The organism is Bradyrhizobium sp. cf659, assembly GCF_900113725.1.
GTDB lineage: Bacteria > Pseudomonadota > Alphaproteobacteria > Rhizobiales > Xanthobacteraceae > Bradyrhizobium.
In genome coordinates this window covers 1692383-1749086 of sequence record NZ_FOQJ01000001.1, presented here as the reverse complement: position 1 = coordinate 1749086, position 56704 = coordinate 1692383, and the positions used below count along the sequence as shown (strand labels likewise).

At 64.6% G+C, this 56704-nt stretch carries 53 protein-coding genes (1 of these 53 only partly in view); 30 read left to right on the top strand and 23 right to left on the bottom strand.

The window, feature by feature from the left end; genetic code table 11:
* Positions 1–170 precede the first annotated feature (170 nt).
* The 3 genes from BM118_RS08475 to BM118_RS08465 all read right to left on the bottom strand — a co-directional run bounded on the left by BM118_RS08475 (position 171) and on the right by BM118_RS08465 (position 3368).
* Positions 171–998, bottom strand: a complete 828-nt coding sequence (locus tag BM118_RS08475; RefSeq protein WP_092183947.1) for a helix-turn-helix domain-containing protein — start codon at positions 996–998, stop codon at positions 171–173.
* Between the two features lie 123 nt (positions 999–1121).
* Entirely contained in the window at positions 1122–2372 is a 1251-nt protein-coding gene (locus BM118_RS08470) for an ABC transporter substrate-binding protein (RefSeq protein ID WP_092183945.1), read from the bottom strand.
* A gap of 237 nt (positions 2373–2609) precedes the next feature.
* Positions 2610–3368 (bottom strand): SDR family NAD(P)-dependent oxidoreductase, encoded by a 759-nt coding sequence (locus BM118_RS08465; protein ID WP_092183943.1) that lies wholly within the window; start codon positions 3366–3368, stop codon positions 2610–2612.
* A gap of 167 nt (positions 3369–3535) precedes the next feature.
* On the opposite strand from BM118_RS08465, the gene BM118_RS08460 reads away from it, so the two are divergent.
* From BM118_RS08460 to BM118_RS08435, 6 genes are read left to right on the top strand one after another with little or no spacing between them, the layout of a single operon-like run.
* Positions 3536–4795 carry an extracellular solute-binding protein gene (locus BM118_RS08460; RefSeq protein ID WP_092183941.1) on the top strand — a complete coding sequence of 420 codons (1260 nt, stop codon included), beginning with the start codon at positions 3536–3538 and terminating at the stop codon, positions 4793–4795.
* Positions 4796–4797: 2 nt separating this feature from the next.
* On the top strand, positions 4798–5739 hold the full coding sequence (locus tag BM118_RS08455) for a carbohydrate ABC transporter permease (RefSeq protein ID WP_092183939.1): 942 nt from the start codon (positions 4798–4800) through the stop codon (positions 5737–5739).
* Complete coding sequence (locus BM118_RS08450) at positions 5732–6580, top strand: carbohydrate ABC transporter permease (protein WP_092183937.1); 849 nt, start codon at positions 5732–5734, stop codon at positions 6578–6580. Before BM118_RS08455 ends, BM118_RS08450 begins: the two co-directional genes overlap by 8 nt.
* Positions 6581–6602: 22 nt before the next feature.
* Positions 6603–7700, top strand: a complete 1098-nt coding sequence (locus BM118_RS08445) for a Gfo/Idh/MocA family protein (RefSeq protein WP_092183935.1) — start codon at positions 6603–6605, stop codon at positions 7698–7700.
* Between the two features lie 10 nt (positions 7701–7710).
* Positions 7711–8355 carry a ThuA domain-containing protein gene (locus tag BM118_RS08440; protein ID WP_092183933.1) on the top strand — a complete coding sequence of 215 codons (645 nt, stop codon included), beginning with the start codon at positions 7711–7713 and terminating at the stop codon, positions 8353–8355.
* On the top strand, positions 8352–9401 hold the full coding sequence (locus BM118_RS08435) for a LacI family DNA-binding transcriptional regulator (RefSeq protein WP_092184373.1): 1050 nt from the start codon (positions 8352–8354) through the stop codon (positions 9399–9401). The genes BM118_RS08440 and BM118_RS08435 overlap by 4 nt, the downstream gene beginning before the upstream one ends.
* Before the next feature lie 11 nt (positions 9402–9412).
* Here BM118_RS08435 and BM118_RS08430 read toward each other — a convergent pair whose 3' ends face one another.
* The gene (locus BM118_RS08430; protein WP_092183932.1) at positions 9413–10291 is read right to left on the bottom strand and encodes an IclR family transcriptional regulator; all 879 of its coding nucleotides are present in this window, start codon (positions 10289–10291) and stop codon (positions 9413–9415) included.
* 173 nt (positions 10292–10464) lie between these two features.
* Here BM118_RS08430 and BM118_RS08425 point away from each other — a divergent pair, with 173 nt between their 5' ends.
* The 8 genes from BM118_RS08425 (at position 10465) to BM118_RS08390 (ending at position 19018) form a co-directional block, all read left to right on the top strand.
* Positions 10465–12099, top strand: a complete 1635-nt coding sequence (locus BM118_RS08425) for an MFS transporter (RefSeq protein WP_244550097.1) — start codon at positions 10465–10467, stop codon at positions 12097–12099.
* 60 nt (positions 12100–12159) lie between these two features.
* Positions 12160–13125: a nitrilase gene (locus tag BM118_RS08420; RefSeq protein ID WP_092183928.1), complete on the top strand. Its 966-nt coding sequence runs from the start codon at positions 12160–12162 to the stop codon at positions 13123–13125.
* An 8-nt stretch (positions 13126–13133) separates the two neighbouring features.
* Entirely contained in the window at positions 13134–13751 is a 618-nt protein-coding gene (locus BM118_RS08415) for a flavin reductase family protein (RefSeq protein ID WP_092183926.1), read from the top strand.
* 130 nt (positions 13752–13881) lie between these two features.
* Positions 13882–14832 (top strand): PDR/VanB family oxidoreductase, encoded by a 951-nt coding sequence (locus BM118_RS08410; RefSeq protein ID WP_092183924.1) that lies wholly within the window; start codon positions 13882–13884, stop codon positions 14830–14832.
* 17 nt (positions 14833–14849) lie between these two features.
* Complete coding sequence (locus BM118_RS08405) at positions 14850–16190, top strand: Rieske 2Fe-2S domain-containing protein (RefSeq protein WP_177234102.1); 1341 nt, start codon at positions 14850–14852, stop codon at positions 16188–16190.
* On the top strand, positions 16187–16663 hold the full coding sequence (locus BM118_RS08400; RefSeq protein WP_092183920.1) for an aromatic-ring-hydroxylating dioxygenase subunit beta: 477 nt from the start codon (positions 16187–16189) through the stop codon (positions 16661–16663). Before BM118_RS08405 ends, BM118_RS08400 begins: the two co-directional genes overlap by 4 nt.
* A gap of 7 nt (positions 16664–16670) precedes the next feature.
* Complete coding sequence (locus tag BM118_RS08395; protein ID WP_177234101.1) at positions 16671–18287, top strand: ATP-dependent acyl-CoA ligase; 1617 nt, start codon at positions 16671–16673, stop codon at positions 18285–18287.
* Positions 18288–18289: 2 nt separating this feature from the next.
* A complete protein-coding gene (locus BM118_RS08390) occupies positions 18290–19018 on the top strand; it encodes an SDR family NAD(P)-dependent oxidoreductase (protein WP_092183918.1) in 729 nt (242 codons plus the stop codon).
* A gap of 6 nt (positions 19019–19024) precedes the next feature.
* On the opposite strand, the gene BM118_RS08385 is transcribed toward BM118_RS08390, so the two are convergent.
* The 4 genes from BM118_RS08385 to BM118_RS08370 form a co-directional block, all read right to left on the bottom strand.
* Positions 19025–19507, bottom strand: coding sequence for a MarR family winged helix-turn-helix transcriptional regulator (locus BM118_RS08385; RefSeq protein WP_092183915.1), 483 nt, complete (start codon positions 19505–19507; stop codon positions 19025–19027).
* On the bottom strand, positions 19507–20001 hold the full coding sequence (locus BM118_RS08380) for a MarR family winged helix-turn-helix transcriptional regulator (protein WP_092183913.1): 495 nt from the start codon (positions 19999–20001) through the stop codon (positions 19507–19509). The genes BM118_RS08385 and BM118_RS08380 overlap by 1 nt, the downstream gene beginning before the upstream one ends.
* A gap of 154 nt (positions 20002–20155) precedes the next feature.
* Complete coding sequence (locus BM118_RS08375; RefSeq protein WP_092183911.1) at positions 20156–21721, bottom strand: indolepyruvate oxidoreductase subunit beta family protein; 1566 nt, start codon at positions 21719–21721, stop codon at positions 20156–20158.
* Positions 21718–23877: a thiamine pyrophosphate-dependent enzyme gene (locus BM118_RS08370; RefSeq protein ID WP_092183909.1), complete on the bottom strand. Its 2160-nt coding sequence runs from the start codon at positions 23875–23877 to the stop codon at positions 21718–21720. Before BM118_RS08370 ends, BM118_RS08375 begins: the two co-directional genes overlap by 4 nt.
* A 126-nt stretch (positions 23878–24003) precedes the next feature.
* Here BM118_RS08370 and BM118_RS42245 point away from each other — a divergent pair, with 126 nt between their 5' ends.
* From BM118_RS42245 to BM118_RS08345, 5 genes are read left to right on the top strand one after another with little or no spacing between them, the layout of a single operon-like run.
* Complete coding sequence (locus tag BM118_RS42245) at positions 24004–24402, top strand: nitrilase-related carbon-nitrogen hydrolase (RefSeq protein WP_244550096.1); 399 nt, start codon at positions 24004–24006, stop codon at positions 24400–24402.
* Positions 24403–24423: 21 nt separating this feature from the next.
* Positions 24424–25530, top strand: a complete 1107-nt coding sequence (locus BM118_RS08360) for a cupin domain-containing protein (protein ID WP_092183907.1) — start codon at positions 24424–24426, stop codon at positions 25528–25530.
* Between the two features lie 44 nt (positions 25531–25574).
* On the top strand, positions 25575–26483 hold the full coding sequence (locus tag BM118_RS08355; protein WP_092183905.1) for a fumarylacetoacetate hydrolase family protein: 909 nt from the start codon (positions 25575–25577) through the stop codon (positions 26481–26483).
* Complete coding sequence (locus BM118_RS08350; RefSeq protein WP_092183902.1) at positions 26483–26920, top strand: acyl-CoA thioesterase; 438 nt, start codon at positions 26483–26485, stop codon at positions 26918–26920. Before BM118_RS08355 ends, BM118_RS08350 begins: the two co-directional genes overlap by 1 nt.
* The gene (locus tag BM118_RS08345) at positions 26917–27639 is read left to right on the top strand and encodes a hypothetical protein (protein ID WP_092183900.1); all 723 of its coding nucleotides are present in this window, start codon (positions 26917–26919) and stop codon (positions 27637–27639) included. Before BM118_RS08350 ends, BM118_RS08345 begins: the two co-directional genes overlap by 4 nt.
* A 2-nt stretch (positions 27640–27641) precedes the next feature.
* On the opposite strand, the gene BM118_RS08340 is transcribed toward BM118_RS08345, so the two are convergent.
* The 4 genes from BM118_RS08340 to BM118_RS08325 all read right to left on the bottom strand — a co-directional run bounded on the left by BM118_RS08340 (position 27642) and on the right by BM118_RS08325 (position 31222).
* Complete coding sequence (locus BM118_RS08340) at positions 27642–28529, bottom strand: alpha/beta fold hydrolase (RefSeq protein WP_092183898.1); 888 nt, start codon at positions 28527–28529, stop codon at positions 27642–27644.
* Positions 28530–28630: 101 nt separating this feature from the next.
* Entirely contained in the window at positions 28631–29086 is a 456-nt protein-coding gene (locus tag BM118_RS08335; RefSeq protein WP_011086201.1) for a carboxymuconolactone decarboxylase family protein, read from the bottom strand.
* A gap of 76 nt (positions 29087–29162) precedes the next feature.
* Positions 29163–30497 (bottom strand): epoxide hydrolase family protein, encoded by a 1335-nt coding sequence (locus tag BM118_RS08330; protein WP_092183896.1) that lies wholly within the window; start codon positions 30495–30497, stop codon positions 29163–29165.
* A gap of 47 nt (positions 30498–30544) precedes the next feature.
* Positions 30545–31222: a VOC family protein gene (locus BM118_RS08325; RefSeq protein ID WP_092183894.1), complete on the bottom strand. Its 678-nt coding sequence runs from the start codon at positions 31220–31222 to the stop codon at positions 30545–30547.
* Positions 31223–31371: 149 nt separating this feature from the next.
* Between BM118_RS08325 and BM118_RS08320 the strand changes: the two genes are divergently transcribed.
* Positions 31372–31878 (top strand): MarR family winged helix-turn-helix transcriptional regulator, encoded by a 507-nt coding sequence (locus BM118_RS08320; protein WP_244550095.1) that lies wholly within the window; start codon positions 31372–31374, stop codon positions 31876–31878.
* Positions 31879–32027: 149 nt separating this feature from the next.
* Here the strand turns inward: BM118_RS08320 and BM118_RS08315 are convergent, their stop codons facing one another.
* The 5 genes from BM118_RS08315 to BM118_RS08295 all read right to left on the bottom strand — a co-directional run bounded on the left by BM118_RS08315 (position 32028) and on the right by BM118_RS08295 (position 37423).
* Entirely contained in the window at positions 32028–32501 is a 474-nt protein-coding gene (locus tag BM118_RS08315; RefSeq protein ID WP_177234100.1) for a hypothetical protein, read from the bottom strand.
* Positions 32502–32712: 211 nt separating this feature from the next.
* Complete coding sequence (locus BM118_RS08310; protein ID WP_092183890.1) at positions 32713–33426, bottom strand: ABC transporter ATP-binding protein; 714 nt, start codon at positions 33424–33426, stop codon at positions 32713–32715.
* A complete protein-coding gene (locus tag BM118_RS08305; RefSeq protein ID WP_092183887.1) occupies positions 33423–35192 on the bottom strand; it encodes a branched-chain amino acid ABC transporter ATP-binding protein/permease in 1770 nt (589 codons plus the stop codon). The genes BM118_RS08310 and BM118_RS08305 overlap by 4 nt, the downstream gene beginning before the upstream one ends.
* Positions 35189–36232, bottom strand: a complete 1044-nt coding sequence (locus tag BM118_RS08300; protein ID WP_092183884.1) for a branched-chain amino acid ABC transporter permease — start codon at positions 36230–36232, stop codon at positions 35189–35191. Before BM118_RS08300 ends, BM118_RS08305 begins: the two co-directional genes overlap by 4 nt.
* A 42-nt stretch (positions 36233–36274) precedes the next feature.
* The gene (locus BM118_RS08295) at positions 36275–37423 is read right to left on the bottom strand and encodes an ABC transporter substrate-binding protein (protein WP_092183882.1); all 1149 of its coding nucleotides are present in this window, start codon (positions 37421–37423) and stop codon (positions 36275–36277) included.
* Positions 37424–38054: 631 nt separating this feature from the next.
* On the opposite strand from BM118_RS08295, the gene BM118_RS08290 reads away from it, so the two are divergent.
* From BM118_RS08290 to BM118_RS08260, 7 genes are read left to right on the top strand one after another with little or no spacing between them, the layout of a single operon-like run.
* Positions 38055–38837, top strand: a complete 783-nt coding sequence (locus BM118_RS08290) for an aspartate/glutamate racemase family protein (protein WP_177234099.1) — start codon at positions 38055–38057, stop codon at positions 38835–38837.
* A 42-nt stretch (positions 38838–38879) separates the two neighbouring features.
* Positions 38880–39308, top strand: a complete 429-nt coding sequence (locus BM118_RS08285) for an organic hydroperoxide resistance protein (protein ID WP_092183878.1) — start codon at positions 38880–38882, stop codon at positions 39306–39308.
* Between the two features lie 25 nt (positions 39309–39333).
* Positions 39334–40512, top strand: coding sequence for a thiolase family protein (locus tag BM118_RS08280; RefSeq protein ID WP_092183876.1), 1179 nt, complete (start codon positions 39334–39336; stop codon positions 40510–40512).
* The gene (locus BM118_RS08275; RefSeq protein WP_092183873.1) at positions 40509–41750 is read left to right on the top strand and encodes an SDR family NAD(P)-dependent oxidoreductase; all 1242 of its coding nucleotides are present in this window, start codon (positions 40509–40511) and stop codon (positions 41748–41750) included. The genes BM118_RS08280 and BM118_RS08275 overlap by 4 nt, the downstream gene beginning before the upstream one ends.
* 34 nt (positions 41751–41784) lie before the next feature.
* Positions 41785–42567 carry a cyclase family protein gene (locus BM118_RS08270; RefSeq protein WP_177234098.1) on the top strand — a complete coding sequence of 261 codons (783 nt, stop codon included), beginning with the start codon at positions 41785–41787 and terminating at the stop codon, positions 42565–42567.
* A gap of 57 nt (positions 42568–42624) precedes the next feature.
* Positions 42625–43782: an ABC transporter substrate-binding protein gene (locus tag BM118_RS08265; RefSeq protein WP_177234097.1), complete on the top strand. Its 1158-nt coding sequence runs from the start codon at positions 42625–42627 to the stop codon at positions 43780–43782.
* A 9-nt stretch (positions 43783–43791) separates the two neighbouring features.
* Positions 43792–45435 carry an ATP-dependent acyl-CoA ligase gene (locus tag BM118_RS08260; protein ID WP_092183867.1) on the top strand — a complete coding sequence of 548 codons (1644 nt, stop codon included), beginning with the start codon at positions 43792–43794 and terminating at the stop codon, positions 45433–45435.
* 12 nt (positions 45436–45447) lie between these two features.
* Here BM118_RS08260 and BM118_RS08255 read toward each other — a convergent pair whose 3' ends face one another.
* Entirely contained in the window at positions 45448–45954 is a 507-nt protein-coding gene (locus tag BM118_RS08255; RefSeq protein WP_092183865.1) for a MarR family winged helix-turn-helix transcriptional regulator, read from the bottom strand.
* A 291-nt stretch (positions 45955–46245) separates the two neighbouring features.
* Here BM118_RS08255 and BM118_RS08245 point away from each other — a divergent pair, with 291 nt between their 5' ends.
* The 3 genes from BM118_RS08245 to BM118_RS08235 are packed head-to-tail and all read left to right on the top strand — an operon-like array spanning position 46246 to position 50218.
* Positions 46246–48564, top strand: a complete 2319-nt coding sequence (locus BM118_RS08245) for a bifunctional salicylyl-CoA 5-hydroxylase/oxidoreductase (RefSeq protein WP_092183862.1) — start codon at positions 46246–46248, stop codon at positions 48562–48564.
* Positions 48565–48580: 16 nt separating this feature from the next.
* The gene (locus tag BM118_RS08240; RefSeq protein WP_092183860.1) at positions 48581–49759 is read left to right on the top strand and encodes an acyl-CoA dehydrogenase family protein; all 1179 of its coding nucleotides are present in this window, start codon (positions 48581–48583) and stop codon (positions 49757–49759) included.
* A gap of 18 nt (positions 49760–49777) precedes the next feature.
* Complete coding sequence (locus BM118_RS08235) at positions 49778–50218, top strand: RidA family protein (RefSeq protein ID WP_092183858.1); 441 nt, start codon at positions 49778–49780, stop codon at positions 50216–50218.
* Positions 50219–50310: 92 nt separating this feature from the next.
* On the opposite strand, the gene BM118_RS08230 is transcribed toward BM118_RS08235, so the two are convergent.
* The 5 genes from BM118_RS08230 to BM118_RS08210 all read right to left on the bottom strand — a co-directional run.
* A complete protein-coding gene (locus BM118_RS08230) occupies positions 50311–53433 on the bottom strand; it encodes an efflux RND transporter permease subunit (protein ID WP_092183856.1) in 3123 nt (1040 codons plus the stop codon).
* Positions 53430–54674 (bottom strand): efflux RND transporter periplasmic adaptor subunit, encoded by a 1245-nt coding sequence (locus BM118_RS08225; RefSeq protein WP_092183854.1) that lies wholly within the window; start codon positions 54672–54674, stop codon positions 53430–53432. Before BM118_RS08225 ends, BM118_RS08230 begins: the two co-directional genes overlap by 4 nt.
* Positions 54675–54734: 60 nt before the next feature.
* Positions 54735–55112: a hypothetical protein gene (locus tag BM118_RS08220; RefSeq protein ID WP_244550094.1), complete on the bottom strand. Its 378-nt coding sequence runs from the start codon at positions 55110–55112 to the stop codon at positions 54735–54737.
* Between the two features lie 400 nt (positions 55113–55512).
* Positions 55513–56070 (bottom strand): HdeD family acid-resistance protein, encoded by a 558-nt coding sequence (locus BM118_RS08215; RefSeq protein WP_092183850.1) that lies wholly within the window; start codon positions 56068–56070, stop codon positions 55513–55515.
* A 155-nt stretch (positions 56071–56225) separates the two neighbouring features.
* A protein-coding gene (locus BM118_RS08210; RefSeq protein ID WP_092183848.1) for a DUF992 domain-containing protein crosses the window boundary here: on the bottom strand, positions 56226–56704 show its 3' portion. Its footprint extends 7 nt past the window's final position; only the last 479 of its 486 coding nucleotides appear in the window; the start codon falls outside the window, past its right edge — the gene reads right to left on this strand; its stop codon occupies positions 56226–56228.

Sequence of the window (56704 nt, the reverse complement as noted above, 5' to 3'; positions counted from 1 at the left end):
GGCCGCGCGCCGAAGCTCCACCGAATGCAGGTCAGACCGCCTTGTAGCGGCTGCTCGCCTCGCCATGAACGTGCGCTCCCGTCGTCGCGACCATCTCGGGATCGCGTTGCGCTCATCCTAGCCGGGCTTGGAGAGGGACGTTTGATCGTGAGTATCTTTTCGCGCGGCGGTCAGGCGCGCAAGACCTTGGCGGCGCGACGATAGTCGGTCGGAGCCATTCCCACATTGGCGGCGAAGAAGCGGGTGAAGCCGCTCTGCGAGGAGAAGCCGAGATCGAAGCCGATATCGGCGATCGGTGCCTCGCTGGCGACCAGCGCTTCGAGCGCCTGTTCCATGATCAGCGTGTTGAGATAGAGGTTCGGCGTGACGCCGGTCTGGACGCGGAACAATCGGTAGAAGTGCGGCCGCGACAGGCCGGACTCGCGCGCGATCGTGTCGAGCTCGATCTCGGCGCCGGGGCTCTCCGACATCATCTTGATGCATTTGCGCACGCGAAAATCGGTGACGGAACCGTTTGCGCGCGGATCGCGCGCGGTCTCCGCCTGTTGCCAGCTTTCGTCGTAGCAGATGTCGATCAGCCGCCGGAGTTCGGAATCCAGACTGGAGAGCGATGGTGCGCCGCACACCAAGGCGGCGGTCCGCCGGATGTGCTTGTCGAGCGCGACGGTGCGCTTGAACTGCGTGCGGCCAAAGCGCAGCCGGTCGGAGCCCGATGCATCGGGCGCAAACCATTCGGGATTGACGTAGAGCACGAAGAAGATCGCGCCGCCGTCGAGGTCGGTCGGCAGAAAATTGTGCGGCTCCCAGGGATTGACGGCGACGACCGAGGTTTCGGTGAGATCGTAGTGGCCGGCGCAGACATCGATGCATGCGGGCATGCCGCCGACATGGAAGATCAGATGACCTTCACGATGCGCGTGGATATTGAAAGGGCGGTTCAACTGATAAACCGTCGCCCGACCGAAGCGGCCGTGGAAGACGGCGAGCGCACGGCTCATGCCTTCCCTCCCGAATGTTCTTGTCTTTTCAGCCAGCGTTCAACAACGCCGCGGAGATTGCAAGAGCGGAGAGCGCCCGCGTCAGCAAGTCGCTCTCCGCTCGCATGTCGCCGATGTGATGCGTCAGTATTTCTTACATTCCGGCACGCTTCGGCTCGGGAGCCCGATCTTCGAGAACACGGCCGCATCGTAGCCGAGCGTCTGGTTCACGTTCGGGATCACCTTCACGACCTTGCTGAACAGCGCGCCTTTGCCGTCATCGACGACCTCGGTGACGAAGTTGGTGCCGATCGCCTGACGATTGGAGTCGAGCTTGATCTTGCCGTTTGGCGCGTCGAGCTCGATCTTCGCGAGCGCAGTCCTGAACTTCGACTGGTTGTTGCTGAGATCGCCATTGACCTCGCGCAGCGCCAGGATCAAGGCCATTGTCGAGTCATAGTAGTTGGTCGCAAGCAGTGACGGGCTTGGAAAGCGCTTGTTGGGCGGGAAGGCGTCCTGATAGGCCTTCACGAACTTCTGCCAGCCCGGATCCTCCCAGGTATCGGCCTGGCCGCTCGCCGCGATGGTGCCGATCAGCGCGTTCTTGGCATTCCCCTTTGACGACAGGATGGTCTGGTCGATCATGATGGAACCTCCCATCAGATGCGCCTTGCCGCCGGCCTGCTGATACTGATTGAGGAAGTTGACGGCGTCCGCGCCGCCAAGTCCGAGATAGATGGCATCGACGTCGTCGGGCAGCGCGGCGATCACCGAGGCAAAGTCCTTGGTGCCGAGCGGCACCCATTGCCGGTTGGTGACCTGGCCGCCGGCGCCGCAGAACTCGAGCACGAGGCCGAACACCTGGGTGTAGATGAAGGAGTAGTCTTCGCCGACGGTCGCGATCTTGCGATACTTCTTTTCGTCATAGGCGTATTTGCCGAGGCCGACCTGCCACTGCGCGCCGTCCATGTTGTAGCGGAAGAAGTTCGGGGCAGGGTCGACATAGGTTGTTTCCTGGGCGCCGGATGCCGCATTGATGAAAGTGAGCTCGGGATGGGTCTTTGCAAAGTTCTTCACCGCGATACCCTCGTCGCCGGAGAGCGGCGACAGCAGGATCTGCACCTTGTCCTGCTCGATCAGCTTGCGGACGGCGCGCACAGCCGAATCCGGCGTCGCGTCGGTTGACGCGACGATGAACTCAAGTTCCTTGTCGCCGATTTTCTTGCCCAGCACGTTGAGCGCCGTCTGGTGGCCGCGCATGCCGTCCTCGCCGAGCACCGTGTAGGTGCCTTCGAGGGTTGCGGTCACGCCCACCTTGATCTTTTCCTGGGCGATCGCCGCGCCCGAAAGAAACAGGCTGCTCAGCGCGAGCAGTCCCACACTGCATTTCAACATTGTGCTCCTCCCTGTTGTCGTCGCTTTGTTGCCGCGCCGAACCGGGCGCGACGCCCGTGGCTCTCGAACGGCCCGCGGCTTTGGAGGGAAGCTAGCCGAAGTCGAATGCGGTGCCTGCGTGGGCGCATCGTTCGGTTTGACGGGCAGTCTCATTTTTGAATGCTGCGGCGCAAGTGGTGTTGCGGTGCAATCGGCGGCCGTGCCGCGTCCTGATGCGCCGGCCAGCCTCAAAGCGCCTCACACCCAGCCGCCATCCACGATGTAGTGCTGAGCGGTGCAGGCGGAGGCCTCGTCGGACGCGAGGAAGACGGTGAATTTCGCGACCTCATCCGGCACCAGCCGGCGCTTCAGGCACTGTCGCTGCATCAGCTCGATCTCGCCCGCCGGCGTCATCCATTTCTCGAGCTGGCGCTCGGTCATGATCCAGCCCGGCGCGATCGCGTTGACGCGGATATTGTAGGGACCGTAGTCGCGCGCCAAGGAGCGCGTGAGGCCGACGACGCCAGATTTGCTGGCCGTGTAGGCGGCCATGCCGCCTTGCCCTGCGATCCACGACACCGAGCCGAAATTGATGATGACGCCGGCATTCGCTGCCTTCATGTCCGGCAACACGGCTTGCGCCGCGAAGAACTGGTGCTTCAGGTTCACCGCGATGCGGTCGTCCCAATACTCCGGCGTCACCTCCTCGGTGTCGTGCCGTTCGTCATGCGCGGCATTGTTGACGAGGATGTTGATCGCGCCGTGCGCGTTGCGCGCCGCCGCGACGCCGGCGCGCAACGCGGCGATGTCGGTCAGGTCGACGCGCTGGAAATGCGCAGCCAGGCCTTGATCCGACAATTCGCGCGCCAGGCGCTGGCCCTCGTCGGCCTTGATGTCGAAGAACACGACATTGGACTTCTGCTGCGCGAAGCGCCGCACGATCGCAGCACCAATTCCCGATGCGCCACCGGTGACGAGAACGACCTTGCCGGCGAGGTCGGAATAAATGGCGGCCATGGGCACCTCTCAAGTTGCGTTGCGGGCGGCGCGAGGCGCCGCCCAATTCCCCCCGCCAACCTTAGCCACTCCCGCGTGAGGTCTATAGGTCAGAATTTTAGTTGCGTACCTCAAAAATTGAAGGCAGGATTGCAGCCAAAGAATAAGAGCCGATCGGGAGGGACGTGATGAGACTGCTCGGGAAGCTGGGACTCGCCGCTGCCGCATGCCTGCTTTGGGCCAACTCTGCCGCAGCCGACACGACGGTGAAATGGCTCCACATCGAGGCCAACCCGGCCCAGGTGAAGATCTGGGAGGAGGTCGCGCGCGCCTATGAGGCGTCGCATCCGGGCGTCAAGGTCGAGATGCAGTTTCTCGAGAACGAGGCCTACAAGGCCAAGCTGCCGACCATCCTGCAATCCAAGGATCGGCCGAACATCATCTACAGCTGGTCCGGTGGCGTCCTGAAGACTCAGATCGAGGCTGGCGTCCTCGACGACATCACCGATTCCGTGAAGGGTTACAGCGACAGCCTGACGCCGGCAGCGCTCGCCGCCTTCACCAGCAATGGCCGCGTTTATGGTGTTCCGACCGCGCTGTCGCAGGTCGGCTTCCTCTGCAACAGGGAGCTGATGGCCAAGGCGAAGGTCGATCCTGCAGGGATCAAGAGCTGGGATGACCTGCTTGCCGCCGTCAAGACGTTGAAGGCCGCCGGCGTGACGCCGATCGTGGTCGGCGGCGCCGACAAATGGCCGTTGCACTTCTACTGGACGCATCTTGCCGTGCGCATCGGCGGCAAGCCGGCCTTCGACGCGGCGCTGCGCGGCGAGAACGGCGGCTTCGCCGGCGAAACCTTCCAGAAGTCCGGCGAGCTGTTCAAACAGCTCGTCGATCTTCAGCCGTTCCAGAACGGTTTCCTGGGCTTCAAGAATCCGCAGGCCGTCGGCTATTTCGGCGACGGCAAGGCGGCCATGACGCTCGCGATCAGCACCGTCTATCATCTGCAGCGCGCGCTCGCCGCCGACAAGGTTGGCCTCTCCGAGGACAAGATCTGCTGGTTCGACTTCCCGGTCGTATCGGGCGGCAAGGGCGCGCCGACCGATACGCTCGGCGGCATCACCGGCTGGCTCATCACCAAGGGCTCGCCGAAGGAGGCGGTCGATTTCCTGAAATACTTCGTCTCCAAGGACGTGCAGACGCGGCTTGCGGCGGCCAATTTCAACATCCCGGTGGTGCAGGGCGCGGACGCCGGCCTCAACAACGCCTTCATGAAGCTGATCGCGGCCAATCTGGCGAAGTCGAACTACCACCAGAATTTCTACGACCAGAGCCTCGGTCCCTCGGTCGGTCGCGTCGTCAATGACGTGACTGCCGAAATCGCCGGCGGCAGCATGAACCCGCAGGACGCCGCCAAGGCGATCGAGGCGGCCTGGAAGCAGGGTAACTGACGGTGGCGCGACCGATCGCGAGCGCGCCGGCGATGGGCGTTGCGCCGACACCGGTCTCGTCGACGGCGGTGCGTGGTCCCGGCTGGGACGGCCGCTTCACGGTGCTGATCCTGTTCCTGCCGCCGGCGCTGCTGCTGTTCACGCTGTTCGTGGTGGTGCCGATCGGCGAGGCCGCCTGGTACTCGGCCTTCAACTGGAACGGCTTTGGCCGGCCGACCAACTGGATCGGCTTCGACAATTACCGCTTCGTGCTGGAAACGCGCGCCTTCTGGCTCGCGCTGCGCAACAACGGGCTGATCATCGCGGTCTCGCTGCTGGTACAGCTGCCGCTTGCGCTCACGCTCGCGCTGATGCTCGCCGAGCGCTTTCGCGGCGCAGTGGCGCTGCGGATGCTGTTCTTCATGCCCTACATTCTGGCGGAGATCGCAACCGGGCTGATCTTCTCGTTCGTCTATGACGGCGATTATGGCCTGGTCGCCTCGATCTGGCGCACCTTCGGCGCCGAGCCGCCGCATCTGCTGGCCTCGACCGACACGGCGATGCTGGCGGTGCTGATCGTCATCGTCTGGAAGTATTTTGGCTTCCACATGATGCTGTTCATCGCCGCACTCCAGGGGCTCGACAAGAGCCTGGTCGAGGCGGCCACCATCGACGGCGCGACGCGGTCGCAGACGCTCCGCCACGTCGTCATCCCCTTGCTCTATCCGACGATCCGGCTCTCGGTGTTCTTCGCCATCATCGGCTCGCTGCAGCTGTTCGACCTGGTGATGCCGCTGACGCGCGGGGGGCCTGCGGATTCCTCCAACACGATGGTGAGCTTTCTCTACAACAACGGCATCTCCCGCATGCGCGTCGGCTATGGCAGCGCCATCGGCGTCATCCTGTTCGTGATCTGCGTGACCTTTGCCTTCACCTACAAGCGATGGTTCATGCGCGATGAATGACGCCGAGCCCGCCCGCACCCCGTTCGATCCCGCAATATTGTTCAAGGCGCTGTTCCTCGCCGTGATCGCCATCTTCGTGCTGGTGCCGCTGCTCGCGACCCTGCTCGGCGGCTTCAAGTCGCTCGGTGAGCTGCGCGTCAATCCGTTCGGCCTGCCCAGGCACTGGGAATGGCAGAACTATGCCGACATCCTGTTCTCGGCGCGCTACTGGCAGCTGCTCCGCAACTCGCTGGTCATCTCGACGCTCGCGGTGACGCTGACCCTGATCACGGCCTCGATGGCCGCGTTCACCTTCGCTCATGTCAGGTTCTACGGCAGCTCGATGCTGCTGAGCTATCTGACGCTCGGCCTGCTGTTTCCCGCCGCGACAGCGGTGCTGCCGCTGTTCATCAAGGTGCGCGATCTCGGGCTGCTCGATACGTATTTCGGCGTCGCACTGCCGCAGGTTGCGTTCAGCCTGGCCATGAGCGTGCTGCTGCTGCGGCGCTTCTTCAAGGACATTCCTTATGAACTGCTCGAAGCCGCGCTGGTGGATGGCTGCAGCTATATCAAGTTCTTTCGCTACGTGACGCTGCCGCTGTCACGGCCGATCCTTGCCACCGTCGGCACCATCACCTTCGTCAACAGCTGGAACGCCTATCTGCTGCCGCTGGTGATGCTCAACACCGATGCGCTGTATCCCTGGCCGCTCGGCATCATGGTTTATCAAGGCGAGTATTCGTCCGAGTGGCACCTGATCCTGGCCTTCATCACGCTGACCATCCTGCCGACGGTCGTTCTCTTCCTTCTGGCGCAGAAGCACATCGTCGCCGGCCTCACCGCAGGCGCGGTCAAGGGATGAACGGTATCTCACGGAGATCACAATGAGAAGAATAGGCATCGGAATCATCGGCTGCGGCAATATCAGTACCGCCTATCTGAAGGCGGCCCAGCGCTTTGCTTTCATGGAGGTCAAGGCGCTCGCCGACATGCGCAGCGATGCCGCGGAGCGCCAGGGCGCGGCCTTCGGCCTGCCCGGGATGCGGGTCGATCAGTTGCTGAGGCGCGACGACGTCGAGATCGTCATCAATCTCACCGTGCCGCTCGCCCACACCGACGTCAGCCTCGCCGTGCTCAATGCCGGCAAGCATGTCCACTCCGAGAAGCCGCTCGGCATCAACGTCGCGGAGGCGCGCAAGGTGATGGATCTCGCCGCGCAGAAGGACCTGCGCGTCGGCTGCGCGCCGGATACGTTCCTCGGCGGCGGACACCAGACCGCGCGCAAGCTGATCGACGACGGTGCGATCGGCACGCCGGTTGCGGGCAGCGCCTTCTTCGGCTGCCCCGGCCACGAGCGCTGGCATCCGGCACCAGGCTTCTATTACCTGCGCGGTGGCGGGCCGATGCTGGACATGGGGCCGTATTACATCACCGATCTCGTGCAGCTGCTCGGCCCGGTCGCCAGCGTGATGGGCTCGACCGCGCGCCCGAGATCCGAGCGCCTGGTCACCAGCCAGCCGATGAACGGCACGCTGATTCCCGTCGAGGTATCGACCCATGTAGCGGGCACGCTCGAATTCGAGAGCGGGGCGGTCGTCTCGATCGCCATGAGCTTCGACGTGCCGAAGCACCGGCATGCGCCGATCGAGATCTATGGCGACAAGGGCAGCATGCTGGTGCCGGACCCGAACCGCTTCGGCGGCGAGGTGCAGGTCGCGAAGGCCGGCGGTGAATGGGAGACGGTGCCGCTGACGCACGGTCATGTCGACGGCGAGTTCCGCTCGATCGGCGTTGCCGACATGGCCGCCGCGATCCTGAACAACCGGCCGCACCGCGCCAGCGGGGCGCTTGCCTTCCACGTGCTGGAGGTGATGGAGGCGTTCCAGACCTCCGCCGACGAAGGGCGGCGCGTCAGGATCGAGAGCCGCGTCGAGCGGCCGGCGATGCTGCCGGCCGGACGCGAAACCGGACAGATCGACTGAGGACAGAAACATGCGCAAGGCAATGATTGTTTGGGGCGGCTGGCCGGGACACGATCCGGATCTCTGTGCCTCGATGATCCGCGGCTGGCTGAAGGCGGAAGGCTTCGAGGTGCGGATCGAAACCACGACGGCGGCGTTCGCCGATCCCGCGATTCACGATCTGTCGCTGATCATCCCGATCTACACCATGTCGAAGATCGAGAAGGCGGAAGCGCTCAATCTCTGCGCGGCGGTGCGCAGCGGCGTCGGGCTCGCCGGCCATCACGGCGGCATGTGCGACGCGTTCCGCGAGTCCGTCGACTACCAGTTCCTGTGCGGCGGGCAGTGGGTTGCGCATCCCGGCAACATCATCGACTACAAGGTCGACTTGACGAAGCCGGATGACCCCATCATGAAGGGTCTGAAGAGTTTCGAGCATCGTTCAGAGCAGTATTACATGCATGTCGACCCCGCCAACGAGGTGTTGGCGACGACGACCTTCACCGGCGAGCACGCGCCCTGGATCGAGGGCGTGGTCATGCCCGTGGTGTGGAAAAAGCGCTACGGCGCGGGCAGGGTGTTCTATTCCTCGCTCGGCCACCGCGCCTACGAGCTCGACGTCCCGGAGATCCGGACGATGATGACCCGCGGCATGCTGTGGGCGGCGCGCGAATGACAGCCGGTGCGGCGCAGCCGGTGCTTCGCGCCACGCTCGAGGATGTCGCGCGCGCGGCGGGCGTTTCGCTCGCCACCGTCGACCGCGTCGTCAACCGGCGCGAGGGCGTGCGCGCCAAGACGGTCGCGCGTGTCGAGGCCGCGGTGGCAAAACTCGGCTATCGTGCCGACATCGCGGCCGCGCGGCTCGCCCGCGGCCAGACGTTCCGCTTCGCGTTCGTGCTGCCGACCGGCAGCAACAGCTTCATGACCAACCTGACCGAGCAGGTCCAGCGCACCGCGGACTGGCTCGCCGGCCAGCGCGGCTTCATCGACATCCTCCATGTCGACGTGTTCGATCCGGACGTGCTGGCCAGCGCGCTGGAAAACCTGTCGCCGGCCTATCAGGGCGTCGCCGTCATCGCGCTCGACCATCCGAGGGTGCGCGCCGCGATCGACGAGCTCACAGCGCGCGGGGTCGCCGTGGTGACCCTGGTATCGGACGCGCCGAGCTCGCGCCGCCTGCACTATGTCGGTATCGACAACCCCGCCGCGGGGCGGACTGCGGCCACCCTGATGGGGCGTTTCCTGGCCGGCCGCGAGGGAGCGGTCGCCGTGATCGCGGGATCGCTGTCGCTGCGCGATCACACCGAGCGGCAGTTCGGGTTTCACCAGATCCTGTCCAGCGAGTATCCGGATTTGCGCGCGCTCCCGGTCATCGAGGGCCGCGACGACAGCGCGCGCACGCAGAAGCTCACAGCATCGCTCCTCGCCCGCCATGCCGATCTCCGCGGCATATATTGCTGCGGCGCCGGGAATCGCGGCATCGCCGATGCGCTTGAGGCCTCGGGGCGCGCGCGCGAAGTGGTCTGGATCACCCATGAGCTGACCCAGTACACGCGGCGTTTCCTGGTCCGCGGCACGCTCGATGCGATCATCAACCAGGATCCCGGCCACGAGGCGCGGTCTGCGGCGCGAGTCCTGCTCGCGCATTGCTCGGGGGAGCCCATCAGCCCCGACCAGGAGCGCATTCGCATCGATATTTTTCTGCGAGACAATCTGCCGTAACTCCGGGCGGTTCAACCTCCGCCTTGCCAGCCGGCGGTCGCGGAGAGGGCGCGCGCGTGGGCGATCAGGGCCGTCGCCGTCGGACCTTTCAGGTCATCGTCGAGAATACCGATGGGTCCCATCATCGTGATGGCTGCGATCATGAAGCCGGCCTGGTCGAAGATCGGTGCGGACAGGGAGGTGAAGTTCGGCAGCAGGGCGTCACGACAACGGCTGATGCCGTCGCGCCGGATCGTGTCCATCATCTCCTCCACCTCGGCCTTGGTGGTTGGCGCGTCATCCACCCGCGTCTCGCGCGAACGTTCCTCCTTGAGCTCCTGATCCAGCATCTCGCCCGTCAGCGAGCGCGGCAGATGTGCAAGGAAGTTTCGCCCCAGCGCGGACCGCAGCAGGCTCAGGACGCTTCCGACACGCAGCTCGATGATGGGTCGGCTGGCTCCGCCCTCGACGCGATAGATGATGGTCGGGCCACGATTGCCCCACACGCCGAGAAAGACGGTGTGGCCGATCGTCGTTGCGAGTTCGGTCATGGCCGGCCGCGCGACGGCGAAGACGTCGAATTGCTCGATGGCCGCCATGCCGAGCTTCAATGCGTAGGGGCCGAGGGCATAGCAGCCGGTATCGCTCTCCTGCCGGACGATGCCCACCGCCTGAAAGCTCACGAGATAATAGTGGACGTTGGCCGCGGACATTCCGGTGTTGGCGGCGATCATCTTCAGCGGCACGGGCCGCATCTCGGTCCTGAGGTAGTCGAGGATCTTGAAGCCGATCTCGATCGACTGAATGCCGCGTCGTCCGGTCCGTTCGGCCGTGGTGGTTTTGCCGGGTTTGGCTCCTCGTGCGGACGCAGGCGCCGGATCCGGCGGGCGGGGGCGGCGCGGCTTCTTCACTGAAAATCCTTATAGATCAGGGTGTTATGGCGGGTGTCGTGATGGCGCATTATTGGGCGCGTCGCGCCGGATATTCAAGCTTGCTGTGTTTGACGACATCATATGTATATGACTAAATAAAATTGCTTGGAGCGAGGCTGGGTTTGGCCGCGGGCGCAAACAGGGGAATGACGATGGATGCACGAGCGACGGCGGTACCCGCCGAGCAGAATCTGACGCGCAGCGAGGAGCGGCAGGTCGTTCTGGCCTCGACCCTCGGCACGGTGTTCGAGTGGTACGACTTCTTCATCTACGGCTCGCTCGCCGTGTTCATGAGCTCGGTATTGTTTCCGCCGGACAACCCGACCGCCGCCGTGCTTGCTTCGCTCGGTGCTCTTGCGGCCGGATTCGTGATCCGGCCGATCGGCGCAGTGGTCTTCGGCCGCATCGGCGATCTGGTCGGTCGAAAATACACCTTCCTCATCACCATCGTGATGATGGGAGGCGGCACGGCCTTGATCGGCTTCCTGCCCACCTATGCCAGCGTGGGTCACGCTGCATGGATCTCGCTGGTCATGCTGCGATTGATCCAGGGCCTCGCGGTCGGCGGCGAATATGGCGGCGCCGTCGTCTACGTTGCGGAACACTCGCGCCCGGATCGGCGCGGGCTTCTGACCGGCTGGATCCAGATCACATCGTCGGTCGGGCTGGCGCTCTCCATCGCGGTCATCATCGGGACGCAGAGCGTCATGAGCGAGGCCGATTTCAAGGCCTGGGGATGGCGCGCTCCCTTCATCATCTCGATCGCGATGCTGGCGTTCTCGATCTACGTCCGCGTCAGGCTGCACGAATCGCCCGTGTTCACGCGTCTCAAGGCCGAGCGACGCCTGTCCAAGAGTCCGGTGAGAGACACCTTCGCCCGGTGGTCCAGCCTTCGCCTCGTGTTGATCGCGCTGTTCGGTGTGACCGCGGGGATGGGGTCAACCTACTTCACCGGCCAGTTCTACGTGATGATCTTCATGCAGCAGATCGCGAGGATCGACCTGCAGACATCCTACACCCTGATGGCCATCGGTCTCGTCATCGGCGCTCCCGCGTTCATCTTCTTCGGCTGGCTGTCCGATCGGGTTGGACGCAAATGGCTGATGATGACGGGTCTCGTGCTTTCGGCGCTGTGCTACCGGCCGATGTTTTCATCGCTGCTGGAGGCAGCAAATCCGCAGCTCGTGGCCGCGACCCGCAGTGCGCCGGTGACCGTGCATGCGGACACCACCAGCGAAGCGTGCAAGTTCGGGCTTGTGGCCGCGCTGCTGAGCTCGCACGGCGATCATGGCAAGCCCTGCGTCCAGGCCAAGAAGCTGCTGATCGGAAGCGGCATCAACTTCAGCTATGCCGCTCCGGTCGACGGCCAGGCCGTAGCCATGACGGTCAATGGCAGGACGATTCCCGGATACGATGCGGCGGCGTACCGCAAGGCCTTGTCCGAGGCGGGTTACCCCGCCAAGGCGGATCCCGCAAAGGTGTCGTCGGCCTACATCGTCTTTCTGCTGGTCGTCATGACCGTCATCGTCGCGATGGTCTATGGGCCGGTGGCATCGTTCCTGGTCGAGGTGTTCCCGGCCAACATCCGATACACGGCGCTTTCGTTCCCCTACCACATCGGTGCCGGCATTTTCGGCGGCTTCCTGCCGTTCTTCGCAACCTATCTTTCGCTCGCGGTCGGCGACGTGTTCGCGGGGCTCTGGTATCCGGTCGTCATATGCACGGTCGTCGCCGTGATCGGATCGATCATGCTGCCGAACAGGCCGCAAATCGAGACTGATCACTGAGTGTGACATGCCGGCGGGCCGCAGCAGCGGCCCGCTCTCCGTTTCCGTGCCCGGGATGACATCATGGATATCAATCGAGCGAACACGTACAAGGCGGCCGTCGTTCAGGCCGCGTCAGATCCGACAAGCTCGCTGGCGTCGGCGCAAAAGGCGGCGGCCCTGATCGAGCAGGCCGCTGACGCCGGCGCCAGGCTGGTCGTCTTCCCTGAAGCCTTCATTGGCGGCTATCCCAAGGGAAATTCGTTCGGTGCTCCCGTCGGCATGCGCAAGCCCGAAGGACGTGAGGCGTTCCGTTTGTATTGGGAGGCGGCGATCGATCTCGATGGCGCGGAGGTCGAGACGATCGCCGCGGCGGCGGCCGCAACCGGTGCCTTTACGGTCATCGGCTGCATCGAGCGAGAGCAGGGCACGCTCTACTGCACGGCGCTGTTCTTCGACGGGGCGCGTGGGCTCGTCGGCAAGCACCGCAAGCTGATGCCGACCGCGGGCGAGCGGCTGATCTGGGGTTTCGGCGACGGCTCGACCATGCCGGTGTTCGAGACCTCGCTCGGCAATATCGGCGCGGTGATCTGCTGGGAGAACTACATGGCGATGCTGCGCATGCACATGTACAGCCAGGGCATCAGCATCTACTGCGCTCCAACCGCGGATGATCGCGATACCTGGCTTCCGACCATGCAGCATATCGCCCTGGAGGGACGGTGCTTTGTCTTGACGGCCTGTCAGCATCTCAAGCGCGGCGCCTTCCCGGCGGACTACGAGTGCGCGCTGGGTGCCGATCCCGAGACCGTGCTCATGCGCGGCGGCAGCGCCATCGTCAATCCGCTTGGCAAGGTGCTGGCGGGGCCATGCTTCGAGGGTGAGACCATCCTGTATGCCGACATTGCGCTCGATGAGGTGACGCGCGGCAAGTTTGATTTCGACGCGGCGGGGCACTATTCCCGTCCGGACGTTTTCCAGCTCGTCGTCGACGATCGGCCGAAGCGGGCGGTATCAACCGTCAGCGCCGATCGCGCGCGCAATTGAGGGACCCAATGCTCTTCGATATGGGCCAGCTTCCGGCGGATATCCGCTACAAGATTCTCACCGCGACCGTTACGCCGCGCCCCATCGCGTGGGTGACGACCCGCTCCCGGGACGGCACCGCCAATGCCGCGCCCTTCAGCTTCTTCAACGTCCTCGGGCATGAACCGCCGACGGTGGTGCTCGGCCTGCTGCGTCATCCGAACAAGGGCTTGAAAGACACGGCGCAGAATATCGTCGAGACGCGTGAGTTCGTCGCTCACCTGGTGTCGCACCAGATGGCGGAAGCCATGAACGCGACGGCCGTCGATGCTCCGGCCGGCGTCGACGAGATGGAGATTGCGGGGCTTCAAACACTGCCTTCGCAGATGGTTGCGCCTCCACTCATCAAGGGGTGCCCGGTGGCGTTCGAATGTCGCTCCCTCTCGGTTCAGGAGACCGGGCCCCGGCAGATCGCGGTGATCGGCGAGATCGTCTGCGCTCATGTGGCGGAGCAGTTCGTGATCGATGCACAGAGAGGCTATATCGATACGATCGGCCTCGACCTCATCGCCCGCATGCACGGGTCGGGCTGGTATGCGAGGCCTCGCGATCTCTTCCAGCTGGTGCGGCCGGCGCCGATCGAATAGGGGCGGGGCGCCGAGGCCTCCGGCCATGGCCGCCCCGTAGCCGCCCCATGTCGCCCCTTCGCGGCCGATTGACATCCAATTATTACATGTCTAAAAATATGCAAATTCATATAATTCGAGAGATGCCTGAATGGACGCGCATCCGCTCAAGCTCAAGGTCAGGTCGTATGCCGCGGAGACGCCGTTCATACGGAGCCTTGTGCTTGACGTGGAGGACGCCCCCGTGCCGCGATGGCAGCCAGGCGCCCATATCCGGGTGGCGCTCCCGAATGGAGGCGACCGGCCATACTCGCTGATGGCTTTGCCGGGCCTCCCTGAGGGTACGCTGGCGCTCGGGGTGCTGCGCGAGGAGGCCTCGACCGGCGGTTCGCAGTTCATGCATGCGCTGAAGATCGGCGATGTCGTGAAGGCGAGCGCGCCGGTGAACAATTTTCATCTGCATGAGGGGGCAGCGCCCGCGCTGCTGTTTGCCGGCGGCATCGGTGTCACGCCGATCCTGTCGATGGCGGCAGAGCTCACCGCCCGCGCAAGTCCATTTCGCCTGCACTACGCGGGCCGCACGCAAGGACTCTTGGCGTTCCTGCCGCATCTGCGGGACATTTGCGCCAAGGGCCTGTCCGTTCACTACGACAGCGACGAGTCCCGTCTGGATATTGCCACGGCGCTCAGGGAAGCGGCCGCAAACTCCCACATCTACGTCTGCGGTCCGGCAGGGATGATCGACGCGGTGAAGGCGGCCGCGCTTGCCGGGGGCGTCCCGGCGGACCGCATCCACTACGAACTCTTCAAGGCAGAGCAGCCGTCCTCACCCGACCTGCCGTTTGAAGTCGAGATCAGATCGACCGGACAGGTCGTCGGCGTCGCAGCCGGCCAGACCATCATCCAGGCGCTGGAGGCGGCGGGCCTCGACGTGCTCTACGACTGCCAGCGCGGCGATTGCGGCATCTGCCAGTGCGGCGTCGTCGAAGGGGTGCCCGACCATCGCGACGTCATCCTCAGCGACGACGAGAAGGCCTCCAACAAGGTCATGCAGATCTGCGTGTCGCGCGCGAAGTCGGAACGTCTGGTGCTGGACTTGTGAGGGAGGCGAGAGACGCCATGGCGAAATACGGAAGGGATGCCCACGCGATTGCCGCGCTGGTGCGCGAGGCCGAGGTTCATCGCGATGTCTATGTCGACCCCGAGATCTTCGAGCTCGAGATGGAGCATCTGTTCCCGAACAGCTGGGTCTATGTCGGGCATGCCAGCCAGTTGGCGAAGCCCGGCGATTTCATCACCGCCACGATCGGCCGACAGCCGGTGCTGGCGAGCCGCCATACCGACGGCTCCATCCACGTGTTCTACAATCGCTGTCCGCACAAGGGCGTGAAGATCGCCTCCGAACCCTGCGGCAACACCGGAAAGTTCTTCCGCTGCCCGTATCACGCCTGGTCCTTCAAGACCGACGGCTCGCTGCTCGCGATCCCGCTGAAGAAGGGCTATGAAGGCACCGGCTTCGGCGACACCCAGGCGAATGAGGGGCTGTCCAGGGTCAAGAACGTCGTCATCCATCGCGATTTCATCTTCGCACGGCTGAGCGAGAGCGGCGTGTCCTTCGAGGACTATTTCGGCGAGAGCCTTTCGACCATCGACAACATGGTCGACCGCTCCCCGGAAGGGAAGCTCGCCGTCATGGCAACGCCGATCCGCTATATGCACACCTGCAACTGGAAGATGCTGGTCGAGAACCAGACCGACACCTGCCATCCGATGGTGGCGCATGAGAGCTCGGCCGGCACCGCGGTGAAGGTCTGGAAGCGCGAGCAGGGCGATTCCACGGAAACGCCGATGGCGGTGCAGCTCTACGGTCCCTTCATGAGCCCGTACGAGTTCTACGAGCAGAGCGGCATCAGGATCTGGCCGAACGGCCACGGCCATACCGGCGTCGCCAACTCCATCCATTCGAACTACTCGGATATCCCGGGCTATCTCGACCAGATGGTCGCGGCCTATGGCGAGAAGCGGGCGCACGAGATCCTCGGCGAGGTCAGGCACAACACCGTCTATTTCCCCAACATCATGGTCAAGGGCGCCGTCCAGATCCTGCGCAACTTCATCCCGATCGCGGTCGACAGGACGCTGGTCGAGAGCTGGGTCTATCGCCTGGTCGGCGCGCCGGACAAGCTCTACGAGCGGGCGCTGATGTACAACCGCTTCATCAACGCGCCGACCTCGATCGTCGGACACGACGACCTCGAAATGTATGAGCGGGCGCAGGAAGGCCTGAAATCGAACGGCAATCAATGGGTCAATCTGCGGCGGCTCTATGAGCGCCATGAAGAGCAGGACGTCACGGCCGTGATCAACGGCACCTCCGAGCGCCAGATGCGCAACCAGTTCCACGCCTGGGCGAAATTCATGACCATGGACATGGACAAGCACGTCGAGGCCGCCGAATGATCACCGAGAAGGCCATCACGGACTTCATCTATCGCGAGGCCGATCTGCTCGATACGATGCAGTGGCAGGCCTGGCTCGATCTGTTTCACCCCGAAGGACGCTACTGGATGCCGCTGGAATGGCAGCAGCAGGATCCGGTGCTCCAGCCGTCCTTGATGTACGAGGACCTGCTGCTCCTGAAGGTGCGGGTCGAGCGGCTTGCCGGCGAGCGGACCTTCAGCCAGAAGCCGAAGAGCCGTTGCCACCATCTGCTGCAGGCGCCGCAGATCGTGGCGTGCGACACGGCTGCCGGCGTGTTCAAGGCGCGGACGTCCTACATCTATACCGAGACGCGCGGTGACATGCTGGAGCGCTATTCGGGATGGGCCTCGCACGATCTCGTTGAGGTCGGCGATGCCCTGAAGATCAAGCTCAAGCGCGTCGATCTCGTCAATTTCGACGCGCCGTTCGGCAACATCCAGCTCTTCATGTGAGACGAATTTGACCGCAGCGACCACAGTCTACGCCCGCTTTCGCGAGACCGCCCTTCGCCGCGGCGAGGCGGGCTTCCTCAACGTGCTGCCGGAGACGGCCGGCATCTACGGTATCGCGGCGGGCGAAATCACCTATCGCGCCATGCTCGATCGGGTCGAGCGCTGGCGCGCTGCGTTTGCGAGCTGCGGCTATGGCGAGGGCCACCGGGTCGGGCTGCTGCTTCAGAACAGGCCGGTGTTCGTCGAGCTGTGGTTCGCGCTCAACGCACTCGGCGTCTCCGTGGTGCCGATCAATCCGGATTTGCGGCTGAGCGAGCTCGAATACATCATCGCGCATTCCGAGATGAACGCTGCTTTCGTCCTTGCCGAGCGGCGCGACGAGGTGGAGACGGCGGCGCGCCAGGCCGGCCGGCCGATCGCCGTCGTGACCGGCGAGGACGACGTGCCCGCGCCATTCGATGGCGTGCGGCCGGCGAGCACAAGTGACGGCTCGACCGAATGCGCGCTGCTCTATACGTCGGGGACGACGGGGCAGCCCAAGGGCTGCGTGCTCACCAACACCTATTTCCTGCATTCCGGCAACTGGTATCGCGACGTCGGCGGGCTGATCGCTCTCAAGCCGGATGGCGAGCGCATGATCACGCCGCTGCCGCTGTTCCACATGAACGCGATGGCGGTGTCGCTGATGGCGATGCTGTCGGTCGGCGGCAGCCTGACGATGCTCGATCGCTTCCATCCGCGCAGCTGGTGGGCTTCCGTGCGCGACAGCCGCGCCACCTGCCTGCACTATCTCGGCGTCATGCCCTCGATGCTGATGAGCGCGCCGCCGTCCGAGCAGGACCGCGCCCACACCGTTCGCTTCGGCTTCGGCGCCGGCGTCGACAAGCTCCTGCACGCGCCGTTCGAGCAACGCTTCGGCTTTCCGCTGCTGGAGGCCTGGGCGATGACCGAAACGGGAAGCGGCGGCGTCATCGCCGCCAATGTCGAGCCGCGCAAGATCGGCACCAGCTGCTTCGGACGGCCCGCACCCGAGGTCGACGTTCGCATCGTCGACGACAGCGGCAATGACGCCCCAAGCGGAACGCCGGGCGAGCTCCTGGTGCGGCGGGCGGGCGCCGACCCGCGCTACGGCTTTTTCCGCGAGTATCTGAAGAACCCGCAGGCGACCGCCGAGGCATGGGACGGCGGCTGGCTCCATACCGGCGATATCGTGTCGCGCGATGCGGACGGCGATCTTCATTTCGTCGACCGCAAGAAGAACGTAATCCGCCGTTCCGGCGAGAACATTGCCGCGGTCGAAGTCGAGTCCGTCCTCAACCGCCATCCCGCGATCCGGCAGGCCGCGGTTGCGGCGACGCCCGATCAGGTGCGCGGCGACGAGGTTGCGGCGGTCATCATCACTGAAGAGGCCGGCGCCGGCCGCGCGCTCGCCGAAGACATCGTCCGCTGGAGCCTGGAGCAGATGGCCTATTACAAGGCGCCGGGCTGGATCTGCTTCGTCGACAGCCTGCCGCTGACCGCAACCGAGAAGATCCAGCGCGGCGGGCTGAAGGACTTTGTCGCAAGGCTGATGGGCGATGGCGCGTTCTTCGATCTGCGCGACCTCAAGAAGCGGCAGGTTTGATCATGAGCGAGATCCGCACGACACTCATCACCGGCGGCAATTCGGGGATCGGCGAGGCGCTGGCGAGAAAGCTGGTCGAGCGCGGGCAGTGCGTGGTCTCGGTCGGGCTGGAGAAGCCGGGCTGGACCCATGATCTGCTCGCGGCCTATCGCGCCGATCTGACCAATATCGAGGAGACGCGCGCGATCGCGCAGGAGATCGGCCGGGATCACGCCGTCGATTGCCTCGTGCATAATGCGGGCGTCATCCTGCCGAACCTGCTGCCCGATGCGAAGCCGGAAGACATTCTGATGCTGGCGCAGTTGCACCTCGGCGCGCCGATGCTGCTGACCCAGGCGGCGCTGGAGGGGATGCGGTCGCGCCGCTTCGGGCGCATCGTGTTCGTCAGCTCGCGCGCCGCGATGGGCGCGGCGACGCGCTCGGCCTATTCGGCGACCAAAGCCGGCGTGCACGGCATGGCGCGGACCTGGGCGCTGGAGCTCGCCGCGAGCGGCATCACCGTGAACGTGGTCGCGCCGGGGCCGATCCTGACCGACAATTTCTGGGGCGTCATTCCCAAGGGCTCCGAGCAGCAGGAGCGGATGGCGCGCAACGTCCCGGTCGGGCGGCTCGGCTCGCGCGAGGACGTCGCGCACGCCATCAGTTTCTTCCTCGACGAGCGCTCGGACTTCGTCACCGGCCAGGTGCTCTATGTCTGCGGCGGAACCAGCCTCGTCGGCCTCGGTCCCTGACGCGTCCTAGATCTGGTTCTGGCGGATGTTCTCGACCATCCTGGCCAGCACGCGCGCACAGACCTCGATGTCGTCAGGATCGATGCCTTCGATCAGCTTGTCATAGTTGTTCGCCATGACTGGCCAGATCTTGCGCAGCAGTGCCTCGCCGTCCGGCGTCAAACCCACGACGCGGCGGCGCTGGTCCTCCTCCGCGATCTCGCGCTTGACGAGGCCCGACGATACCATGGACTCGACCATGCGGCTCGCCGTCGACTGCTCGGTCACCGCGAGTACGGCGATCTCGTTGACGGTGAGGGTCTTGTAGATGAACAGGACCGACAGCGTCCGGAACACGACATTGTTGACGCCGTGTTCGCTGAGGTCGCGGTTCTGGTCGAGATTCCAGCGATTGGCGAGCCGGTTGAACAGATACGGGATGTAGGTTTGCAGCTGGTCCCTGGTCCTCGGCGGACCCGACTTCCATCTGCTCTTGGATTCTCTGGCCATTATCTCTTGCGACTTTGCTTCTTGCTGTCGGTGTGAAGTTTTGACGAGAGCGATTTCAGCACGGACAGCGCGGTGTCCAGCTCCTGGGCCGAAACGTTCTCGAGCCGTTTGCCGAGATGCTTCTTGTGGACGTCGGCTGCCTTCCTGAACAGCGCTTCGCCCTTCGGCGTCAGGCGCACGATGAAGGAGCGCCGGTCCTCGCTCGACATTTCCTTGCTGATGAGGTCGTCGGCGAGAAGACGCTGCACGAGGCCCGAGACATTGCCGCCCGTCACCTTCAGGTTTTGCGACAGTTGCCCGAGTGCGAGGCCATCCCTGTAGCGATCGAGCTGGGCCAGCACGTCGAATTTTGCGAGCGACAGGCCGAACTCGGAGTTCAGCATCGAATTCAGCGAGGCGAACAGCTCGCCATGCAGCGACAGCAATTGAAGCCAGAGCCGGGTTTCAATCTGCCCAGGGACGGGAACGATGTTCTCTTTGAGTGCTGCCGGCATCGCATGACCATCGAGTACAAATTGTCTCGTCGATTGGAGGGATTATCGCGGGTCTTTCGCTCCGATTAGCAACCTGAGAATCGTAGTCAAGCCGTCTGATCCTGACGTCCCGTGGGACGAACGGCAATCCAATCCTGCGCCCGCTCCGATGGAATCATGCAAAAGTCTTGATGGTCTGGATCACGCCGTCGAGCTCCTTGCCGGCGCTGTCCTTCAGTGCCGCCTCGCGCAGGCGGCGCGCCCAGTCGGCGGCATCCTCGCGCTGCTCCACCAGCTTGATCGCCGCCAGCGTCTTGTCGAATTTCGACAGCCCCCGGCTGTGGGTATCGGAATAGCCTTTCACGAGCCGGCGGCACTGCAGGATCTCGACACCGAGCTGGTAGTTGGTGCCGACCGCGTCGGTCGCGGCCTTGATCCATCCGTCCCGGTGAGCGGTCTCGATGGCGTGACGCAGCGAGCGGCGGCGCAGGCCGCGCAGGCCGCCCACGACATAAAGCGCCAAGAACCAGGGCAGCGAGTAGGTCCGCACCCGGCGCCCCCGGTTGACGCGGCGATCGAGCCAGCCGAGCAGGCGAGGCTTTCCGCCGAGCCAGCGGCCGAAGCCCGCGGGCAGCACGCCCATCACCTCCTCCATGCGCGGATGCATGAATTCGGTGGTCTGGAGCAGCTGTCCTTCCGACATCTCGAGCTCGCTCTCGATGCGCGCGCGGCGACCGGCGCGCGTCTTGAGGTCGGCGACGCGGATGACGTCGTCATAGGTCATGGCGTTGGCGAGGTATTTTGCCGCGGTTTCCGTGAAGGCATAGGTCCGCGCACCACCGCCGGCGTTCCGGTCGGCCGCGTGCAGCGCTTTGAGAATGTCGAGATACTCGGTGCCATAGGCGACGTCCTGGAAGTCGACCACCTTCTTCAGGCCGGCGCGGGCCATGGTGAGCGCCGGCTCGGGCAGCTCCTGCTTCAGTCTTGCGACGAGCCTGGCGAGATCCGGATCGGGCGTTGCAGGAGAGGGGATACTGCCGGCCTGTTTCGGTTGCGGCGGCGCTGCAACGTCGGCAGCGCCGGTCTTGACCCGGTCGAAGGCGGCCTCAAACGTCTCGACGCTGGCCTTCGCACCTTTGCCACCGGCGCGGATGACGTCGAGATAGGTTTCGCGGCCGAACGGCAGCACATTGGCCGCGGCGAGCGCGCCGAACATCGCAGCCGAGATGACGCTGCCATGCGCGATCGCCAGCGCGTTGAGGTCGAAGATGATCTCGGTCTTGGCGGCAATCCCGATGGCGCCGGTGACGGCGCCGCCGTCGGCGATGCCATTGCCCGGCGCGATCTTCTCGCCGATCGCAAAGGACCGGTGGTTGGAGGCGATCAGCGTGGTGCGGTCCGGCGTCACGAGCCCGCGCAGGATCGACCGGCCGGCCTCCATGAACTCCGCCGCCATCACCACGTCGACGTCGCCGGGCGTCGGCATCAGCGACAGGATCGGCTTGCGGCCGTCGAGCGGCGGCATCGCCTCGATATAGTAGATCGTGGCGCCGGTGCGCTGCGCGACGCCGGGCACCGAGGTCGACTGCGCGACCCAGCCATGGTTCTCGGCAAGCTGCACGATCCAGTCGGTCAGGACGCCGCCGCCCTGGCCGCCCATCGCGACGATCGCGATCGAGATCGGCCGCTCGGTTGCCTCGCCCGCGGCGGGGAGGGCCAGCCGGATCGTCTCGTCCCTCATGCCAGTGCCTCGAGCGCCGGGCGCCGGCGATCACGCCGCCGTTGCAGCCAGCCGATCACGGCCATGGCGACCCCAGATTTGAAAATGTCCCAGCGGGTCGGATTGTGAATGACGTCGGCGCGATAGAACGAGGGGCAGAGCACGGCGGCCTCCGAGACCTCGCCGCAATTGCCGCAGCCGACGCAGGAATTGTCGATCGCCGCGACCGGATCGTCGCGCAAGGGATCGTCGAGCTGCTTCACCGACAGCGACGGGCAGCCGGAGAGGCGGATGCAGGCGTGGTCGCCGGTGCACACATCCTCGTCGACGCCGAAGCGCTCCTTGACGATGCGCACCCCGTCCTTGATCGCCTTGTTCATCTGCGGCTTCACGCGGCGCTGCTTGTTCAGCATGCATTCGGAGGACGCGACGATGACCTTGGGGCCTTCGTCTTTGGTCGTCAGCGCTTCCTTCAGCGTGTCGCGCATCTTGCCGACGTCATAGGTGCGGTCGAGCTGACGCACCCACTGGCCGCCGATGCCCTTCACGGCCTGCACGATCGAATTGTTGGTCTTGCGCCGCTTGTTGGTCGCGCGCGACGACAGGATGTCCTGACCGCCGGTCGCCGAGGTATAGAAATTGTCGACGATGACGAACACGCCGTCATGCTTGTTGAACACGGCGTTGCCGATGCCGCTGGTCAGGCCGTTGTGCCAGAAGCCGCCGTCGCCCATCACCGCGATCGAGCGCTTGTCGGCCTTGACGTTGAAGGCCGAGGTCGAGGCTGGGCCGAGGCCGAAGCCCATGGTGGTCGCGCCGATATTGAAGGGCGGCAGGATCGAGAACAAATGGCAGCCGATGTCGGCCGAGACATGGTGCTGGCCGAGCTCCTCCTCGACCAGCTTCATCGCGGCGAAGATCGGCCGCTCCGGACAGCCGGTGCAAAGCCCGGGCGGACGCGCCGGCACGACCTGCTTGAGCTTCTCGACCGCGGGGTGACTGAGCACGGGCGCCGCGTCCGGCGCCGGCGGCCGGTTGCCGAGCAGCCGCGGCTCGGTCTTCTCCAGGAATTCCCTGACGCCGCCGAGCAGGACCTGCGCGGTGTAATCGCCGCCCATCGGCAGCACGTCCTTGCCATGGACGCGCGCCTGGATGTCCCTGCGGCGCAGCACCGTGTTGATCGCCTGCTCCAGATATTCCGGCTGGCCCTCCTCGACGATCAGCACGGCATCCTTGTCGACGCAGAACTCCGCGACCTCGGTGTCGATCACGGGGTAGGTGACGTTCATGACGTAGAGCGGGACTTGCGTCTTGCCATAGGCATCCGACAGCCCGAGATATTGCAGCGCGCGGATGACGTTGTTGTACATCCCGCCCTGCATGATGATGCCGACCTTGGCGTGCTTCGGCCCCATCCACTCGTTCAACTTGTTGTCCCGGATGAAGCCGACAGCCGCGGGCATCCGCGTCTTGATCTTCTCCTGCTCGTGCTCATAGGCCGCCGGCGGCAGCACGATGCGGTTGACATCCCGCTTGGGATTGTTGAGCGCGTCCTTGATGGTATGCGCCGGCTTGACGTTGTCCTTGCAGGCGAAGCTGCCGTGCATGTGACAGGCGCGGACGCGAACCTCGAGCATCACGGGCGTGTTCGAGAACTCGGAAAGCTCGAACCCCTTCTCGATCAGGTTGACGATGCATTCATGGTCGGGGCGAGGGTCGAGCAGCCACATCTGCGATTTCATCGCGAAGGCATGGGTGCGCTCCTGCATGATGGAGGAGCCTTCGCCATAGTCCTCGCCGACGATGATCATGGTGCCGCCGGTGACGCCGCCCGAGGCCAGATTGGCCAGCGCGTCGGAGGCGACGTTGGTGCCGACGGTCGACTTCCACGCAACCGCGCCGCGCAGCGGATACATCACCGAGGCCGACAGCATCGCCGCCGCGGCCGCCTCGTTGGCGGAGCTCTGGAACACGACGCCGAGATCGTCGAGCACGTCCTTGGCGTCGGCGAGCACATCCATCAGGTGTGAGATCGGCGAGCCCTGGTAGCCGCCGACATAGGCGACGCCGGATTGCAGCAGTGCCTTGGTGATGGCGAGGATACCTTCGCCGCGGAACGTATCGCCGTCGCCGAGCCGGAGATCCTCGACTTCGCGAGCAAAAGACCGTTCAGCCATTGCACCCTCCAGAAATATGCGATAGCATACGTTTACATGTGAAGTAAGTCAACGCCGCGCCATGCTATCACGCTTGCGGATCTTCTCTCCGGCAAGGCGTCATGAGCCAGCGACAGGGTAGGGCCGATGCTGAAGCTGCCTCGCTTTAGAGCTGCCGCCGTCCAGGCCTCACCCGTCTATCTCAACGCCGGCGCGACAGCGGACAAGGCGGCTTCACTGGTCCGTGAAGCGGCAGCGAACGGCGCGAAGCTTGTCGCGTTCCCCGAAGTCTTCGTTCCCGGATATCCTACTTCGCATATGAGGATTGCCGTGCTTCGGTATGTACGTGCCACAAACTCGTCATGCCCGGGCTTGTCCCGGGCATCCACGTTCTTTGTGCCGCGCGAAAGGTCGTGGATGGCCGGGACACAGGCGAGCGAAGCGACGCCGTCCTTTAGACGGCTATGCCCGGCCATGACGGTGTGGAGACGTCCGCCTGCAAACTCATCATGCTCCAGGCGGTGCCACGAGACAGGACTTAGTTAGGGACAGGACTTGGAGGATAGGATGCGCGAAAACATCATCGGCCGGGCCAATGTCGAGGACACCCCCGAGCTCAAGGCCTATTACAAGGATCTCGAAAAGTACGAAGCCGGTGCGCTCTGGACGGTCGCCAACAAGATCGAGCCGTGGCAGCCGCAATCGGCATCCGTTCCCGTGCTCTGGCGCTACAACGATCTGCGCGAGCACGTGCTGCGCTCGGTGGAGCTGGTCTCGCCCGAGAAGGCGGGGCGGCGGGTGATCTATCTCAACAATCCCGGCCGCCGCGACGTCTCGGCCGCGGTCGGCTGGCTCTATTCGGGATTGCAGGTGATGCACCCCGGCGAAGTCGCGACTGCGCACGCGCACTCGGCCTCGGCCCTGCGCTTCATCATGGAGGGGGCGGGCGCCTACACCATCGTCGACGGGCACAAGATGACCTTGGGGGCGCGGGATTTCGTGCTCACGCCGAACGGCACCTGGCACGAGCATGGCGTCGAAGCCAGCGGCTCCGTCTGCATCTGGCAGGATGGCCTGGACATCCCGCTCGTCAATGCGCTGGAGGCGAACTTTTTCGCGGTCCATCCCAAGGTTCAGCAGGAAGACTCCGGCTATCCCGTGGACGACATGACCAAGACCTGGGGCAATCCCGGTCTGCGGCCGGCGGATTCGAAATGGTCGAAGGGCTATTCCCCCATGTTCAAATACGAGTGGGAGCCGACCTACGAGTCCTTGCGAAAGTATGCCGCCGCGACCGACGGCTCACCCTATGACGGCATTCTCATGAACTACGTCAATCCGATCACCGGCGGGCACGTGATGCAGACGATCGGCGCCAGCATGCAGCTGCTGCGGCCGGGCGAGAAGACCAAGTCGCACCGGCACACCGGCAGCTTCATCTACCAGGTCGCCAACGGCCGCGGCTATTCGATCATCGCCGGCAAGCGTTTCGAATGGCAAGAGCGCGACATCTTCTGCGTTCCCTCCTGGGCCTGGCACGAGCACGGCAATGCCTCGGACAGCGAGGACGCCTGCCTGTTCTGCTTCAACGACCTGCCTGTCATCGAAGGTCTCGGCTTCTATCGTGAAGAGGCCTATGGCGACAATGCGGGCCACCAGCCAGTGGCTGCCTGACGTTTCCCTGCAGAATTCAACCGAAAGAGCCGGATAAAGATTCGATGCGCCTTGTTACCTACACCTTGGGCTCCAGCGGTGCCCGCCTCGGGGTCCTCGTTGACGGATTGGTTGTGGACGTCGAGCACCTCGGTGCGTCGCAAGGCTTTGCTTGGCCGAGCGACATGCTGTCGTTCATCGACAACAGCGTGACACTGTTGCCGGCGCTCAGGGAATGCCTGGACAATGCCAATGGACGCTTGCCGGCCGGCTCCGCCGTTCCGGTCGAGGATGTTAAGTTGCAGGCGCCGATCCCGCGTCCGCGAAAGAACATCTTCGGCATCGGGCTGAACTATCGCGCGCATGTGGCCGAATCCGCCAAGAGCCTGGATACCGACAAGGACCTGCCGAAGCAGCCGGTCGTCTTCTCCAAGCCGCCGACCTCGGTGATCGGCCCGGGCGGCGCGATCCAGCACAACGCGAAGATGACGCAGCAGCTCGACTGGGAGGTCGAGCTCGCCGTCATCATCGGCAAGACCGCGACCCGCATCGCGACCGAGAAAGCGATGGAGCACGTCTTCGGCTATTCGGTGATGATCGACATTTCCGCGCGCGACAATCGCCGCGCCGGCCAGTGGATCTTCTCCAAGGGCATGGACACCTATGCACCGTTCGGCCCCTGCATCGTGACCGCGGACGAAATTCCGGATCCGCATGATCTGCGGCTGTGGCTGACCAAGAACGGGGTCATGAAGCAGGACTCCAACACCAAATACATGATCTTCGACATTCCGGTGCTGATATCGGACATTTCGTCGGGCATGACGCTCGAACCGGGCGACATCATCGCGACCGGAACGCCTGAAGGCGTCGGCGCCGGCATGAGCCCGCAGGAATGGCTGTGGCCGGGCGACGTGGTGGAAGCGGGGGTCGACGGCGTCGGTGTCATCAGGCATCCCGTCGTTGCGATCTGATGACGGCGTTTTCGTTCGATCGCGAGCTCAGGTTCGGCGATTGCGATCCCTCGGGGATCGCGTACTTCCCGTCCTACCTGAACATCCTCAACGGCGTCGTCGAAGACTTCTGGGCGACGGTCGGTTTTCCATGGCCGGAATTGATCACGGTCCGGAAGATCGGAACGCCCACGGTGCACCTGACCTGCGATTTTTCCCGGCCGTCGATGTTTGGCGATCGCCTGACGTTCGACTTGCGCATCCGCCGGGTCGGCGGATCGTCTCTCCATCTGGAGCACGTCGTCTCCGGTGCGAATGGCATGCGCTGGCGCGCCCGCCAGGTCCTTGCCGCCACCTCGCTGGTGGGGCACCATGCGATCCCATGGCCTGATGATATCCGCACCGCACTCGTGGCGCATGTGAGCGCGGGCGAGGGCGCTGAGGCAACGCCGGCATGACCTCGCTCTTCCTGACGTTCTCCGATCCGGCAGGCGAGCGGCGGATTCATCCCGACGAGGTTGCCGCCGTGGCGGAGCGGGTCGGATCGATCCCTGACATGACCGAGGCCCTGCTGTTCACGCCGCTGGAGGAGTCGGTCGATCATCCCTACAAGGCCGACGGCTCCGGCCCCGTATTTGCGCTTCAACTGCGCTTTCCCGACCTGCCCGCGTGCGAGGCGGCGATGGACCGCGGCGGAATCCTTGCCAGCCTCGCGACGGGTGCGGGCTTGTCAGGCCTCACCGGACTGGATGTCACGCACCAGGTGATGCTGACGCGCTCCTTTCCCGTGGACGTCGCGGCGCATCCGGAAGGCACCACCGCCCCGTGCAGCTACCTCGTGCACTATCCCGGTCCGGCCGAGGACATGAACGCCTGGAACCTGCACTATCTGGAGCACCATCCATCGATCATGCGAACCTTCCCGGACGTTCGCCAGATCGAGATCTACACCCGCATCGATTGGGTCGACCGGCTGCCGTCGCAGCGGGTCGAGCACATGCAGCGCAACAAGCTGGTGTTCGACAGCCCGCAAGCCCTCGCGCACGCGCTCGGCTCCGACGTGATCAAGCGCATGCGTGCGGACTTCGTAAAATTCCCGCCATTCGCAGGCGGCAACAAGCATTTTCCGATGCTGACGCGGGCCGTGCGGCCCCCGCGAGATCCGAGAGCACGATGAGATCAAGTTGACGTGCCGCGTAGTGAGGCGCGAACCTCGTCGACGGTGCGCTTCGGGTCCTGGAGGTGAGGGTAGTGCCCGATGCCGGGAAGAAGCGCCAACTCGGCGTCGATCCTTGCGGCGAGCTCTATTCCCATCTCCTTCTTGATGTAGAGGTCCTTCTCGCCCCAAACCACCTTCACCGGGGTTTTGAGCCGGGCTAGTTGCGATTCGAAGTGGTCTTGGTCTCGCGTGAAGTGCGAGTAGTAGTGGGAGAACGCGTCTACGGTCGTCATCGCGCCGTGGCTCCATCCGTGGGACATGTCGTCCCTAAACTGCTGCGAAACTTCGAACTGCGCTTCCTTGGGCAAGCCTCTTGTGAAGATGTTTTCCAGGATCTCGTCGCGGTTCATGTTCATGTTGGCGCGGACCTGCTCCATGGCAGGCCCCGCCTTCAGATTTTGCAGCTTCTCGGACATGAACTGCGGCCTGTTGAACGGGGCGAAGTCGCCAACGATGATTGTCCTTGCGATATCGGGTTTTTCCACCGCCAGCAGGAGTGCCGGCAGGGCCCCGATGTCCGTTGCGTAAATCGTGAGGCTCGACGTGTCGATGCCTGCTTTCACGATGTACTGATCCAGAACATGTGCGTAGTCCTTCGGCGCATAGGAGAACCTGTCGACCATTGGCCTCGATGAAAGACCGTAACCCGGCCAATCGAAAGCGTGGACTTCGTAGTCGTCGGCGAGGGCCTCGGCAATGTCCTTCCAGGCGGACAGGGTCTCCGGAAAGCCGTGCAGAAAGAGAACGGTCCCCTTCGGTCTCGGGTTACGCAGAACCACTCTTCTGAGCGTGATGTCTTCGTTGATCTCGAAGAAATCGATTGTTGTGTTGTTGATCCGGTATGACATGATCAGCGTCCTTTCGTCCCGTTATCCAATCAGCGTGCAGGCCAAGTTGATCTGGAGTCTGAAAGAAGCTCGGCAGAGAACTTTCCGGCGCCTCCTGGGGCTTACGTCCCGAGTGCGGCCTGTGGCGTGTTCCGAAAGCTGATCGCCATGCGATTGTAGGCGTTCATCAGGCCAATCGCGATCGTGAGGTCCACGAGTTCTCGCTCGTCGAACACGGCGCGGGCGTCCTGATAGGCTTCATCCGGCACGCCGGTATCCGCGACGCGCGTCACCGTTTCGGCCCACGCAAGGGCGGCGCGTTCACGCTCGTCGAAGAGGGCGCCGGCTTCCTTCCACGCCTGCACCAGTGCGATCTTTTCGATCTTCACTCCCTTCTTGAGCAGGTCCCGGGTGTGCGTATCGAGGCAGTACGCGCAATTGTTAATCTGGGAAATTCGCAGGTAGACCAGCTCGACCAGCGTAGGGGAAAGGCCGCTCTGCATGACGTAGCCACGGACACCGCCCAGCGCTTTCACGCCTGCCGGTGCAATCTGATTGTAGTCGAGACGCTGACTCATGTTTTGTTCCTTGGTGATGAATTCTGCTCGATGGAGATAATTTCGTGCTCTCTTGGTTTGGGCAGAATGTTCAGTTCTATTTGCGCAGCGACCGGAAGCCTGCGCGAACCTCTTCCGTGAAAAGCTGCGGCTGTTCCCAGGCCGCAAAGTGTCCGCCTTTGTCGACCTTGTTGTAGTGGATGAGCTTGTGGTAGGCCCGCTCGGTCCAACTGCGCGGAGCCTGGTAGATTTCGCCGGGAAAGACGCTCACGGCGGTGGGAATCGAGATGTTGACCGCGTTCAGCGCGCTCATTCCCTTGTTTTCCCAGTAGAAGCGGGCCGCCGAGATCGCGGTGTTCGTCAGCCAGTAGAGCGTGATGTCGTCGAGGACGTCGTCGCGGGTCACGGCGCCGGCTGGATGCCCGTTGATGGTGCGTCCGAGCACGGCCGAAGTGATCGCCGCCGCCGGCTGCGCGTCACCATCGCCGTGATCGAGAATCCATGCGGCCAGGCCGACCGGCGAATCCGCCAATCCGTAGAGTGTCTGCGGCCGGGTCGCCATCATGGCGGCGTAGGCAAAATGCTTGGCGCGGAAATCCTTCACCTGGTCGAAGGCGTGTTGCTCGTCGGCCGAGAGACCGGAGGGTGCCTCACCGCTCTGCAGCGCCTTGGTGATCTCCGGCGGAATCGTGCCGGGGAAGTTGGTGTGAATGCCCAGCAGTTCCGGCGGCGCCTGCTCAGCCATCGCATTGGAAATGAGGGCGCCGATGTCGCCGCCCTGCGCGGCAAAGCGTGCGTAGCCAAGGCGCTTCATCAGCGCGACCCAGGCGCGCGCGACGCGGGCAGGGCCCCAGCCGCTGGTGGTTGGCTTGCCCGAAAACCCGTAGCCGGGAACTGACGGGATCACGACATGGAAGGCGTCCGATGCGCTCGCGCCGTACGCCGTGGGATTGGTGAGGGGATCGATGATCTTCAGCTGCTCGATGATCGAGCCTGGCCATCCATGCGTGACGATGAGCGGCAGCGCATCTTCGTGCTTCGAACGAACGTGAATGAAGTGAATGTCCAGCCCGTCGATCTCTGTGATGAACTGCGGCAGGGCGTTCAGCTTTGCCTCGATCTTTCGCCAGTCGTAGTCCGTCGCCCAATAGCGCGCGAGGTCCCGGAGGATCGCAAGCTGCACGCCCTGCGATTCGTCGGCGACTGTTTCCTGCTCCGGCCACCTCGTCGCGTTGATGCGTCTGCGCAGATCGATCAGCGCCTCTTCTGGAACGTTGATCCGGAAGGGGCGGATTTCGTCAGCTGTGGCCGCCGGCGCCGGGTGCGCGGGTAAAAGGCTCGCGGCGGCCGCCGCGGCCATTCCCACCGCGGCGGAACGCAAGAGCTGGCGCCGGTCCGGGTTGATGACTTCAGAAACTGATTGCGCACGCATTGGGACTCTCCCTCACTCTTTCGGTTGGGTGACGTCGCAGCCGCGGCTCAGACCGGGAGCGGCTGGCCGGCCTGCTCACGGGCGATGTAGTCGGCGTACCAGTCCGGCCAGTTCGCATCGTACTGACCGCCGTTCCGCTTCTCGTGCTCGCCGTGTGCCGCGGACGCACGCCGGAGCGCGCTCGCAAGCTCGGTCGAGGAGGTGAATGTCGTGTCTGCTGCCTCGACGCGTCCCGGCAATCGCGTGGTCACCTCCTGGAACAGCCAGCCGTTGCCGTCGGGATCGTGGAACGAAACGTACGAACGATAGCTGCGGTGCGCGGGATCCGCACCGCCGATCCGACGTCGCCCGAACAGATAGGGCTCGTCCGGGCCGGTGTGCACGTCGCCTCCGGCGTGGAAGACCTCGCTGACCTCGACGCCGCGATCGCGCAGATCGTTTCGCGCAGCTTCGATGTCGGAGACGACCAGGTACAGGCCCTGGGCGGAGCCGGGTGCCGCCGCGGTGACGTTCTTGCCGAAAATGACCGAGGAGGGGGAGCCGGGCGGCGTGAACTGGATCACGCGGTAATCATCAGGCCCCGCGAAATCGGCATCGAGCCTCCATCCGAGGTTTGCATAGAACTCCTTGGCACGATCGACGTCGGAAACGGGGATCACGACGACTTCGAGCTTCATGTCGATCGTTGGTGCTCTGGTGGTCTTGTTTGCATTTGTGACTGGCATGGTCCTCTCCTGATTTAGCACGTATACGATATAATCGTGTGCGAGTCATAAAGTGCCGCCAGGCTCTGATGTCAACCCTTTCGATTTAATCGGATGCGATATATATGCATGCGAGACTTCACATGTCCGTGTCTGAAAGGGCGTCCACAATGAGCCTTACGAACGGTCTCAGAGCCGATTCCAGAGATAATTCAATAGACAATCAGAACCAGGAACCGGCCGCGGGCGACCGGAGCCTCGCTGATTTCCTGTGCTTCGCGATCTATTCGGCCAACCTCGCCTACGGGCGGGCCTACCGGCAGGGCCTCGAGGAACTCGGCCTGACCTACCCGCAATGGATCGCCATCGTGGCGCTGTGGGAGCAAGATGACCAGACCGTGAGTGAACTCGGCGACAGGATGTTCCTGGAATCCAACACCCTGACGCCGATACTAAAAAAACTCGAGGCGATGGGCTATTTGCGCCGCCAGCGCGATCCCGCCGACGAGCGGCAGGTGCGCGTCAACCTCACCGACGCCGGCCGACGCCTGCGCGAGAAAGGCATGCACATGAATCTCGTGAAGTCGAGCGGGCTCAAGCAGGATGATTTCGCGCGGCTGCAGAAAAGCGTCGTCACGCTCCGCGACAATTTGATCAAGGCGACGAAGGACGAGTGACAGGCCCTCTCCCTGTGAATCGGTCAGGGATATTGCCTCACCGGCAACGATCATCGGATCGACGGATGCGATCAGCTCGCGGTCGGTGGTGCTCGGACCGGCTGGGACGCGATCGTCGGATGGACGGGCCGTTCAGGTCTTGACGCAGGTCAGGGTTTCGTACCCGGCTCGGTCGCGGCCTTCGAAGCAAGGGCAGACTCGCTGACGAACATTGCAATGCTCGTCCCCCAGACGAGCGCCATGCCGAGCAGCACCCATTTGAAATCCGAATGGATCATGAAGTTGACGGCGGCCATCAACCCAATCGAGAGCCCGCCAGCAACCCCGGCGCCGACCGCAGCCACGGGGCGATGGTCGCGGAAGGACGTCGCGGCCAAGGTGAGCGCGAGCATTCCCGTGGCCGCCACGTAGCCGCCCATGACGCGAAAGACGTAGGTCAGCCATGACATCAGTCTGGGCCCGACCGACTGCAATTCAGCCGGGGTGAGGCTCATGTACCGGATGTCCTCCGGCAACAATGGAGGGCGGAGGAACAGGAAGTAGATGCCGACGCCGACCAACAGGATGCCGGAGACTGCCAGGAGCATCGAGGATAGATGCCAGCGGTCCCGCGTGTCGCGCATCGTTGCCCCCGGATCAGCACGGCGCCCACCCAGCCAACAACCAGGGCGAGCGCGGCGATGATGGCATCATGCCACCGTTTTGCCCGACGGATCAAGTCGATTTCGTAAAATCCGCAGTCGTCGAACGTTAAGCCATTGATATCGCTGTCACCGGCTACTGTGCATGGGGTTGTTTTTCGACTTTTTGTTATGCGGCCTGCAAGAGCCGGTCCTAGTGTCCGCCGAGATAGGCCGTGATCAGCCTGGGATCGTGGATGAGATCCTTGGCGGGGCCGGACTGCACGATCTCGCCGGTCTCGAGGACGTAGCCGTAATCGGCTGTCTCGAGCGCGGCGCGGGCGTTCTGCTCCACCAGCAGGATCGACACGCCGAGATCGCGCAAGGAGGCGATGGTGCGAAAGATCTCGCGCACGATCAGCGGCGCGAGGCCGAGGCTCGGTTCGTCCAGCATGAGCAGCTTCGGCTTGGCCATCAGCGCGCGGCCGAGTGCGAGCATCTGGCGCTCGCCGCCGGAGAGCGTGCCGGCGGCCTGGCGCTGCCGCTCCTTCAGGCGGGGAAAGCGATCATAGACCTCGTCCAGCGTCTTCTGGACGCCCGAGCGGTCGCGCAGGCTGTAGGAGCCGAGCAGGAGATTGTCGGCGACCGACATGTCGGAGAACAGCTCGCGCTTTTCCGGCACGAGGCACAGCCGACGCTCGACGCGGTCCTCGACGGACATCTTCCCGATGTCATTGCCCTGAAACACCATGCGGCCGCGCGATGCGAGCAGGCCGATGGCGGCCATCAGCAGCGTGGTCTTGCCGGCGCCGTTCGGGCCGATGACGGTGACGATCTGCCCTTCTTCGACCGACAGCGAGACGTTGCGGACCGCCTCGACATTGTCGTAGCAGACGGTCACATCCGTCATGGAAAACATCTCGCTCACGCGACGCCTCCAAGATAGGCCTCTTGAACCCGCTCGTCGCTGCGGATCGCTGCGGGAGCGCCTTCGCAGAGCTTGGATCCGAAATCGAGCACCACGATGCGGTCGACCAGCGACATCACGAACTCCATGTCGTGCTCGACGATCAGGATGGTCAGGTGGTCGGCGCGGAGTGAGCGGAGCAGTTCGGCAAGCCTGAGCTTCTCCTGGCGGCGCAGGCCGGCCGCCGGCTCGTCCAGCACCAGCAGCGCCGGGTCCGCGGCGAGCGCACGCGCGATCTCCAGGATGCGCTGATTGCCGAGCGGCAGGTTGCCCGCGAGCTCGAACGGTTTTTCGCCGAGCCCGACGCGCTCGAGCTGCATCAGGGCCTCGTGCCGCGCGCTGGCCTCCTCGCGCTGGTTGAGGCGGAAGGCGCCGGCGAACAGGCCGGTGCGCGTGCGGGCGTAGGTGCCGAGCATGACGTTTTCCAAGAGGCTCATGCGCGGCCGCAGCTTCACATGCTGGAAGGTCCGCGCGATGCCGGCCTTGGCGATGCGGGATTGCGCGTCACGCGTGATCGGACGCCCCGCGAAGACGATCTCGCCCTTGTTGACCCGGAGCGCGCCGGTCAGGCAGTTGAACATCGTGCTCTTGCCGGCGCCGTTCGGGCCGATGACGGCGAGAATTTCGCCGGAGCGCACCTCGAAGCTGACATTGTTGACGGCGACGAGGCCGCCGAACCGGCGCTCGGCGCCATCGACCTTCAAGAGCAGTTCGCCCGGAGTGGGCTGTGCGCGGCGCGGCAGGGGCGGCGCGGGGAGCGGCCGTTCGCGCCTGGCCTTCGGCAGGTAGCGCGCCACGAACGGCACGATGCCCTGCCGCGCCCATTGCAGGAACAGGATGAACAATGCGGAGAAGGCGACGATCTCGAGCTGGCCGGAAGCGCCCTTGGCGATCAGCGGCAGATAGTCCTGCACGCTGTTCTTGAGCAGGGTGACGACCGCGGCACCAACGACGCCGCCGAGAAGGCTGCCGGCGCCGCCGACCATCGACATCATCAGGTATTCGATGCCCATGCCGGCATCGAACGGGCCCGGGCTGATGAAGCGGCTCATATGGGCGTAGAGCCACCCCGAGAGCGAGGCCAGGAAGGCCGCGATCACGAAGGTCACGAGCTTGATCTGGAAGGCGTTGATGCCGAGGCTCTCGACCAGCGTGTTGCCGCCGCGGAGCGCCCGCATGGCACGGCCGAGCCGGGAGTCCAGCAGGTTATATCCGAGCAGGAGGACGGCCGCGACGATGCCCCAGATCAGGAAATAGATCTGCGCGCTCGAGACCAGCGCGAACGATCCGATGCTGATCGGCGGGATCGACGAGATGCCGTTGAAGCGGCCGAGCCCCTCGACATTGCCGAACAGGAAGCCGATCGCAAGGCCCCATGCGACGGTCGAGAGCGAGAGGAAATGGCCCTGAAGCCGCAAGGTGACGACGCCGAGGATGGCCGCGACGCAGCAGGTCAGCGCCACGCCGAACAGGAGGCCGAGCCACGGGGAGTACCCGTTCAGCGCGGAGACCCAGGCGGTCGCATAGGCCGCGATGCCCACGAACGCTGCCTGTCCGAACGATACGATGCCGCCGACGCCGGTGAGGAGCGCGAGGCCGATGGCGACCAGCGAATAGATGCCGATATAGTTCATCAGCGTGATGCTGAACGGATTGAGCACGAAGGGGGCTACCGCCAGACACGCCAGCGCCACCATTGCCACGAGCTGAATTTGGAAGCGCGTCATTCCTCGATCTCCTCCTCGGAATGCAGCGAGGCGAGGGAACGCCAGATCAGGATCGGGATCAGAAGCGAGAACACGATGACGTCCTTCAGCGCGCTGCTCTCGAAGGATGCGAAGCTTTCGAGGATGCCGACGCCGACGGCGCCGATCGCCGCGCCGGGATAGCTGGTCATGCCGCCGACGATGGCGCCGACGAAGGCCTTGAGGCCGATCAGGAAGCCGGAATCGTAGAACACGGTGTTGACAGGCGCGATCAGGATGCCTGACACGCCGGCCATCAGCGAGCCCAGCAGATAGGCGATCGTGCCGGCGCGGGCCGGCCGTATCCCCATCAGGCGGGAGCCGGTCCGGTTCACGGCGGTGGCGCGCAGCGATTTGCCGACCAGCGTGAAGTCGAAGAAAAGATAGAGCAGGCCGCTGAAGACGAGCGCTGCGATCACGATCAGCATGGTCTGGCCCGAGACCAGCACACCGGCGAACTCGGTCGAGAGCGAGGTCAGCGGCTCGGTTCTGACGCCTTCAGGTCCGAAGAAAAGCAGGCCGAGGCCGACCAGCGCGAAATGCAGTGCGACGGAGACCGTCAGGAGCAACAGCACCGTTCCGTCCGCGATGGGGCGGAAGACGATCCGGTCCAGAAGCGGGGCGATCGGCGTGATCAGCATCAGCGCGAGCACGAGCCTGACGGCGAGAGGAGGATCGGCGCGCATCGTCAGCCAGGCGAGGCCAACCACGGCCAGCGGAAGCGCGAGGTAGAACAAGAGCGCGCGCGGCAGCAGCCGAAGCTCGCCGGCGCGCAGGAGCGAGACGATCTCGATCAGGGTTGCGAGGCAGGCCAGGATGACGACCAGCGCCCCCGTGCCCGGAAAGCGCTTCGCATCGAGGGCCGCCAGCGTCAGCGCGGTGAATGCGGCGATGTCGCCAAAGGGAATGAAGATGACCCGTGTCACCGTGAAGATGAGGACGGTCCCGATCGCCACCAGCGCGTAGACTGCGCCGGTGGCGATCCCGTCGATCGCAAGAATGGCTGCGATGTCACTCGTCATTGAGACGCCGTTCCCCCGTTCTGACTGTCTGCCGCCTTCCGACTACGGCGCGTACTTCCAGGCGCCCCCGGTCAGGCGCACCACGACGAGCGCGCGCTCGTCGACGCCGGTCACCGCACCGGGCTTGAAGTTGTAGACGGCATGCACGCCCGGCAGTTCCTTGGTGCTGAGGATCGCGTCCCGCAGCGCCGTGCGGAATTCGGCCGTTCCGGGCTTGGCGGTCTTGAGCGCGCGCTCGGCGGCGTTGGCGAAGATCAGCCAGGCGTCGAACGAGTAGGCGGAGAAGCCGTCGGTGGTCGGGATGTTATGGGTCTTCTGGTAGACGCTGCGGAAGTCGAGCGCGATCTTCTTGGCAAAGTGCTCGTCGGGAAGCTGCTCGGCGACGATCACGGGACCCGCGGAGACCTGGATGCCGTCGGCCGCCTTGCCGCCGACGTTGACGAAATCCGGATTGACCAGCGCCACGGTGCCGTAGGTGTTGCCCTTGAAGCCGCGGTCGGCAAGGCTGAGCAGAGGCAGCGCGCCCTGCGTCCCCGAGCCGCCGTCCAGCACCGCGTCCGGCCGCGCCGCGAGCACCTTCAGGATCTGCGCAGTGACCGAGGTGTCGGTGCGGGCATAGCGCTCGTTGGTCTGGATCTTGATGTCGCCGGCGGCTTCGGCGGCCTTGGCGCCGTTGTAGACGAGGTCGCCCCACGCGTCGGAGAAGCCGATATAGCCGATGTTCTTCATGCCGTCGCGCTTCATGCGGTCGGCGACGATCTTGACGAGGAGGGAAGCCGGCTGCGGCACCGACACCACCCATTGCTCGGGCGATTCCGGCAGCTTGCCGATCGGCGAGACCGCAATCATCGGCACCTTCAGCTCGCTCGCCACCGCCGCCATGGCGATGGTCGAGGGGGCGGTCGCGGTGCCGATCAGCAGGTCCACCTTCTCTTCTTCCACCAGCTTGCGCGCATTGCGGGTCGCGGCCGACGGGTCCGAGCCGTCGTCGAGCTGGATCAGACGAATGGTCTCGCCGTTGATGGTCTTCTTGTATTCATAGGCGGCGTTGATGCCGCGCCCATAGGGGATTCCGATCGACGAGCCGTTGCCGCTGAGCGAGGTGACGAAGCCGATGGTGATATCGGCCCGCGCAGCCGGGGCTGCGAAGGTGCCGGCGACAAGTGCAAGTAGGCTCAGAGTCTTGCGCATTTGCGTTCTCCTCCGTTGATGCTCGATAGGAATGCCTTGATGTTGCCGCGCGGGGAGCCCGAACGGCGGACGAACCGATTGAAAGCATTGCTGCAGCGCCGAATGCCGGGCGCGGCCGAAGAGAGTCTGCTCGGCCGGGCGTCAGCAGCCATGATGTTGCTTGCCGCTCGAACAACGGGCCCATCGGCGAATGCGGGCGGGCGTTTTTTGAAGCGATGAAAGGTCGTTGGCCCTGCCGCGATGCGCGACCGGCGGTGCTGCTGCTGCCGGCTGTTCGAGCACGGCGACTGTCCACACGATCGAGTCTCTCAAAATCGGTGCCCTGCAACATCATTGTCATGGCCACCGGTCCCTGACCGGCGAGGAATTACTTAAAGCCTAAAGTATTATCGGCGGGGCCGTCAACAGGTGTCACGGTGCTGTCAGAAAAAAATGTCGTTGCATACAATTTCGTCAGAGCGCGGCGCTTCTTTGCCATTGGATCGGACGAAACGGACGTGCCCGCCTTGCCGTGACGGGGCCCGTCGGCGGCGTCGCGGCGGGCATTTGACGCGTGAATTAGTTTATGATTGAAATATATTCATCGGCAGCCGACGACCGATCCTCCGATCACCGCTTGAGGAGAAGGACGATGCGCATCTTCTGGCAGAGCTTCGTTGATGCGAGCGTGAACGCGCCCTACATGGCGCGGCTGTCGGAATACCTCAACAACATCGCTGCATCGGGCACGACGGTTCATGTCGAGGGCATTATGCCGCCGGACCGGGAGTTCGGACGGCTTGCGGAATTGCGCTGTGCCGTCCAGGCGATCGACAACGGCATCGCGGCCGAGGAGGGCGGGTTCGACGCCTTCGTGATGGGACACTTCCAGGATCCCGGACTTTACGAACTGCGCTCGGCGCTCGACATTCCCGTGATCGGGACCGGCGAGGCGACGTTGCTGGCGGCCTCGCAGCTCGGCCGGCGGCTTGGCCTTGTGACGCTCGATCCTGTCTTCGAGGTCTGGCACTACGAGCAGGCCGAGCGTTACGGCCTCGGCGGTCGCGTGGTCCACGTGACCGGTCTTGGCTGCAAGCCGGAGGATTTCGCCGATGCGTTCGCCGGCGACCATGCCGCGCAAGCCCGCATGATCGAGGATTTTGTCGCCTGCGCACGTCCGCTGGTCGAGCGCGGCGCCGACGTCGTGATTCCGGCCGGTGTGCTGCCGGGTCTCCTGATCGGCAGGGAGCATGGCCTGAAGGTCGGCCACGCGCCGGTGGTCAACTGCGCAGCCGTGGCCCTGAAGAGTGCCGAGATGTGGGTGCAGCTCCGGAAGCTCAATGGCACCGAGCCCAGCCGCGGGCCGAGCTTCAAGCGGGCCAGCGCCCAGGCGCGCGACGATTTCCGCGCACTGCTTGCCCGCAACACCCGCTAGCCCCGGAGAGCTAGCCTTAGAACAAGCCTTGGAGAACAAGCCATGATGACTCCCGAAAAGATCCTGTACGAGACCGAGGTGACGGCGACCGGAGGTCGGGATGGCAAGGCTGCCAGCACCGACGGTCTCTTGTCGGTGTCGCTGTCCTTGCCGAAATCGATGGGCGGCCCCGGCGGCGAAGGCACCAATCCCGAGCAGCTCTTTGCGGCCGGCTACGCTGCGTGCTTTCTCGGTGCGGTCAAGCTCGTCGCGCGCACCCGCAAGGTTGCGCCATCCGCCGAGCCCTCCGTGACCGCGAAGGTTGCGATGGGGCCGGTCCCCGTCGGATATGCGCTCGCCGTTGAACTGAAGGTCAACCTGCCCGGCGTCGAGAAATCAGTGGCTGAAGAGGTTGTCGCGGGCGCGCATGAGCGTTGCCCCTATTCGAACGCAACCCGTGGCAATATTGACGTGAAGCTGACGGTGGTTTGAGGCGGATGAACGAGGCGGGCGGTCGGTGACCAATTCCTTACGCACACCGTATGATGGCGTCGTGATTGCGGCTCCCGTCACGATTCCCTATGTGCGCTACTCCATCGAAAGTGCGCAGTGGTGGATCGGCCGTGCGCTCAGCGCACTCGTCGCGCAGGCCGGCATCAAGGCCTCCGACATCGACGGCCTGTGCGTCTCCAGCTTCACCATGGGGACTGACAGCGGGATCGGATTGACGCAGCATTTCGGGCTCTGCGTGCGATGGCTGGATACGATCCCGCTCGGCGGCGCCAGCGCCGTCGCCGGATTACGAAAGGCGGCGCGCGCGGTTCAGGCTCATGACGCCGACATCGTGGCGTGCGTGGCGGGTGACACCAATCACGTCGATTCCTTCCGGCTGACGCTCGAGAATTTCTCGCGCTTCAACCAGGATGCCGTCTATCCCTACGGCGCGGGCGGCGCCAATGCGAGCTTCGCGCTGATTGCGCGCAACTATATGCGCACCTTCGGCGTCACGCGGGAGGATGTCGGTCGGATCGCGGTCGCCCAACGGGCCAATGCGCTGCGCAATCCGCATGCATTGATGAAGGCGCCGTTGACGCTCGAACAGTATCTCGCGGCTCGACCGATCTCCGATCCGATCCACCTGTTCGACTGCGTGATGCCCTGCGCCGGCGCGGAAGCGTTCCTCGTCATGCGCGAAGATACCGCGGCATCGCTGGGGCTGCCAGCGGCGCGACTGCTGTCGACGATCGAGCGGCACAATGCCTTCGCCGACGACCCCATGCAGGTGCGCGGCGGCTGGGCGATGGATATCGGCGAGCTCTATGCGATGGCCGGCGTGAAGCCTGACGATCTCGATGTCGTCCAGACCTATGACGACTATCCCGTCATCACGATGATGCAGTTCGAGGACCTCGGCTTCTGCCAGAAGGGGGAGGGGGCCGAGTTCGTGCGCCAGCACGACCTCACCATCGACGGTGACTTTCCACACAACACCTCGGGCGGACAACTCTCGGCCGGGCAGGCCGGCGCGGCCGGCGCCTATCTCGGCCTCGTCGAAGGACTGCGGCAGGTTCTGGGGACTGCGGGCCCCACCCAGGTCAGGAATGCGAGCCTCGCCTTGGCCGCGGGGTTCGGTATGATCAACTACGACCGCGGTCTCGCCTCCGGCGCCGCGATCTTTGCAGGGCCGTCGCGATGATTGAGCCGATCAAGCCGCCCCGGCGCAAGAACCCGCTGCTGCGGACGCGGCTGCCTGCGTCGCCACCGCGACCGCGCAGCAGGACGTCGCATGGGTTCACGCGGGCAGCCGCCGAAGGCCGCTTCATGCTGCAACGCTGCGAGGCTTGCGGCGCCTTTGCTTATCCGGCGCGGGAGGCATGTCCGTCATGCCTGTCGTCCGGCCTCGCCTTCGTCGACGCGCCGCGCCGGGGCATGCTTCTTTCCGAGACCACGGCGCGCGTGCCCAGCGACGTCTATTTCCGCGAACGGGCGCCCTGGCGCATCGGCCTCGTCAAGATGGACTGCGGTCCGACGATCGTGGCGCATCTCCATGCCGACTGCGTGGAGGGTGCACCGGTTCGCATGTCGCTTCAGCTCGACAAGAGCGGTCAGGCGGTGGCCTTTGCCCATCCCGAGGGGGAGACTCCCAACATGGCAGACGACAAGCAGTGGCGGGAAATGACGGCCGATCCGAAATTCCGGCGCGTGCTCGTGACCAACGGCCGCAGCGTGATCGGCCAGGAAGCCGTCGCCGCCTTGAAGGCCGCGGGCGCCAAGACGGTCTTCGTCGGCGTTGCCGAGCCGTGGCGGCCTTTCGCCGGCGAGAAGCTGCTGCGCGGCCAGGACGGGATCGAGATCGTGACCCTTGACGCGGCCGACGAAAAATCCGCGGCCGATCTTGCAGCCGACATCGGCGGCAAGGTCGATATCCTCGTCAACACGACGGAATATGTGCGGCCGGGCGGCCTGCTTGACCGCAGGGGCACGAGCATCGCACGGGACGAGGTCGACCAGGCCTATCTCGGCTTCATCAACCTCGCGCAGGCCTTTGGCCCCGCCATGCGGATGCGGGGTGCCGATGGCATCAACAACAGTGCGGCTTGGGTCAACATTCTGTCGGTCTATGCGCTGGCGAACTGGCCTGCCTTTGGCGCCTACTCGGCCTCGCAAGCGGCGTGCCTGTCGCTCTCGCACTGTCTTCGTGCCGAGCTCAGGCCCGGCGGGGTCAGGGTGATGAATCTGTTCACCGGGCCCGTCGACACCGAATGGTTCCAGACCGTGCCGCCGCCGAAGGTCGCGCCGCGCGCCATCGCGCAGGCGATCGTGTCGGGGCTCAAAGGCGGGCTCGAGGAGATGTATGTCGGAGACGTCGCCGAAGAGATCCGGCAGCGGCTGGCGGCCAATCCGAAAGCGCTCGAGCGAGAGCTCGACAGGTGACATCGAAATTTCAACCAAGCCGGAGGACGTGACGATGCAAGGCAACAATCTCCTGGAGCTGGCGGGTGCGATTTCTTCCGGCGCGGTGCGCGTCGTCGATCTGACCTTCACGCTCAGTCCGGACTTTCCGGTCATCGTGCTGCCGCCGGAGTTCGGCCAGGCGGCGCCCGTCCGCATCCAGGAAATCTCGCGATACGACGGTCGCGGCCCGGCCTGGTACTGGAATAACATTACGTTTGGCGAACACACCGGCACGCATTTCGATGCGCCGATTCACTGGTTCACCGGCAAGAACCTGCCGAACAATGCCGTCGACACGATGCCGGCCAAGGACATGATCGCGCCGGCCTGCGTCATCGATTGCTCCGCGCAGGCGGCCCAGGATCCCGATTTCCTGCTGACCGTCCCGCTCGTCGAAGCCTGGGAAGCAAAGCACGGCCGGATCCCCGAGCGGAATTGGGTGCTGCTCAGGACCGACTGGTCGAAGAAGGGCTGGCGCGACTACTCCAATCTCGGGGATGACGGCGCGCACACGCCGGGCCCGAACCCGGATGTCATGAAGTGGCTGGTGGAGGAGCGCGGCATCATCGGGTTTGGCACCGAGACCATCGGCACGGATGCGGGGCAGGCCGGGCATTTCGAGCCGCCTTATCCCGCGCATCACTTCCTCCACGGCGCGGGCCGCTACGGCCTGCAATGCCTGTGCAACCTGGATCAGCTTCCGGCCACCGGGGCCGTCATCGTGGCTTCGCCACTGAAGATCCAGAACGGTTCCGGCAGTCCGCTTCGCGTCATCGCGCTGGTCTCGTCAACCTGAAGCGGAAGAATGGCGCTTGCCAAGCAGAACAAGAAATTCTCACGAAAGACAGGTGCCATGAACTTGATCAAGGGCTTGCTGGCCTCCACCGCATTGCTTCTTGCCGTCCCGCAGCTTGCGCAGGCCGAGATCCTCGTCGGATTCGTCACCGGCCTCAGCGGGCCGGTGTCGTCGATCGGAATCCCGAACGCGAAGGGGATCGCGGCGGGGCAGGCCTATATCGGCGAGATCGGCGGCGAGAAGCTCCGGCTTATCCAGCTCGATGACGGCTCCGATCCGACCGCGTCGGCGCGCAATGCCCGCAAGCTCGTCGAGCAAGAGAAGGTCGATGTGCTCATCGGCACGTCCGGCGCACCCCAGACGCTCGCGATGGCAACTGCGGCCATCGAGATGAAGATTCCGATGATCGCGGTGTCCCCGATCGCGCCGGTGCCCGCAGGCGATGGCGGTCCCTGGGTCGTCCAGACACCGCAACCAACGCCACTTCTCGTGCAAGGCATTGTCGACCATATGAAAGCGAAGGGCCTGAAGACCGTCGCGTTCATTGGCTTCTCCGATGCGTTCGGCGACCTCATGTACAATTCGCTCGAGCAGAGTGCGAAGACGGCCGATATCAAGGTCATCGCCAACGAACGCTACGCCAGGTCGGATTCCTCGGTGACCGCCCAGGTGCTGCGCGCACTCGCCGCGCGTCCCGACGCCATCATGCTCGGCGGTACCGGGACGCCCGGCGCGTTGCCGGTCATCGCCTTGTCCGAGCGCGGCTATAAGGGGCCGCTGTACGGCAATCACGGGCTGATCAGCGCCGATTTCCTCCGTCTTGCCGGCAAGGCCGCCAACGGCATCATCTGCCCGACCGGGCCGGTGACCGCGGCGGAGCAGCTTCCGGCCAGCAATCCGATCCAGAAGGTGGCCCTGGATTTCCGTGCGGCCTTCGAGAAAGCGAACGGCGAGGCGCCCACGGATTCGTTTTCGTCCTATTCCTTCGATGGCTGGCTGGTGTTCGCCGATGCCGCCAAGCGCGCGATGGCAACCGGTGCCAAGCCCGGCTCGCCGGAATTCCGTACCGCGCTTCGTCAAGCGCTGTTCACGACCAAGGAGGTCGTCGGGACGCAGGGCGTCTACACCTACTTGCCGGCGGATCGGCATGGCGTCGACGCTCGTTCGCGCATCCTGGTCCAGATCGAGGACGGCAAATACAAGCTGTTGCCCTGAGGCGGAAGCATGATCGTGACGGAGAACGAGGCGCCGGCGAACACCAGCGAAGCGCCGGCCTGGGCGCGCGCTGCGACGTCGTTTCCGCCGTCGGACCGGATTCTGTCTACCATTCTCACGCGGCAGGCCGAGCGCTATGGCGATCGCGTCCTGCTGGTCGCGGGTGAGACGCGCTGGACCTTTGCACAGACCGCGGCGATCGCGGCCGCGTCGGCCCAGGCGCTCGCCGATGCGGGGATCAAGCCGGGCGATCGGGTCGCGCTGATGTGTTCGAACCGTCCGGAGTTTTTGCAGGTCTATCTCGGCTGTGCGTGGCTCGGAGCCATCGCAGTCCCGATCAATACCGCGCTCCGCGGTTTCCAGCTCTCCCACATCTTCCGCAACTCGCGTCCCGCGCTCCTTGTCGTCGAGGCTCAGTTCGTTGTCGCGATCGAGAGTGTCGAGGCGGGTGTCGAGCTGCCGCCCCGGACCTGGATCATCGGGGCTGCCGCCGATGCAATCGATGCCAGGCTTGCCGCGTCACCGTTGCCGGCGCTCGGAGCCGCGGCCCCGGCGGGTGCCGTGCGTCCTGGCGATACCGTCGCGATCCTCTACACGTCGGGCACCACGGGGCCTGCAAAGGGTGTGTGCTGTCCGCAGGCGCAGCTGTTCTGGTGGGGCATCTATTCGGCGCGGGCGCTCGGCGTCCGCGAGGGCGATGTGCTGTTCACGACGCTGCCCCTGTTCCACACCAACGCGCTGAATGCGTTCTATCAGGCGCTCCTGAACGGATGCACCTATGTGCTGGAGCCGAAATTCTCCGCCTCCGGCTTCTGGGCCGCCGCGCAACGGCACAATGCGACGGTCGGCTATCTGCTCGGCGCGATGGCATCGATGCTTCTGGCGCAGCCGAAGAATGCGAACGATTCGGCGCATCGTCTGCGCGTTGCGCTTGGCGGCGGCGTGCCGCCGCAAATCCACGGTCCGTTCATCGAGCGGTTTGGCGTGCCGCTGGTCGACGGCTACGGGTCGACCGAGACGAACTTCGTGTTCGCAGGCACGATCCCGTCCGATCGCCCGGGGACGATGGGTTATCTCGCCGACGGAATCGAGGCGCGGGTCGTCGACGAGGATGATTCACCGCTTCCGGATGGACAGGCCGGGGAGCTCCTGCTTCGCGCAAGAGAGCCCTTTGCCTTCGCCACCGGCTATTTCGGCATGCCGGAGAAGACGGTCGAGGCGTGGCGAAATCTGTGGTTTCACTCGGGCGATCGGGTCGTCCGCGACCCTGACGGACACTATCGCTTCATCGATCGCATGAAGGATTCCATCCGCAGGCGCGGCGAGAACGTATCCTCGTGGGAGGTCGAGCAGACCATCCAGTCCCATCCCGCGGTCGCCGCCTGCGCGATCTACCCGCTGCCTTCGGAATTGGGAGAGGACGAGGTTGCGGCTGCGATCCTGCTGGAACCGGGCCAATCGCTGGAGCCCGTCGACATCATCAGGCATTGCGAAGGGCAGATCGCCTATTTCGCCATCCCGCGCTATGTGCGGATTCTGAGCCAGATGCCGTTGACGGAGAACGGCAAGATCAAGAAGGGCGTGCTGCGCGAGGCGGGCGTCACCACGGACACATGGGATCGCGAGGCGGCCGGAGTGAGGTTGCGGCGCTGACCGTCGGTCCGCTCAGGGCTTTTGCAGCGCGTCCTTGACGGCGCCCTTGAGCTCGTCGAGCTCGCCGATCAATCCGTCGAACCGGTCTGCCGGGAAATCCGCCAGCAGCTCGGCAAGCCACGCGCCGTGGCTCTTGGCCATTCGCCTGAAGGCCTTGCGGCCTTCGACCGTCATGCAGACGATCTGCACGCGGCGGTCGAGGTTCGACGGCGTGCGGGTGATGTATCCGTCTTCGACCAGGCGGTCCACGATCGGTGTCAGGTTCCCGGCCGAGACCATCAGGCGCTTGGGCAGCTCTCCCAGCACGAGTCCGCTCGGCTCGCGGTCGAGCTGCGCGAGAACGTCGAAGCGGGGCATCGTGAAGTCGAATTCTTCGCGAAACCGGCGCCGCAGCTCCCCTTCGATCAGGGTCGTGCAGGCGAGCAGCCGGAGCCAAACTCGCGTTTGAGCCCTGTACTCGGCCTCCTGATCCGCCCCATTCTTGGCTGAAACAGGCGTGGGCTCCTTCGCGAGTGCCAATCGAATCTCCCGGGCTTGGTGGCCTGACGAAAGCTGATGCAGCTTTCGCGGATGCCGGCAAGATAGTTCGTGCCAAAAGTAAATTCAAGGCTGAGCCCGGGTGCCCCGGAATCGGCTCTGCCGTGTGTCCAATTTGATCGTATCTCAAGATCGACGCTGTGGCGCCGGGGGCGTCGCCCGGGCTCCTTGCAGAACCCACCTTGACAAGGCCCGTGCCGACAAAATACTTTATGCTTAAAATAATTCGGGCGCGAGCTCGGCAAACGGCGCGGCGCGCGAAAGCGAGGGATCATGCGCATAGTCTGTATCGGCGGCGGCCCGGCGGGTCTCTATCTGGGCCTGCTGATGAAGCGCCGGCATCCGGAGCACGTCATCACGGTCGTCGAACGCAACAAGCCCTACGATACGTTCGGCTGGGGGGTCGTGTTCTCCGATGCCATGATGACCGCGATGCGGCTTGCCGACCCCGAGAGCGCCGCCGAGATCGAGGACGCCTTCAATCACTGGGACGATATCGAGCTCGTCTTCAAGGGCACGCGCCAGCGCACGACCGGCCATGGCTTCATCGGTATCGGGCGCAAGCATCTGCTCAACATCCTTCAGAGGCGCTGCGAGGCGCTGGGTGTCGAGCTCGCCTTCGAGCGCGACGTCGAGTCCGATCTCGAATTTCCCGACGCCGACCTGATCGTCGCCTGCGACGGCGTCAATTCCAGAATCCGCGCCCGCTATGCCGAGCAATTCCAGCCCGACATGGTGATCCGGCCGAATCGCTACATCTGGCTCGGCACCAAGAAGGCGTTCGACGCCTTCACGTTCGATTTTCAGAGGACCGAGCACGGCTGGTTCCAGGCGCACATCTACAAGTTCGATGCGGAGACCTCGACCTTCATCGTCGAGACCACGGAAGAGGCCTACAACGCCCACGGGCTTGGCGAGCTCGATCAGCAGGCGTCGATCGATTTCTGCGAAAAGATCTTCGCAGAGACGCTCGATGGCGCGAAGCTCCTGACCAACGCCCGCCATCTGCGCGGCTCGGCGTGGCTCAATTTCAGCCGCCTGATCTGCGGCAAATGGAGCGTGTTCAACGGCAAGTCTCATGTCGTGCTGATGGGAGACGCCGCGCACACCGCGCATTTCGCGATCGGGTCGGGCACCAAGCTCGCGCTCGACGACGCCATCGAGCTCGCCAACCAGTTCGATCGCCATGGTCACGGTCGCGCCGGCATCGAAACCGTGCTGGAAGCCTATGAAGAGGTGCGCCGCGTCGATGTCGCGCGCATCCAGAACGCGGCGCGCAACGCCATGGAATGGTTCGAGGTGGTCGGCCGGCGCTATGCCGACACGCTCGAGCCGCCGCAATTCTTCTATTCGATGCTGACCCGCTCCCAGCGTATCAGCCACGAAAACCTTCGCCTGCGCGACCGCGCCTGGCTGGAAGGTTTTGAGCGCTGGTTCGCCGCGCGCTCGGGCATCGCCGTCAAGGACGGCGAGCGGGTGCCGCCGCCGATGCTGACGCCGCACCGCGTGCGTGGCCTTTCGCTTGCGAACCGCATCATGGTGTCGCCGATGGCGATGTATTCGGCCGAGGACGGGCTCATCAACGACTTCCACATTGCCCATCTCGGTGCGCGTGCCATGGGCGGCGCCGCGCTGATCTTTGCCGAGATGACCTGCGTCTCGCCAGATGCGCGGATCACGCCGGGCTGCCTCGGGCTCTGGAACGATGCGCAAGAAGCGCAGTGGCGCCGGCTGGTCAAGCTGGTCCACAGTCTCGGACACGCCAAGGTCGGAATTCAGCTCGGCCATGCCGGGCGCAAGGGCGCGACCAGAGTGCCATGGGAAGGAATCGATCAACCCCTTGAATCCGGAGAATGGCCTCTGATCTCCGCGTCAGCGTTGCCGTATCTGGCTCACAGCCAGTTGCCGCGGGCGATGGACCGCAGCGACATGGACCGCGTGCGCGACGATTTCGTCGCGGCGACACATCGCGCCGAGGCCGCCGGCGTCGAGTGGCTCGAGCTGCATTGCGCCCACGGTTATCTCCTGTCGAGCTTCCTGTCGCCGCTGACCAACCGGCGCACGGACGAATACGGCGGCAGTCACGAAAACCGTGCGCGCTTTCCGCTGGAGGTGTTCAAGGCGATGCGCGCGGTGTGGCCGGCCGATCGGCCGATGTCGGTGCGTCTGTCCTGCCACGACTGGACCGAAGGCGGCAACACTCCGGCCGATGCGGCGATCTTCGCCGCGATGTTCAAGGAGGCGGGGGCGGACGTGATCGATTGTTCGTCGGGGCAGGTCTGGAAGGAGGAGCGGCCGATCTATGGGCGCCTGTTCCAGACGCCGTTCGCCGACCTGATCCGCAACGAGGTCGGCATCGAGACCATCGCAGTCGGCGCGATCTCCGAGGCCGACCACGCCAACTCGATCCTCGCGGCCGGCCGCGCCGACCTCTGCGCCATTGCGCGGCCGCATCTTGCCGACCCGGCCTGGACGTTGCACGAAGCCGCGCGCATCGGCATCACTGCGATCAGTTGGCCGAAGCAGTATCTGTCCGCCAAGGGGCAATACGAAACCAATCTGGCGCGCGCTGCGGCAGCTAGCGCGCAGTGAGCGGAGGAGGGATCAGATGAGCTCCGTGGCAAAGGTCATCAAGCGGGACTGGCTGGACTGGCCGTTCTTCGAACAGCGCCACCACACGATCGGTGACCGGCTCGACCGCTTCGTGCAGTCGGGGGTTCTCGACACAATCGATCACGGCGATGTCGACGCCGCCTGCCGCAGGCTCGTGCGCGCGATGGGCGAGGCGGGGGTGCTCGATTGCGCGGTTGCGGCGCCCGACGGCGATGCGACGACGATCGATTCCCGCTCGATCTGCCTGTCGCGCGAGTCGCTGGCCTATGCCGACGGCCTCGCCGATTTCGCCTTCGCCATGCAGGGGCTCGGCTCCGGCGCCATCGCGCTCGGCGGTTCGGCCGAGCTGCGCAAGGCCGTGCTGCCGAAGGTTCGCTCCGGCGAATGGCTTGCGGCCTTCGCGTTGTCCGAGAAGGAGGCGGGGTCGGACGTCGCGGCGATGTCCTGCACCGCGCGCGCCGACGGCAACGACTACATCATCGACGGCGAGAAGACCTGGATCTCCAACGGCGGCATTGCCGACGTCTACACGCTGTTTGCGCGAACCGGCGAGGCGCCGGGCGCGCGTGGCATCTCGGCCTTCGTCGTCTTTCCCGATGATCCCGGCTTCGGCATCGCCGACCGCATCGACGTCATCGCGCCGCATCCGCTGGCGACGTTGCGCTTTGCCAATTGCCGGATCCCGGCGAGCCGTCGCCTCGGCGCGCCGGGCGGCGGGTTCAAGCTGGCGATGCAGACGCTGGATATTTTTCGCGCATCGGTCGCGGCCGCAGCTCTCGGCTTTGCCCGGCGGGCGCTCGACGAGGCGCTGTTGCACGCGCGCAGCCGGCGCATGTTCGGCGCGACGCTGGGAGATCTCCAATTGACCCAGGCCGCGCTCGGCGACATGGCGACCGACACCGACGCCGCCGCGCTCCTGACCTATCGCGCGGCCTGGCGCCGCGATGTCCAGAAGCTTTCGACGACGCGCGAAGCTGCAATGGCGAAGCTGACGGCGACCGAGACCGCCCAGCGCGTCATCGATCGCGCGGTCCAGATGTTCGGCGGACGCGGCGTGCGCAAGGGTGAGGTCGTCGAGAGCCTCTACCGCGAAATCCGGGCGTTGCGCATCTACGAGGGCGCGACCGAGGTCCAGAAACTGATTGTGGCGCGTGATTTACTGAAGTCGCGCTGAGACGATAGAGAGAAACCGATGAGCGTGATGAGACAGCCGGGCGCAGCGGCTCCCGACAAGGCGAATGGTTTGCAGGTGCTCCAGCCCGGCGGCTGGCCGCAGCCAAAGGGATATGCGAACGGCATGATGGCCGACGGGCGTCTCGTCGTGACCGGCGGCGTAGTCGGCTGGGACGTTTCAGGCCGGTTTGGCGACGGATTTGTTGCGCAGGTCCGCCAGGCGCTCGAAAACATCGTCGCGATCCTGGCCGAAGGCGGCGCGCGGCCGGATCATCTGGTTCGTCTGACCTGGTATGTCGTGGACATGGACGAATACGTCTCCAATCTCAAGGCGCTCGGCAAAGCCTATCGCGAGGTGATCGGCACCCACTATCCCAGCATGGCACTCGTTCAGGTCGTGCGTCTTGTCGAGCCGGCCGCGCGCGTCGAGATTGAAGCGACGGCTGTCGTCCCGCGTTGACGGACTGCGGCCTAGACTGCCCGCTCGACGTGGGCCCGGATCGCATTGCGTGCGATGTCGATCCAGCCATGCCTGAGTTTCGCTGGGGCAACTCAGTGGCTGGACATTGGCGTGGTCTTGATCCGCTCCCGCAGACGCTGGAATGTCACGTAGAGCGTCGGGACGAGAAAGATGCCGATTGAGCTTGCCGCAAGCATGCCCGCAAATACCGCCGTCCCGACGGCTCTGCGGCTGAGCTCCGCAGCACCGGTTGCAATCACGAGCGGCAGGAGGCCGAGGATGAAGGCGACTGACGTCATCATGACCGCGCGAAAACGCATATGCGCGCCCTGGATCGCGGCGTCGTCGAGCGCGACGCCCGCTTCGCGTCGCTCCTTGGCAAATTCGACGATCAGAATGCCGTTCTTGGCGGCGAGCGCGATCAGGACCACGAGCCCGATCTGGCCGTAGAGGTCGAGATTGAGGCCGGCGAGCTTGATGCCGACATAGGACCCGAGCACGCCGACGACGACCGACAGCAGCACCGGGATCGGGATCACCGTGCTCTCATAGAGCGCCACCAGGAACAGGTAGGCAAACAGCACCGCAAGCATGAGCACGATGCCGGTCTGGCCGGCGGCCTGCTGCTCCTGATAGGCGGTGCCGGTCCACGCGAACCTGTAGCCCGCGGGCAGCACGGTGTTGGAGATGTCTGCCATCGCGGCCATCGCGGTTCCTGAGGAGACGCCCGGCGCCGGGCTGCCGTTCACCGTCACCGATCGATAATTGTTGTAGCGGGTGATCACCTGAGGCCCGGTCACGATCTTGATCCCGGCGAGCGACCTGATCGGGACCATCTGGCCGGCGCCGTTGCGCAGATAGATCCGCCAGATGTCCGAAATATCGGCGCGGTCGAACGCTTCGCCCTGAACGTTGACCTGCCAGGTGCGGCCGAACAGGTTGAAGTTGTTGACATAGATGCCGCCGAGCGTCGCCTGCAAGGCCGTGAAGATGTCGCTGACCGTCACGCCGAGCGCCTGCGCCTTGCGGCGGTCGATGTCGAGATAAACGGATGGATTGGTCGCAGTGAAGGTCGAAAACACACGCGCAAGCCGTGGATCGGCGTTGGCTGCACCGATCAGCGCTCCTGTGACGCTGGAGATCGCGGCCGGGCTCTGTCCTTCCAGCGCCTGAAGCTGGTATTCGAACCCGCCTCCGGTGGAGAGCCCAATGATCGGCGGCAGATTGAACGGCAACACGTTGGCCTGTCGAATCTGTGCGCCGGCTGCGAAGGTTTGCCGGATCAGCGCCTGCGCGGAATCGGCTGCCGCCTTGCGATCGGAAAACGGCTTCAGGCGCGTGACCACCAATGCGCTGTTCGGCTCGGACGCGCCGTCGAGCAGGGAAAAGCCTACGATGGCAAGGACGTGATCGACGGCGGGAATCTGCTTCAGGAGATCCTCGATCTGTTGGGTGACTTCGCTGGTTCGCGCCACCGATGCGCCGTCTGGCAGTTGCACCGAGGTGAAAAAGGCGCCCTGGTCTTCCTCGGGGAGGAAACCTGTCGGCGTGATCAGCGACATGCCGAAGATGCCGGCGGCAAGGACAGCGACGAACGGCAGTGAGAGACCCGCCACGCGCAAAAGGCGGCGGACGCCGCCGCTGTAGCGGTCGCGCAGCCAGTCGATGAAGCCGAGGACGCGCCCCATGATGCCGCGCCTGGGCCCGGTGTGGCGCAGGAACAGCGCGCACAAGGCGGGCGACAGCGTCAGCGCGTTCAACGCCGAGATCATCATCGCGGCGCTGATCGTCACCGCAAACTGGCGAAACAGCGTTCCGGAAATGCCGGGAATGAATGCGATCGGCACGAAGACGGAGAGCAGCACCAGGGTGATCGCGATGATCGGCGCGGTGATCTGGGTCATGGCCTTCTTGCTGGCCTCGGCGGGGGAAAGGCCCGGCTCCTCCTCCATCACCCGCTCGACGTTCTCGACGACGACGATGGCGTCGTCCACCACGATGCCGATGGCGAGCACCATGGCCAGCAAGGACACCGTGTTGGCCGAATAGCCCAGCACCAGCAGGACGGCGAAGGTGCCGATCAGGCTCACCGGAACGGCAACGGCCGGGATCACCGTGGCCCGCAGATTGCCGAGGAAGAGGTACACCACGATCACGACCAGAATGAAGGCCTCGCCCAGCGTCCGCAAGACCTCCGTGATCGTGTCGCGCACGAAGCTCGTGGAATCGTATTGCACGAGGTAGCTCAGGCCGGCAGGGAAACGCAGCGACAGCCGCTGCATCGTCGCCGCCACGGCCTGTGCGGTGGTCATCGCATTGGCACCCGGCGCCAGATAGATCGCGATCGGCACGGCCGCGCGGCCGTCGATCCGCGCTTCGCTGTCGAGATTTTGCGCACCCATCTCGACACGGGCAACGTCCTTCACGAGCAGTGACGAGCCGTCCGGGTTGGCACGCAGAACGATATTGGCAAATTGGTCGACGGTGGCGAGCCTGCCCAGGGTCTGCACATTGAACTGGAGCTGCTGGTCGTCGCTGATCGGACGTGCTCCGATGCGCCCCACAGGCGCCTGGACGCTTTGCGTGCGGATCGCGGCAATGACATCCGATGGCGTGAGATCGAGGCTGGTGAGCCGCTGCGTATCGAACCAGATCCGCATCGAGTAGTTCATCTTGGCGAACAGGTTCGCCTGGCCGACGCCGGGCGTACTGGCGATCGCATCAAGCACATTGATGATCGCGTAGTTGGTGATGAACAGCGGATCCTGCTGGCCATCGGCGCTGTAGAGCACGAGGAATTGCAGGATCGACGACGACCGCTTGTGCACCGTCACTCCCTGCTGCTGCACTTCGGTCGGTAATTGCGACAGAGCGCTCTGCACGCGGTTGTTGACGTTGACGGTATTGATGTCGGGGTTGGTGCCGAGCGCGAACGAAACCGTCAGCGTGTAGCTGCCGTCATTGGCGCTGGTCGATTTCATGTAGAGCGCGCGGTCGACGCCGATGATTTGCGCCTCCAGGGGTTGGGCGACGCTGCTCTCGACCACCTCGGCGGATGCGCCGGGGAAGGTGCCGGAGACCGTGACCTGCGGCGGCACGATGTCCGGAAATTGCGCCACCGGAATCTGCATCAACGCCAGCGCGCCGGCGATGGTGATGATGAAGGCGATCGCCATCGAAAGCCGCGGGCGATCGATGAAGACGGCAGATATCATGGTTTGCGGTCCTGCGGGCGGGTCGTGCCGGAGGCACCGTGATCCGCTTGCGGAGCCGGGGCGTCCGCGGCGGGCTTCATGCTCGACAGGATCAGCGGACTTGCCGGTCCCGGCGAAACGGTCTGGCCGGGACGAACTCGCTGCAAGCCCTCCGCGATGACCTTGTCGCCGGCCGCAAGTCCGGCGATCACGGCGGCGATGGTCGTGGTCGATTGTCCGAGCTGGATGCGGCGCTGCTCGGCCTTGTTGTCGGCGCCGACAGCCAGCACATAGTCGCCCTGCTGATCGGAGAGCACGGCGGCGCGCGGGATTGCCAGCACCTCGACCGGCTGGACGCCCTCCAGCACGACGGTGACGAACTCGCCGTCGGTGAGCTCGTGGACGGTGACGCCAGCCGCCGAAGAAGCCCGCAGGATCGGATTGCCGATCTCCCCGCGTACGATGATGGTATCGGTGCCCTGGGCGATGGTGTTGTCGACGAAATTCAGCCTGCCGGAGTGGCCGTACATGCGGCCATCGGGCAGTCGCAGCCTGATCACCACCGCGTCCAGGCCGCCCTGTGGTCCGTATCGTTCGCGCAGCTCGAGTCCCTGGCGGAGCGGCACCGGGAAGGTGACATACATCGGGTCCTGGCTGACGATGGTGGTCAGCACGCCCGAGCTCGGACCGACGACATTGCCTTCGGTCACCGCCGTGCGTCCGATCTTGCCGGCAATCGGCGCGTTGATCATCGTGTAACCGAGATTGATCCGGGAGGCTTGGACCTGGGCTTGCGCGGCTTGCACCTGGGCTTCGAGGCTGAGCTGGTTCGCGATCGCCGCATCGTAGGTGGATTGTTGCCCGGCAGGGCCTCCGAGCAGGGTCCGCGCGCGTTCGGTCGTCAATTTGGCATTGTCGAGCGTTGCCTGGAGCTGCGCGACCTGCGCCTGTTTCGATGCGAGATCCGCTTCGAAGGGACCACGCTCGAGCCGATAGAGCTCATCGCCTTCCTTGATCTCGGCGCCCTCGTCGAACAGGCGCTTGTCCAGAAATGCCGTCACGCGCGCGACCACGCTGACCCGATTGATCGCCTCGATCCGTCCAAGAAATTCGCTGGTCTCGGTGATCGGCCGCCTGGTGGCTTCCACGACGCCGACGGCAGGGGCTCCGGCCGCGGCGGGTTGTGTCCGGGCGGTCCCACCGGCGATGATCGTCAGGAGAGTTGCCGCCAGCAGCCTGATCGAGACCCCAGCAAGGTTCATTGTCCGCTCCTTGCTCCAGACTTGAGAGCCGGGCCGGGTCGGTGCTTCACCAGCGCCTCGTTACTCCCGCCGTGTCCGATCGCTGCGCGCGGGTTCGTCATAACCCTTGCGACGGCTATAGAACATCAGCGCGATCAGGCCGCAGCCGAACACCAACATCAGGACGACGGCCCCTCCGAGGATGATGTTGCGGTAGAGCGGCATCGATGGAGTTGCCTGCCATACCGACACGCAGAAGGCGGCTGCCACCACGAGAAGAGCTATCAGAGCGGCCCACAGGAGCCATTGATTCGCGTGGCGCACGATCGCCTCCATCGCCCGGGTTGCATCGCCTTCGTGGCAAATCTGCTGCCGGCGGATTGCGCAAGTTGGGAGGGGCGTCCCTAGCGCCACCGCCATCCGCAATGACGACGACCGCGATGCCACCAGCAAACCCATCGGCGCCTGCGCGGCGGTGGACGGCCCCAGCCTGGACGAGGCGGCGGTCCCCACTGCGGTCCCCACTGCGCTTGCCAGAGGAGCGGCGGTCGTCCCCAGCCCGGGGCAGGGCCCCAGGCGGGAGCGGGCGGTCCCCACCACCCCGCTTGCCAGCGCGGTCGCGGACGAGCCCAGCCCGGACCAGGTCCCCAACCGGGACCGGCCGGGGGTCCCCACCACTGAGCTTGCGTCAGGAGGTCCGACGACTCGCTGGCCTGGCCAAGATCGTGGGCAATCGGCATCGCTTCCGCAGTCTCAATCAGGCGAAGTCCGATAGCGCCGATCGCCGCGGCAGCGACGGCATTCTGAGCGAAGCCAAGGAAAGCTCGACGGTTGGGAGTGTCCATCATCATCTTCTCCGTTACGCAGTTCGCCGCACGGACTGAAGCGCATAAAGCAGCCACGCCAGGCCGTGCGAGATCAGGTCGACGCCAAGCAGGAATCCGAGGGCCCAGACGCTGATGGTCGGAAAGCCGAACAGGATCAGCACGCCCGCGAGCAGTCCGAAGATGCCGGAGATCAGCATCATCCGTCCGTTCTGTCGCCAATGGGCGAAGCTCAGCACGCATCGAATGACGCCCGAGGCGAACAGCACCGCGCCGAGGAAATAGGTGAGGATCAGGGCACCGGATGCCGGCTGGGTGAGCAGCACAAGCCCGAAGGCGAGATAGAGCGCGCCGAGAACAATCTGCCACAGGAAGCCGCCCCATCCTTTGGTCCAGAAGGCATGGGCGATCTCGAATGCGCCGGCCGCGATAGCCGTCAGCCCGATCAGTTTGACGCTGATGATCGTCGCGAAGACCACGTCGCTGAGAGCCGCGACGCCGGCGGCGATCATCACGATGCCGAGGAGAGCGCAGACCCATAGCGGAGGCGAGCCCAGAACCCCGATGTCCGACCGGCTGTCATAGACTGTCATGCCATCCTCCTGATCCGCGCGATGATCAGCACGCTTGGGATGCTAGCTTCGAACCCGCGCGGTCGACATCCGACGAAACCCTGAGCGACGGGGTGGGAATGTTCTCGTGGGCCCAACCGGGCTCCAGCGATCGCGCGTGAAATCGCCGTTGCGAGCTATCGGCTGCCGCGCGGACCCAGCGTCAGATTGGTGACGCCGGCCGCGAGATTGATGCCGATCGACCGCTCGACCGACAGCGGCTGTAACATCACGCTCCTGCGCGAGCCGCCGATCAGGACGTTGGCGCCGAGACCGGGGCCGAATGCCAAGCTGCCGCTCGCGCCGACATAGTTGCCGCGCAGGGTGGCGGAGCCGATCCGCGAGTTCTTGGCGAGCACGGCCCAAGACAGGGAGCCTGCACTGGTCACGCCGAGATCAAGGCCAACGCGCCGGATCCGTCCCTCATAGATGAACTGCCTCGGCGGGTTTCTCGCAAAGAATGTGCAGCGCAGTGACTGCGCCGATCCAAGCACAAGCCCGACGCGCGGGGTGCTCAAGCAGAGGAGCCGGCCGACCCTGAACGTTTCGGCGCGCGCGGGCAGGTTGGCGATGCATAGCAGCGCGGATGTGCCGAAGACTGCAACAAGCCGTGTCA

Bases quoted from the DNA above. Each gene is read 5' to 3' on its own strand.
- BM118_RS08475 (WP_092183947.1), bottom strand. From the start codon at position 998: ATGAGCCGTGCGCTCGCCGTCTTCCACGGCCGCTTCGGTCGGGCGACG.
- BM118_RS08470 (WP_092183945.1), bottom strand. From the start codon at position 2,372: ATGTTGAAATGCAGTGTGGGACTGCTCGCGCTGAGCAGCCTGTTTCTT.
- BM118_RS08465 (WP_092183943.1), bottom strand. From the start codon at position 3,368: ATGGCCGCCATTTATTCCGACCTCGCCGGCAAGGTCGTTCTCGTCACC.
- BM118_RS08460 (WP_092183941.1), top strand. From the start codon at position 3,536: ATGAGACTGCTCGGGAAGCTGGGACTCGCCGCTGCCGCATGCCTGCTT.
- BM118_RS08450 (WP_092183937.1), top strand. From the start codon at position 5,732: ATGAATGACGCCGAGCCCGCCCGCACCCCGTTCGATCCCGCAATATTG.
- BM118_RS08445 (WP_092183935.1), top strand. From the start codon at position 6,603: ATGAGAAGAATAGGCATCGGAATCATCGGCTGCGGCAATATCAGTACC.
- BM118_RS08440 (WP_092183933.1), top strand. From the start codon at position 7,711: ATGCGCAAGGCAATGATTGTTTGGGGCGGCTGGCCGGGACACGATCCG.
- BM118_RS08435 (WP_092184373.1), top strand. From the start codon at position 8,352: ATGACAGCCGGTGCGGCGCAGCCGGTGCTTCGCGCCACGCTCGAGGAT.
- BM118_RS08425 (WP_244550097.1), top strand. From the start codon at position 10,465: ATGGATGCACGAGCGACGGCGGTACCCGCCGAGCAGAATCTGACGCGC.
- BM118_RS08415 (WP_092183926.1), top strand. From the start codon at position 13,134: ATGCTCTTCGATATGGGCCAGCTTCCGGCGGATATCCGCTACAAGATT.
- BM118_RS08410 (WP_092183924.1), top strand. From the start codon at position 13,882: ATGGACGCGCATCCGCTCAAGCTCAAGGTCAGGTCGTATGCCGCGGAG.
- BM118_RS08405 (WP_177234102.1), top strand. From the start codon at position 14,850: ATGGCGAAATACGGAAGGGATGCCCACGCGATTGCCGCGCTGGTGCGC.
- BM118_RS08400 (WP_092183920.1), top strand. From the start codon at position 16,187: ATGATCACCGAGAAGGCCATCACGGACTTCATCTATCGCGAGGCCGAT.
- BM118_RS08390 (WP_092183918.1), top strand. From the start codon at position 18,290: ATGAGCGAGATCCGCACGACACTCATCACCGGCGGCAATTCGGGGATC.
- BM118_RS08385 (WP_092183915.1), bottom strand. From the start codon at position 19,507: ATGGCCAGAGAATCCAAGAGCAGATGGAAGTCGGGTCCGCCGAGGACC.
- BM118_RS08380 (WP_092183913.1), bottom strand. From the start codon at position 20,001: ATGCCGGCAGCACTCAAAGAGAACATCGTTCCCGTCCCTGGGCAGATT.
- BM118_RS08375 (WP_092183911.1), bottom strand. From the start codon at position 21,721: ATGAGGGACGAGACGATCCGGCTGGCCCTCCCCGCCGCGGGCGAGGCA.
- BM118_RS08370 (WP_092183909.1), bottom strand. From the start codon at position 23,877: ATGGCTGAACGGTCTTTTGCTCGCGAAGTCGAGGATCTCCGGCTCGGC.
- BM118_RS42245 (WP_244550096.1), top strand. From the start codon at position 24,004: ATGCTGAAGCTGCCTCGCTTTAGAGCTGCCGCCGTCCAGGCCTCACCC.
- BM118_RS08360 (WP_092183907.1), top strand. From the start codon at position 24,424: ATGCGCGAAAACATCATCGGCCGGGCCAATGTCGAGGACACCCCCGAG.
- BM118_RS08355 (WP_092183905.1), top strand. From the start codon at position 25,575: ATGCGCCTTGTTACCTACACCTTGGGCTCCAGCGGTGCCCGCCTCGGG.
- BM118_RS08350 (WP_092183902.1), top strand. From the start codon at position 26,483: ATGACGGCGTTTTCGTTCGATCGCGAGCTCAGGTTCGGCGATTGCGAT.
- BM118_RS08345 (WP_092183900.1), top strand. From the start codon at position 26,917: ATGACCTCGCTCTTCCTGACGTTCTCCGATCCGGCAGGCGAGCGGCGG.
- BM118_RS08340 (WP_092183898.1), bottom strand. From the start codon at position 28,529: ATGTCATACCGGATCAACAACACAACAATCGATTTCTTCGAGATCAAC.
- BM118_RS08335 (WP_011086201.1), bottom strand. From the start codon at position 29,086: ATGAGTCAGCGTCTCGACTACAATCAGATTGCACCGGCAGGCGTGAAA.
- BM118_RS08330 (WP_092183896.1), bottom strand. From the start codon at position 30,497: ATGCGTGCGCAATCAGTTTCTGAAGTCATCAACCCGGACCGGCGCCAG.
- BM118_RS08325 (WP_092183894.1), bottom strand. From the start codon at position 31,222: ATGCCAGTCACAAATGCAAACAAGACCACCAGAGCACCAACGATCGAC.
- BM118_RS08320 (WP_244550095.1), top strand. From the start codon at position 31,372: ATGAGCCTTACGAACGGTCTCAGAGCCGATTCCAGAGATAATTCAATA.
- BM118_RS08315 (WP_177234100.1), bottom strand. From the start codon at position 32,501: ATGCGCGACACGCGGGACCGCTGGCATCTATCCTCGATGCTCCTGGCA.
- BM118_RS08305 (WP_092183887.1), bottom strand. From the start codon at position 35,192: ATGACGCGCTTCCAAATTCAGCTCGTGGCAATGGTGGCGCTGGCGTGT.
- BM118_RS08300 (WP_092183884.1), bottom strand. From the start codon at position 36,232: ATGACGAGTGACATCGCAGCCATTCTTGCGATCGACGGGATCGCCACC.
- BM118_RS08295 (WP_092183882.1), bottom strand. From the start codon at position 37,423: ATGCGCAAGACTCTGAGCCTACTTGCACTTGTCGCCGGCACCTTCGCA.
- BM118_RS08290 (WP_177234099.1), top strand. From the start codon at position 38,055: ATGCGCATCTTCTGGCAGAGCTTCGTTGATGCGAGCGTGAACGCGCCC.
- BM118_RS08285 (WP_092183878.1), top strand. From the start codon at position 38,880: ATGATGACTCCCGAAAAGATCCTGTACGAGACCGAGGTGACGGCGACC.
- BM118_RS08275 (WP_092183873.1), top strand. From the start codon at position 40,509: ATGATTGAGCCGATCAAGCCGCCCCGGCGCAAGAACCCGCTGCTGCGG.
- BM118_RS08270 (WP_177234098.1), top strand. From the start codon at position 41,785: ATGCAAGGCAACAATCTCCTGGAGCTGGCGGGTGCGATTTCTTCCGGC.
- BM118_RS08265 (WP_177234097.1), top strand. From the start codon at position 42,625: ATGAACTTGATCAAGGGCTTGCTGGCCTCCACCGCATTGCTTCTTGCC.
- BM118_RS08260 (WP_092183867.1), top strand. From the start codon at position 43,792: ATGATCGTGACGGAGAACGAGGCGCCGGCGAACACCAGCGAAGCGCCG.
- BM118_RS08245 (WP_092183862.1), top strand. From the start codon at position 46,246: ATGCGCATAGTCTGTATCGGCGGCGGCCCGGCGGGTCTCTATCTGGGC.
- BM118_RS08240 (WP_092183860.1), top strand. From the start codon at position 48,581: ATGAGCTCCGTGGCAAAGGTCATCAAGCGGGACTGGCTGGACTGGCCG.
- BM118_RS08235 (WP_092183858.1), top strand. From the start codon at position 49,778: ATGAGCGTGATGAGACAGCCGGGCGCAGCGGCTCCCGACAAGGCGAAT.
- BM118_RS08230 (WP_092183856.1), bottom strand. From the start codon at position 53,433: ATGATATCTGCCGTCTTCATCGATCGCCCGCGGCTTTCGATGGCGATC.
- BM118_RS08225 (WP_092183854.1), bottom strand. From the start codon at position 54,674: ATGAACCTTGCTGGGGTCTCGATCAGGCTGCTGGCGGCAACTCTCCTG.
- BM118_RS08220 (WP_244550094.1), bottom strand. From the start codon at position 55,112: ATGGGTTTGCTGGTGGCATCGCGGTCGTCGTCATTGCGGATGGCGGTG.
- BM118_RS08215 (WP_092183850.1), bottom strand. From the start codon at position 56,070: ATGACAGTCTATGACAGCCGGTCGGACATCGGGGTTCTGGGCTCGCCT.